The organism is Arthrobacter senegalensis (assembly GCF_059091765.1).
The window spans coordinates 450,789-507,287 of the sequence record NZ_JBNHGZ010000002.1 but is presented as its reverse complement, the minus strand read 5'-3'; the positions used below and the strand labels follow the sequence as shown (position 1 = coordinate 507,287).

Here is a 56,499-nt window from a genome sequence, read left to right as displayed (position 1 = left end):
ACGGCGTGACCAAGGCCAGCGCGCTGGAATCCCTGCGCCGGAAGCTGGACGTCGAGCCGTCGCATACCGTCGCCATGGGCGATGGCCGCAACGACATCGAAATGCTGGACTGGGCCGCCCGGGGCGTCGCGATGGGACAGGCGCCCGAGGAGGTCCTGGCCGTCGCCCACGAGGTCACGGGAACCGTCGAGGAAGACGGGGCAGCAGTCGTGCTGCGCAGCCTGCTGGACTGAGGCGTGCCCGTCTGATCCACCCGGAGGAGGTGCCCGGGTGAATCCCGGGCACACCTGTTGCCGCCGGCTGCCTCGATAGTGGGGGCTGCGGTTCTCAGGCTCCGCTGATCCCGAAGAGGCCGATGACCAGTGCCATGACCAGGAACGTCACGAGTTCGTGCACGATGTTCAGGACGGTCAGTCCGACCGGTCGGCCCTCGAAGGCATCGTGCGTGGCGAAGCGGGCGGCGGTGAAGCCGGCCCAGAGGATGATGGCGGTCAGCACCGTGTTCCACAGGAAGTTGCCGCCGTAGAAATCCTGCGCGATGGCCGCCGAACCCGCCAGCACCCACGCGCTGATCAGGCTGACGATCACCGTGATGATGATCGGGCGTACGGCGCTTTTGCCGTCGCCGGGGCTGACGTTGGCGACCCTCATCCAGTAGTTGCCGAAGACCTTCGGCGTGTACCAGACAGATCCGACGATCAGGGTCGAAAGGGTGGCCACGATGACCGCCCAAATGTTGATCTCCGGAACCATATTGAACACTCCTTTTGTCGTTGACCCGCGGGCGGAGGCGGGCGCCGTCTCCCTCGGAGTCTAGACGCCGCCCGCCGGTATTGCCGTAGCTTCCGGGGCCGTCAGCGCGGCGGGGCGACGGCGGCCGGGGAGGCGGGCCCGTGGACAAGGTCCAGCAGCCGGGCGGCGGCCGGACGGCAGTCCCACTCCTCCACCCAGTGCGAGCGGACCACCGCCTTGCTCACGGCCTGGCTGGTGATGCCCAGTTCTTCTGCAACGTACTTTTGCTGGCCGCGCGCTCCCGGCGTCATCAGGTCGAGCACCTTCCACTCCGCGTCGGTGCGAGTGGCGACGATTTGGCCGATGAGCCGCAGCACGGCTTCTGCTTCCGCGGCGACCTCAGCATCGGGCCCGGACACGGCCAGCGGAACGCGCTCGCCGGTTTTCCGGGCCCGGTTCACCGCGCGCCGTGCGTAGACCAGGCCGTGCCCTTCGGCGTCCTTGATGTCCTCCGGAAGCGGCGGCCGCAGTTCGCCCACGCCGATTCCCACATGCCAGCGCCGGCCGCGCAGCGCGATCAGGGCCGCGTCGATGGCCGTGGACGGCTTCTCGACCGCGCCGATCGCTTCGTCGCCGACAGACCGCTGAAAGGGGATCGCCGCGGGCAGGTGGCGCAGCGACCTGATCAGGGCGGGCACCTGGTCGCCCGCCTCGCGGGAATCGCGCTGGTTGATGGTGAGCACGTACATGGCACCAGTATTGCGCCCGTCCGGGCAGGAACAACCGATTCCGGTTGGCGGGTGTGTCCTGCCGCCGGTCGCCCCGGGGAAGGCAAAAGCGGCCCGGACCTGAAAGGTCCGGACCGCCGTCGCTGTTCCCGCCGGTTTCGGGCGGCAAGGCTCGGTTCAGGCCGGGCGTGGCTGCCCGGCCGTTCGTCGCCGGTTGGCCTTAGCCCTGGGCGGCGAAGCGCCGGATGGAGGCTTCCAGTTCGGCCTCGGCGGCGGCGCGGTCGGCCCAGCCCTCGGCCTTGACCCACTTGCCAGGCTCCAGGTCCTTGTAGCGGGTGAAGAAGTGCTCGATTTCCTTGACGAGGAACTCCGGCACGTCGGACAGCTCCTGGATGTGGTCGAAGCGCTTGTCGGCCGGAACGCACAGCACCTTGGCGTCGCCGCCGCCGTCGTCGGTCATGTTGAAGACGGCGATGGGGCGGGATTCGACGACGACACCGGGCAGCAGGTCGTAGTCCTGCAGCATGACCATCGCGTCCAGCGGATCGCCGTCTTCGCCCAGCGTGTCCTCGAAGAAGCCGTAGTGGGTGGGGTACTGCATGGACGTGAACAGCACCCGGTCCAGGCGGAGGCGGTGGGTCTCATGGTCGATTTCGTACTTGACGCGCGAACCCTTGGGGATCTCGATGGTGACGTCATGCTGCATGGCTTCGCTCCTTGGAGACGTTCGGAAAATTGGCTTCGGCGCCGCCGATGCACGGCCGTGGCCCGGCGCCGGACTACGCTTAACGATATAGGTCTTGCCCTTCCGTACCGGCATCGGGGTTGGCGCGGGGCGTTCCCAACACTTCAAGATCCTCAGGAGGGGCAGCATGGGGCGTGGCTTCCGCGTGCTCACCTCCGGGCTGCTGGCAGTCGTCTTCGCCGTGCTGGCCGTGCCCGCCGCCCTGAACCTCGGCCAGGCCATCGATTGGCCGGAGCCGGAGCCGGTTATCAGCACCCCTGCGGCGCAATTGCCGCCCACCGAGCTGGCGGAGCCGCAGCCGCTCAAGCCGGCCGGCGAGGCGCCGGTGCCGGATCCGGCCGTGCTGGATGCGGCCCTGGACCGGGCCTTGGCGTTCGACGGCGCCGGCGGGTTCACGGGGATCGTCACCGACGCGGCCAGCGGCGACGTGCTGTACGACGAGGCAGCCGGCGAGCCGCTGGTGCCGGCATCCAACCTGAAGCTGCTGACCGCCGTCGCCGCCCTGGACACCATCGGTGCCGGCCACCGGTTCACTACCTCGGTCAAGCGCGGCGGCACGCCGGGCGTGGTCTACCTGGTCGGCGGCGGGGATGCCTTGCTGGGGGCCGGGGAATCCAAGCCCGGCGCGGTCTGGGGCGAAGCCGGGCTGGCAACGCTGGCAGCCGAAGCGGCCGGTCAGCTGGCCGCCGACGGGTACACCGGTGAACTCTCGGTGGCGGTGGACGATTCCCTCTACTCCGGGGCCGTCATCAGCGCCGCCTGGGACCCGGGCGACGTGAAGAACGGCGAAATTTCCGCCGTATACCCGCTCGCCCTGTACGCCGGGCGGGAACAGGCCGACGGCGGCGGCGACCTGGTGGCCGACGCCGCCGCGCTGGCCGGGGCGGCGTTCCGCGACGCGCTGGCCGAAGCCGTGGCCGGGCAGGGACTCACGGTGAAGGCCGCGGTGGCACGGGAAGCGGCACCGGCTGACGCGGACGTGTTGGCCGAGGCGGATTCCGCGCCGGTGGCCGACCAGGTGGCCTACATGATGCAGCATTCGGACAACTACGTGGCGGAGGTCCTCGCGCGCAACACGGCCGTGGCGGCGGGCAAGCCCGGCTCCTTCGCGGGCGGCACCGAAGCCATCCGCGAGGCGGCGGGCCTTGCGGGCATTCCCGTGGAGGGCATGGTGCTCGCCGATGCCAGCGGGCTGTCCATGGACAACCGGGTCAGTCCTGCCCAGCTGGCCGCGGCGGTCAGGCTGATGGCCTCCTCCGAGGACGCGGACCTGCGGGCCGGGATCGGTTCCCTGCCGGTCGCTGGCTTGACCGGCACCCTGTCCGGGCGCTACCTGGAAAACAACCCCGCCGGCGCCGGGCTGGTCCGGGCCAAGACCGGCACCTTGAACACCGTGACGTCGCTCAGCGGCTATGTGGCCAGCGCCGACGGACGCCTGCTGGTTTTCGCCTTCGTGGCCAACGGACTGAAAGGCTCGACCGACGCCGCGCGCGTGGCCGCCGACCGGGCGGCGACCGTGCTGGCCGGCTGCGGCTGCCGCTGAGCCCCGGCCGCCGGAACCCGCGGCCGACGGCCTCCCTTCCGCCGGACCCGGCTGCTGAGCCCCGGCCCGGAACCCCGGCCGCCGGCCCACCCTTCCGCCGGACCCGGCTGCTGATCCCCGGCCGGGGAGCCGCTTCAATCGATGCCCGCCGGTAGTGACCGGTTCGCCGCTGATGTGATCTGATGGGACGCATGGACAGTAGCGCACCGACCCCCAGTGAATCCGGCGCCACCCCAGGCCCCGCCCCGCGGTTGGTCAACTGGGAACTGGCCGCGTCCACGGCAGCCACGCTGACCCCCGCCGGCCCCCGGATGAAGGCCGCGGAAATGCGCGCCGCCGTGGCCGAGATGCGCCGGCTGGCGGAAGAGTCGGTGGACCACGTGCACCGCATCACCGGGTTGGAGGCCGCCCGCGACCTGCGCGACTCCGATGTGCTGATCGTGGACCGCGCCGCCTGGTCCAGGGCAAACGCCCGCAGTTTCGAGGTCATGCTGGCCCCGGCCATCGCCGCACTCGCCGAAAAGCGCCCGGATCAGCTCAAGAACGCCACCACGGCCGTGGGCAGCGTGCTCACCGGCACCCAGATGGGCGCCATCCTCTCCTTCCTCTCCAGCAAGGTGCTGGGCCAGTACGACCCCTTCTGCTCCCTGTTGCCCGGGGGCCCGGCCGCCGGGCGGCTGATGCTGGTGGCGCCGAACATCGTGACCGTGGAGCGGGAACTGAATGTGGTGCCCGCCGACTTCCGCCTCTGGGTGTGCCTGCACGAGCAGACCCACCGGGTGCAGTTCGCCGCGGCCCCCTGGCTGCGCGACCACATGATGGAGCAGATCGGCGGGCTGTCGTCCTCGCTGGTGGAAAAGGCGGACACCCTCGGCGAGCGGCTGCAGCAGACGGTCAAGGCGGCCGTCGCCGCGGCCAGGGACAGCGGAAAGGACGACGGCGGAGGGCCGGGTTCGTCGTTGAAGGGTTCCCTGCTCGATCTGATTCAGGGGCCGGAAGAGAAGGCCGTCTTCTCCCACCTGACCGCTGTGATGAGCCTGCTGGAGGGCCACGCCAACGTGGTGATGGACGCGGTCGATTCCTCGCTGGTCCCAACGGTCAAGACCATCCGCCAACGTTTCAACGCGCGCGGCAAGAGCCGCGGCGCGCTGGAAAACTGGATCCGCAAACTCATGGGCCTCGATGCCAAGGCCCGGCAGTACTCCGACGGCGCCAAGTTTGTCCGTGCGGTGACCCGGCAGATCGGCATGGAGGGTTTTAACCAGGTGTGGGAGCGTCCCGAAAACCTGCCCACGGAAGAGGAGATCCACCACCCCGACCTGTGGGTCAGCCGGATGGACCTCAGCCGCGCATGAGCGGTGTTGCAGCGGACCGGCGCAAGCCCCGGTTGCATCCGCGGGTGGCAGACGCCCGGCACCAGCTGCGCCAGGCGCTGGAACAGTTCGGTCCGCCGGCAGCGACCGCCGGGGGCGCCGAACCGCAGCTGTTGCTGGTGGCCTGCAGCGGGGGAGCGGATTCGCTGGCCCTGGCCGTCGCGGCGGAATTCTTCAACCGTCCGGCCCGCAACGGTGTCCGTCCCTATCGGGTGGGGGCCGTCGTCGTCGACCATGGCCTGCAACAGGGCAGCGCGGCGGTGGCCGAGGGTGCCCGGCTGCAGCTCGAAACGCTGGGGCTGGCCCCGGTCCAGGTCCGCCGGGTGGCCGTGGAATCGGCCGGCATGGGACCGGAGGCGGCCGCCAGGACGGCACGCTACGCGGCGCTGGATGCCGCCGCGGCGGAACTCGGGGCCGCGGCGGTGCTGCTGGGGCACACCCTGGACGACCAGGCCGAGCAGGTACTGCTGGGCCTGGGCCGCGGCTCGGGCACGCGGTCGTTGGCCGGCATGCCCGTGAAGCGGGGCCCGTATCTGCGCCCGTTCCTGTCGCTGCGCCGGCAAGACACCGAGGAGGTGTGCGCGGTTGCCGGGCTGCAGCCCTGGCACGACCCCGCCAACAGTGATCCGCAGTACATGCGCTCCCGCATTCGGATGCGGGTGATGCCGTTCCTGGAGGACGAGATGGGTCCCGGCGTCGCCCAGGCGCTGTGGCGGTCGGCACAGATTCTGGCCGCCGACGCTGACTACCTGCAGGCACAGGCGGCCGAGGAATACCGCCGGCTGCGGGTGGTCACACCGGACGGGCTGGAGCTGCCACGGGAAGGCATGGAACAACTCCCGGCCGCCATGAAGCACCGCGTGCTCGCCCTGGCCGCCGCCGAACTGGGCGGCGAAAACCCCAGCTACGAACGGCTGCTGGCGGCCGAATCGCTGCTGCGCCGCCAAGGCTCGGCCGGCCCGGTGCAGCTGGCCGGATTCGTCAGTGTCTACCGCCGGACTGCTGCCAACGCGGTTCACCAAGATGGCACCGGCTATGGCAATCTTGTGTTGAGAACAACTGGCCGCAGCCCCGGCCAGACAGACCGCTAGACCCGGGAGCATGTGGTGGATTCCAACGACGTCCAGGCAGACCTCAAGCACGTCCTCTACACCAAGGAGCAGATCCAGCAGCGCGTCGCCGAGCTGGCTGCCGAAATCGACAGGGACTATGAAGGGCGCGACCTGTTGATCGTCGGCGTCCTCAAGGGCGCGGTGATGGTCATGGCGGACCTGGCCCGGGCACTGCACAGCCACGTCAAGATGGACTGGATGGCCGTATCCTCCTACGGCTCCGGCACCCAGTCCTCCGGCGTCGTGCGGATCCTGAAGGACCTCGAGACGGACTTGATGGGCAAGCACGTGCTCATCGTGGAGGACATCATCGACTCCGGCCTCACCCTGTCCTGGCTGAAGACCAACCTGATTTCGCGCGGCCCGGCCAGCGTGGAAATCTGCACCCTGCTGCGCAAGCCCGACGCCGCCAAGGTGGAAATCGACGTCAAGTACGTCGGCTACGAGATCCCGAACGAATTCGTGGTGGGCTACGGGCTGGACTACGCCGAGCGCTATCGCAACCTGGACTTCATCGGCACCCTGGCACCGCACATCTACGAATAACCGCCGCACCGTCCGCCGCAGGCTAGGCTACGCCCAGAGGGAACTAATGCCCTCCCTTGAGCGTGAAGGAAGACGGACAGTGTATAGCTGTAGTAGCCGAAGGGCTGCCATCACGCGCGGACAAGCAGGAGGGACGGGCGCAAGCCCCCAAGTCGCATGAAATTGAAGAACCTTTTCAAGGGACCGATCATCTGGATTGTCCTGGTCCTGGTCATCCTCCTGATCGCCGTGCCCAATTTGGCCGGTCCGCAGTCTTCACGGGTCGACACCAGTGTGGGACTTGAACTGCTGCAGGACAACAAGGCGGAACAGGCCCGGATGAACGACGGCGCCCAGAGCGTCGACCTGACGTTGCGCGAAGACCTGGTCATCGACGACGCCAACAAGGGCAAGTCGATCACCTTCTTCTACAGTCGCGACCGCGGTCCGGACATCGTGGACGCGATCAACGCCTCCGACGTGGACACCTTCACCGACCAGCCGGTGGAAAACAACTGGTTCATGAGCTTCATCAGCCTGATCCTGCCCATCCTGATCATCGGCCTGATCTTCTGGTTCCTGCTCTCGCGCATGCAGGGCGGCGGTTCCAAGGTCATGCAGTTCGGCAAGTCCAAGGCGAAGATGATCACCAAGGACATGCCGCAGGTGACCTTCGCCGACGTCGCGGGCGTGGACGAGGCCGTGGAGGAACTGCACGAAATCAAGGAGTTCCTCTCCGAACCGGCCAAATTCCAGGCCGTCGGGGCGAAGATCCCCAAGGGCGTGCTGCTCTACGGCCCGCCCGGTACCGGCAAGACCCTGTTGGCCCGCGCCGTGGCCGGCGAAGCCGGCGTCCCCTTCTTCTCGATCTCCGGCTCCGACTTCGTCGAAATGTTCGTCGGCGTCGGCGCCTCCCGCGTCCGCGACCTGTTCGAACAGGCCAAGACCAATTCGCCGGCCATCATCTTCGTGGACGAAATCGACGCGGTCGGCCGGCACCGCGGCGCCGGCGTGGGCGGCGGCAACGACGAGCGCGAACAGACGCTGAACCAGTTGCTGGTCGAGATGGACGGCTTCGACGTCAAGACCAACGTCATCCTGATCGCCGCCACCAACCGTCCCGACGTGCTGGACCCGGCGTTGCTGCGCCCGGGCCGGTTCGACCGGCAGATCGCCGTCGAGGCCCCCGACCTGGAAGGCCGCCACCAGATCCTGCAGGTGCACGCCGCCGGCAAGCCCATGGCCCCGGGCGTGGACCTGCGTTCCCTGGCCAAGCGTGCGCCCGGATTCACCGGCGCCGACCTGGCCAACGTGCTCAACGAAGCCGCCCTGCTGACCGCCCGGTCCAACGCCCAGCTGATCGACGACCGGGCGCTGGACGAAGCCATCGACCGCGTGATGGCCGGGCCGCAAAAGCGCTCCCGCGTCATGAAGGAACACGAGCGCAAGATCACCGCCTACCACGAAGGCGGACACGCCCTGGTCGCGGCCGCGCTGCGCTACTCCGCGCCGGTCACCAAGGTCACCATCCTGCCCCGCGGCCGCGCCCTGGGCTACACCATGGTGGTGCCGGAGGACGACAAGTACTCCGTGACCCGCAACGAACTGCTGGACCAGCTCGCCTACGCCATGGGCGGCCGGGTGGCCGAAGAGATCGTCTTCCACGATCCGTCCACCGGCGCGTCCAACGACATCGAGAAGGCCACCAGCACCGCCCGCCAGATGGTCACCCAGTACGGCATGAGCGAACGCGTGGGTGCCGTGAAGCTGGGCCAGGGCGGCGGCGAACCGTTCCTGGGCCGCGACATGTCGCACGAACGCAACTACTCCGACCACGTCGCCTTCGTGGTGGACGAGGAAGTGCGCCGGCTCATCGACGACGCCCACGACGAGGCCTACGCGATCCTGACCGAGAACCGCGACGTGCTCGACCGGCTGGCCCTGGCCCTGTTGGAACGCGAGACGCTGAACCAGCGCGAGATCGCCGAGATCTTCCACGACCTGCGCCGCCGCGAGCTGCGGGACGTGTGGCTGTCCAAGGAAACCCGGCCGGTACACAACATCCCGCCGGTGGTCTCCCGCCGGGAGCGGGAAGCGGCCGCCAACGGCCAGCAGCAGGAAGGAAGCCACGGAGCCGTGATCGTGGACCCGAATCCGGCCGGCGGAGACCTTCCCGGGGATGACGGCCGAAGCGGCGTACCCGGCGCCAGCAGCTAGGATCACAGACGTGACCGAATACGATGACGTTGTCGCCGAGCTGGAGTTCGACCCGCTGATCGACCTGCCCAGGATCGAGAAAGCGGTGCGCGAAATCCTCATCGCCGTCGGCGAAGATCCCGACCGCGAAGGCCTGCGGGAAACCCCGCAGCGGGTCGCCCGTTCGTACGCGGAGGTGTTTGCCGGCCTGCATCAGGACCCGGCGGACATTCTCGGCACCACGTTCGACATCAACCATGAGGAAATGGTGCTGGTCAAGGACATCCCGTTCTATTCGACCTGCGAGCACCATCTGGTCCCGTTCCACGGCACCGCCCACATTGGCTACATTCCGTCCCATGACGGTAAAGTGACCGGGTTGAGCAAGCTCGCCCGCCTGGTGGAAATCTACGCCCGGCGCCCCCAGGTGCAGGAACGCCTCACCACGCAGATCGTCGAGGCCATGGTCAAGTACCTGGAGCCCAAGGGCGCGATCGTCGTCGTCGAATGCGAACACATGTGCATGTCCATGCGCGGGGTCCGCAAGCCGGGGGCGAAGACGGTCACCTCGGCCGTGCGCGGCCAATTGCGCGAGCAGGCCACCCGAGCCGAGGCCATGAGCCTGATTATCGGACGATAGCGAAGAGAAGAGACGGTACAGATAGATGGATTCACTCGCCGCAGTCCCCGGAACCGGACCCGCCACGTCGCCGCTGCCCGTGCTGCGCAAGGCGCGTGCGCCGAAGAAGTTCGCGGACCTGCCCACCGACCGTGCCGTCGTCATGGCCATCCTGAACGTCACCCCGGACTCGTTCAGCGACGGCGGCGACCACGCCAACAAGGAAGCGGCGATCGCCTACGGGCTGAAGCTGCTGTACGGCGGCGCCGACATCATCGACGTCGGGGGTGAATCCACCCGCCCCAACGCCGACTCGATCACCCCCGAGGAAGAGCAGAAGCGCATCCTCCCCGTCATCGAGGCACTGGTCAAGGCCGGCGCCCTGATCAGCGTGGACACCATGCACGTGGACACGGCGGCCAAGGCGCTGGACGCCGGGGCAGCCATCGTCAACGACGTCTCCGGCATGACCCACGACCCGCACATGCCCGCCCTGGTGGCCGAGCGCCAGGTCCCCTACATCCTGATGCACCGGCGCGGGGACGCCCGCGAGGTCGACCCCAAGGCGGACTACCAGGACGTGGTGGCCGAGGTCCTCGCGGAGCTGACCGAATTGCGGGACAAGTTCGTCGCCGCCGGCGTGGCGCCGGAGCAGATCATCCTGGATCCGGGACTGGGCTTCTCCAAGAACGCCGAACACAACTGGGAGCTGCTGCGCGCCACGGACCGGATCGCGCAACTGGGCCACAAGGTGCTGGTCGGCGCATCCCGCAAGCGGTTCCTCGGTTCCCTGCTGACCACCGCCGGCAAGGCCGCCGCACCCAAGGAACGCGACGAGGCCACGCTGGCGGTCTCCGCGCTGGCCGCCGCCAACGGCGCCTGGGGCGTGCGCGTGCACGACGCCGGCGCCTCGCTGGACGCGGTCAAAGTAGCCGCCGCCTGGACCAAGTAGGCCGGGACGTGACGCCAGCATCTCCGGCACGGCCGGACCTCATCAGGGTTTCCGGCATCAAGGCCACGGGCTACCACGGCGTGCTGGAGCATGAGCGCCGCGGCGGCCAGCCGTTCGTCGTCGACGTCACCCTCCACACCGACATTCGGGCCGCCGCGGCCGACGACGACCTGGCGAAGACCGCAAACTACGCCGAGCTCGCCGACCAGGTGGACGCGATCATCGCCGGCGAGCCCCTGCAGCTGATCGAAACACTGGCCGAACGGATAGCCGACCATGTGCTGCGCACGTTCGCCGTGGAGGCGGTGGAGGTCACGGTGCACAAGCCGCAGGCACCCATCCAGGTGGAGTTTTCCGATGTCACGGTCAGCATCTACCGGGAGCAGCCGTGAGCGTCCGCGCGGTCCTGGCGCTGGGCAGCAACCTCGGCGCACGCAGCGACACCCTCTCGCACGCGGTGGCGGACCTGGTGGACAGCCCCCACGTGCGGCTGCGCGAAGTCTCGGCCGTGGTGCAGACGAAGCCGGTGGGCGGTCCCGAGGACCAGCCGGACTACCTGAACATGGTGCTTGAGGTGGAGACCGACCTGGACCCGCACCAGTTGCTGGCCCATTGCCAGGCCGTGGAAAACAAGCACCACCGCACCCGCGAAGTGCGGTGGGGGCCGCGGACGCTGGATGTGGACATCATCACCTACGGCGACCTGGTGCTCAACGACGAGGACCTAGTCATCCCGCACCCGCGCGCGCACGAACGCGCCTTCGTGCTGGCGCCCTGGGCCTGGATGGACTCGAACGCCACGCTCAACGGCGTCCCGGTCGGCGAACTGGCCCAGGCGGCCGGCGACCTGGACGGCGTGGAACCTTACGAATCCGAGCCGTTCGAAGCCGGTCAATAGTGTCCGGCGGGGTGGGGGCTTCGTGAGGACCATCAGATACCGCTGGCTGGCGACCATCGCCGTCGTCACGGCCGTGCTGGGCTGGCTGGGCAACCTGCTCGCCGGGCGCGGCGGGCTGCCGGTGCCCGTCCTGCACCTCTCCTCGCTGGCGACCATGGCCGCCATCGCCGTCTTCACCCTGGTGCTCGGCCTCAAAGTGCGCCGCTGGCGCAACGGCAACCGGGACAAGGAGCTGAATCCGGTACTCGCGGCCCGCACCCTCGTGCTGGCGCAGGCCTGCGCCTATGCCGGGTCGCTGATCTTCGGCTGGCACAGCGGCATCATGGTGGACCAGCTCATGCTGCTGCTGTACCGGCCTGGCCTCGGGGCGCTGCCGGCCGTGCTGGCTATGATGGGCGGTGGCCTGGTCATGGTGGTGATCGGGCTGGTGGTGGAGCGTTTCTGCAAACTTCCGCCCGAGGACACCGAAGCGGCCCAGGACAACGGTACCGAGGCCCAAGGCGAGGGGGAGTATGCCTAGCGAAGCGATCGATCCGGCCGGCATCAGCTGGATCCGGGTCTCGCCCAAGTACGTCACCGTACGACTGGTCAGCTGGGCCATTTTCACGGTCGTCGCCGTCGCCCTGCTGTCCACCCCGCTCGTCCTGGCGCTGACCGGCCTCTGGCCCGGCTTCCCGGCGTGGCTCGGCTGGCTGCTGAGCCTGGGCACGCTCACGCTCTGCGTCTGGGCCGGGCTCTTGATCCCGCGCCAGGTCAGGGCCATCGGGTATGCCGAACGCGACGAGGACCTTTTGATCCGGCGCGGACTGTTTTTCCAGCGCGTCATGGTGGTCCCCTACGGCCGGATGCAGTACGTGGATGTCGGCGTGGGGCCGCTGGAGCGGGCCTTCGGCCTGTGCTCGGTGAAGCTGCACACCGCCAGCCCGCAGACCAACGCCGGCATTCCGGGGGTGCCCGCGGCAGAAGGAGCCCGGCTGCGCGAACAACTCTCCGACCGCGGGCAGGCAAGGCTGGCCGGGCTATGACCGTACCCGGCAGCAACGGGCAGGCCCCGCTGCCCGGGCAGGGGCCGGACGCGCCCGGCGAAGTAGTGCCGGCCTCCCAAGGGGTGCCCCTGGCACCGGACGCCACCGGCACCTGGCACCGGGTTCACCCCGTTTCGCCGCTGGTCCGCGGCTGGATTGCGCTGGCGGCGATCGCCTACTTCTTCGGCCGGGACTGGTTCGAGGCCATGTTCCGGGGCGACGAGTTCTGGGGACTGAGCGGCGGCCGCGCCGTCTGGACCGTGCTGGTCATGGTCGTGGTCGCGTTGCTGCTGGTGGGCGGATTCTTCCTCTCCTGGTGGTTCACCCGGTACCAGGTCACCGACGACCATGTCCGGGTGAACTCCGGCGTCCTGTTCCGCCAGCACCGCCAGGCGCGGCTGGACCGGGTGCAGGCGATCGACGTCATCCAGCCGCTGCTGGCACGGATCTTCGGCCTGGCCGAACTTAAATTCGAAGTGGCCGACGCCGGAGAATCGGCCGTGCGGCTCGCCTACCTGCCGCTGGCGTCGGCGCAGCAGCTGCGCGCCACCATCCTGGCCCGGGCGGCCGGCCTGCGCGGCGATCCCGCGCACCCCCAGGAAGCGGTGGCCGAAGCCCCCGAACAGCAGATCCTGGCCATCCCGGGCGGACGTATCCTCGGCGCGGCGCTGCTGTCCGGAACCACGCTGTTCCTGCTCATCATGCTGATCGCGGCCGGGCTCTCGACCTTTGTGTTCGGTGCCGCGTTCGGCCCGGCCTTCCTGGTCCCCGCGGCGTTCGGGGTGGTGGCCGGCTACTGGTCCACGTTCAGCACCGGCTACAACTTCCGCGCCGCCATCTCCCCGGACGGCATCCGGCTCCGCTACGGCCTGCTGGAGACCCGGGCGCAGACCGTCCCGCCCGGCCGGGTGCAGGCCGTGGAGATCATGCAGTCGCCGCTGTGGCGCCTCAAGGGCTGGTACCGGATGCGCGTGAACGTGGCCGGCTACGGCCTCAGCGCGGAAAACGCGGGCGCCCGCACCACGTTGCTGCCGGTGGGCACGCAGCAGGAAGTGATGCAGATGCTTGCGCTGGTGCTCCCGGACCCGGGCACCGAGGACCCGTTCACCGTCTTCGGGGCGGGCCTTGACGGAATCGCGGGCAAGGACAGGGACGACGCCGGCGCCTCCGACGGCGGATTCGTCACCTCGCCGCGGCGGGTGCGGTGGCTGTCCTGGCTGACCTGGCGGCGCAACGGCTTCGCCGTCACCGGGACCGCCCTGCTGGCCCGCAGCGGCCGGCTCTGGCGCAGCCTCTCGGTGGTGCCGCACGAGCGGACCCAGTCCATCGCGCTGCACCAGGGCCCGCTGGCCCGCCGCCTGCGCGTGGCGGACCTGCGCCTGCATACGACCGCCGGACCGGTCACGCCGGTGATCTACCAGGTCGACGCCGACACCGCCCGCCGGCTCTTCGACGAGCAGTCGGTCCGGGCCGCCGCGGCCCGGCGCCGCAGCGTCCCGGAACGCTGGCTGGAAGCCCGGGAGTCCGGGGCCGGTCCCGTCCCCGGGGCGGCCGAGGGGCCCGCGGGCGGCGTCCGCGGGCCGGCGCAGCAGGACGAACCACAAGGAAGCAAGGAGGGCCGCGATGGCGGGCAGGAGTAGGCCCGGACGGTTGGGCATCGGCGTGATCGGTGCCGGCAAGGTCGGCGCCGTCCTCGGTGCCGCGCTGCGCGGCGTGGGGCACGCCGTCGTCGGGGTGTCAGCGGTGTCCGAGGACAGCCGGGAGCGGGCGGAGAACCTGCTGCCCGGCGTTCCGGTGCTGCAGATCCCCGAGATCGTGGAACGGGCCGAACTGGTGCTGCTGGCGGTGCCGGACGATGCCCTGCCGGAGCTGGTGGACGGTCTGGCCGCGGCCGGGGTCTGGCAGCCGGGCCAGCTCGTGGTGCATACCTCCGGACGCTACGGCACCGCCGTGCTGGGGCCGGCCCGGGCCAAGGGTGCCATCCCGCTGGCCATCCACCCGGCCATGACGTTCACGGGCATGAGCTTGGACCTGGCCCGGCTCAATGACTGCAGCTTCGGGGTGACGGCCGAGGCCACGGTGCTGCCGATCGCCCAGGCGCTGGTCGTGGAGATGGGCGGCGAACCGGTGGTCATCGCCGAGAAGGACCGCACGCTCTATCACGCCGCCCTGGCGCACGCGTCGAACCATCTGGTGACCATCGCGGCCCAGTCGGCGCAACTGCTGGCCGAGGCCGGCGTGGAGCAGCCGGACCGGGTGCTCAGCGGGCTGATGCGGGCCTCCCTGGAGAACGCGCTGGCCTCCGGGGAAGCGGCCCTGACCGGGCCGGTTGCCCGCGGCGACGCGGGCACCGTCCGCAGCCACCACGAGGCGCTGCTGCGCCGCGAGGTGGATTCGGGCGGCACCGACATCCGGCTGGCCTACGAGGAGCTGGCCCGGGCCACGGCCCAGCGTGCCCTGCAACGCGGCCTGCTCAAAGAGGCCCGCGCAACCGAAATCCTGGACATCCTTGCCCAGTCCCTTCCGGAGGAGAACGCGTGACGACCCGCCCCCGCCTGGTGAAAACCCATGCCGAATTGAAGGACGCCACGGCCGGCCTGCTGGCGGCAGCCGGCGCCGCCGGGCGGCCTTCGCTGGGGCTGGTCCCGACCATGGGAGCGCTGCACGCAGGCCACGCTGCGCTAGTGCGGGCCGCGCGGCAGGCGTGCGACGTCGTCGTGGTTTCCGTGTTCGTGAATCCGCTCCAATTCGGCGAGCAGCAGGACCTGGACCGCTACCCCCGCACGCTGGAAGCCGACCTAAACCTGCTGGCGGCGTGCGGGGCGGACGTGGTGTTTGCCCCCGCAGTCGAAGAGGTCTACCCGGACGGCGAGCCGCTGGTCAGGATCGACGCCGGCGCGCTGGGCGCGAAGTTCGAGGGCGCCTCCCGGCCGGGCCACTTCGACGGCGCCCTCACCGTGGTGGCCAAGCTGCTCCATTACGGGCTGCCCGCGGCGGCCGTCGCGGCCGGCTACCGCGCCTACTTCGGCCAGAAGGACGCGCAGCAGCTCGTGCTGGTCAAGCGGATGGTGGCCGACCTGAACTTCCCGGTGGACATTGTGGGTGTGCCCACAGTGCGCGACGACGACGGGCTGGCACTCTCCAGCCGCAACCGTTTCCTCAACGACGCCGAGCGGGAAGCGGCGCTGGTGCTTTCCCGCAGCCTGGCGTATCTCCGCGGACAGGCCGACCGGCACGAACCCCTGGACGTGGACGGCGCGCTGGCCATGATCGAGTCGGTGCCGCCCGTCCGGCTGGACTACCTGGAAGTGGTGGATCCCCGCACGCTCGAGCCGCTGGCCTTCAACTGCAGGGAGACCCCGTTCACCGGCGAGGCTTTGGTGCTGGTCGCCGCGCAGGTCGGCCCGGTTCGGCTGATCGACAACGCGCAGCTCGGCTACTGACGTCCGCGGATGGAAGCTCCGGGACGTTTGGCTGGCCCGGCCCCGGTACCGGTACCCTTAACTACCGTGACCCGCGATAATTCTCCCACCCCACATCCCGCAGCCGAGGCTGCCGACGCCTCCGAGCAGATGCACGTGCGCATGGCCAAGCGCGCCAAACTCTTGGAGCGCGGCGTCGAGGCGTACCCGGTGGGCGTGGACCGGACCCATACGCTGGCCGAGGTGCGCGAAAAGTACGGCCACCTCGAGGCAGACGAGACCACCGGCGACGTCGTGGGAGTGTCCGGGCGCGTGGTCTTCATCCGCAACACCGGCAAACTCTGCTTCGCGACCCTGCAGGAAGGCAGCGGCGTCCGCCTGCAGGCAATGTTGAGCCTGGCGAACATCGGCGAGGAAGCGCTCGCGGACTGGAAGGCCCTCGTGGACCTGGGCGACCATGTGTTCATCCGCGGCGAAGTCATCAGCTCCAAGCGCGGCGAGCTGTCCGTGATGGCCGACAGCTGGCAGATGGCCTCCAAGGCGTTGCGTCCGCTGCCCGTGCTGCACGCCGGCCTGAGTGAAGAGACCCGCGTGCGGCAGCGGTACGTGGACCTCATGGTGCGCGACGAAGCACGCCAGATGGTTTACACCCGCGCCGCCGTCATTCGCTCCATCCGCGAAACCCTGCACTCCCACGGCTACGTGGAAGTGGAAACCCCCATGCTGCAACTGGTGCACGGAGGCGCGACGGCCCGTCCCTTCGAGACACACCTAAACGCCTTTGACCAGGACATGACCTTGCGCATTGCCACGGAGCTGTACCTCAAGCGCGCGGTGGTCGGCGGCATAGACCGGGTCTTTGAGATCGGCCGGATCTTCCGCAATGAAGGCGTTGACTCCACCCACAGCCCCGAATTCACCACGCTGGAAAGCTACGAGGCGTATGCCGACCAGTTCGTCATGGGGGAGCGCATGAAGGAAATGATCCTGAATGTGGCCGACACCATCGGCACGCGCGTCATTGAAACCCCGCAGGGCACTATTGACCTCAATGGGGAATGGCGCTGGCTGGGTGTCTATCCCGGTTTGTCCGAAGCGGTGGGCCGGGAAATCACCCCGCAGACGGGCGGTGAAGAGCTGCGCGACATTGCCGAACAGCACGGCGTGAAGATCGACCCGAAGTGGGATACCCAGAAGGTGGTCGTCGAGCTGTTCGGTGAAATCGTCGAACCGACGCTGCTGCAGCCGACCTTCGTTTACGACTACCCGCCGGCAGCGCAGCCGCTCGCGCGCAACCACCGCGACAATCCGGAGTTGATTGAGGCCTGGGACCTGATTATCGGGGGCATGGAACGCGGCACCGCTTTCTCCGAGCTGATTGATCCGGTGATTCAGCGCGAACGCCTGACCGAGCAGTCGCGAATGGCGGCGGCCGGAGACGAGGAAGCGATGCAACTGGACGAAGACTTCCTGCGTGCCCTCGAATACGGCGCGCCGCCGATGGGCGGTATCGGACTGGGCATCGACCGATTGGTGATGCTTTTCACCCAGGCGGGAATCCGCGAAACGATTCTGTTCCCGCTGCTGAAGCCGGAGCTGGGCTGAGCATGGAATATCTGTGGGTACTTGCGCCGTCGCTGGGTGTCGGGCTTTTGTTCTATTTCGTGATGAAAGCCATATTCAACGCCGACCGGAAAGAACGCGAAGCGCTGGCCGAGGCCGAACGCGAGGCCAAAAGGCGCGCGGCCGAAGGCCGCGAGGAATAGGGGAAGGCCCCGGACAAGCATCAATTGTCCGGGGTTTTTCCTTTAATCACATTCGCCCGCGCTATACCGGTATTTCCCACCTGGTCAAATCGGATCTGATCCATGGCGGGATTGCAGGACGATCGAATCCGGCTGTATTGCCTTGAAATGGAGTGTAGGACATAATAAGTATGGTTCGGATTATACCGGACATATAGATACACCCACCCAAAAGGAGCCTTCTGTGGCGCAAGAAGTAAAAATCATTCTGGTTGATGATCTGGATGGTGGCTCGGCCGATGAAACGGTCCGGTTCAGCTTGGATTCCAGCAGCTACGAAATTGATCTTTCTTCATCGCATGCCGAGGCGCTTCGCGACGCGCTCAAGCCGTACATCTCTTCCGGCCGGAAGATTCCTGCCCGGGGCTCCAAGGCCGCCAAGCCGGCCGGCGGCACACGCAACCAGGACGCCTCGGCGATCCGCGCGTGGGCACGGGAGAACGGTTACAACGTTAGCGACCGCGGACGTGTGCAATCCGAAATCATCGAGGCCTACAAGGCCGCCCACGGGGGATAACGGGCGGCCCGTTCAACCACGGGCAGATCGATCGGCGGGGCGGATAGGCAACTGTCCGCCCCGTTTGCCGTCCTGCAGGGGGCATTACCCCTAGGGCGAACAGAACGCACAACAGCCATCCGGACACGTAGCATCAAAGTACGCAGTAGCTAGGAGTGTGCGAGATGTTTGAGAGATTTACCGACCGTGCCCGTCGCGTTGTCGTGCTGGCTCAAGAAGAAGCCCGCATGCTCAACCACAACTACATCGGCACCGAACACATCCTCCTCGGATTGATCCACGAGGGTGAGGGCGTTGCCGCCAAAGCACTGGAGTTCCTCGGCGTCTCCCTGAACGGCGTTCGTGAGCAGGTCCAGGAGATCATCGGCCAGGGCCAGCAGGCTCCGAGCGGCCACATTCCGTTCACGCCGCGTGCCAAGAAGGTTTTGGAGCTGTCGCTGCGCGAGGCCCTCCAGCTTGGCCACAACTACATCGGCACCGAGCACATCCTGCTGGGCCTGATCCGCGAAGGCGAAGGCGTGGCCACGCAGGTGCTGGTCAAGCTGGGCGCCGACCTCAACCGCGTGCGCCAGCAGGTCATCCAGCTGCTCTCCGGCTACCAGGGCAAGGAGCCGGTCACCGCCGGCCAGCAGCAGGAAGGCACTCCTGCAGGATCGGTGGTGCTGGACCAGTTCGGCCGGAACCTCACACAGGCTGCGCGTGAATCCAAGCTCGACCCGGTCATCGGGCGCGAGCACGAGATGGAACGCGTCATGCAGGTGCTCTCCCGCCGCACCAAGAACAACCCGGTGCTGATCGGTGAGCCCGGCGTCGGCAAGACCGCCGTGGTCGAGGGCCTGGCCCAGGCGATCGTCCGCGGCGACGTGCCGGAGACCATCAAGGACAAGCAGCTCTACACGCTGGACCTGGGGTCCCTGGTGGCCGGGTCACGCTACCGCGGTGACTTCGAGGAGCGGCTGAAGAAGGTCCTGAAGGAAATCCGGACCCGTGGCGACATCATCCTGTTCATCGACGAGATCCACACCCTGGTGGGTGCGGGTGCCGCCGAGGGCGCGATCGACGCGGCCTCCATCCTGAAGCCGATGCTGGCGCGTGGCGAACTGCAGACCATCGGTGCCACCACCCTGGACGAGTACCGCAAGCACATCGAGAAGGACGCCGCGCTGGAGCGCCGGTTCCAGCCGATCCAGGTGGAAGAGCCGTCCGTGGAGCACGCCGTGCTGATCCTCAAGGGACTGCGGGACCGCTACGAGGCGCACCACCGCGTGTCCATCACCGACGGCGCCCTGGATGCCGCCGCGCACCTGGCCCACCGGTACATCTCCGACCGCTTCCTGCCGGACAAGGCAATCGACCTGATCGACGAGGCCGGGGCGCGGCTGCGCATCCGCCGGATGACCGCACCGCCGGAGCTCAAGGACATCGACGAGCGCATCGCCGAGCTGAAGAAGCAGAAGGAATCGGCCATTGACGCCCAGGACTTCGAGGGCGCCGCGACGCTGCGGGATCAGGAAGGCAGGCTGCAGGACGAGCGGGCCGAAAAGGAACGCGCCTGGAAGTCCGGGGACCTGGATGAGATCGCCGAGGTGGACGAGGACCTGGTGGCAGAAGTGCTGGCCAACTCCACCGGCATCCCCGTGTTCAAGCTGACCGAGGAAGAGTCCAGCCGCCTGATGCACATGGAGGCCGAGCTGCACAAGCGCGTGATCGGCCAGGACGAGGCGATCAAAGCCATCTCGCAGGCGATCCGCCGTACCCGTGCCGGCCTGAAGGACCCCAACCGTCCCTCCGGCTCGTTCATCTTCGCCGGCCCCACCGGCGTCGGCAAGACCGAGCTCGCCAAGGCCCTGGCGGAATTCCTCTTCGGCGAGGAAGACGCGCTGATCACCCTGGACATGTCCGAGTACTCGGAGAAGCACACTGTCTCGCGGCTGTTCGGTGCCCCTCCGGGCTACGTGGGCTACGAGGAAGGCGGTCAGCTGACCGAAAAGGTCCGCCGCCGCCCGTTCTCCGTGGTGCTCTTCGACGAGGTGGAGAAGGCGCACGCCGACCTGTTCAACTCGCTGCTGCAGATCCTCGAGGACGGACGCCTGACGGACAGCCAGGGTCGCGTGGTTGACTTCAAGAACACGGTGATCATCATGACCACCAACCTTGGCACCCGCGACATCTCGAAGGGCGTCATGACCGGTTTCCAGTCCGGCACGGACACCAAGACCGGGTACGAGCGGATGCGCGCCCGGGTCCAGGATGAGCTCAAGCAGCACTTCCGGCCCGAGTTCCTGAACCGCGTCGACGACACCGTGGTCTTCCCGCAGCTGAGCGAGGAAGAAATCGTCCAGATCGTGGATCTGTTCGTCGAGCGCCTGCGGAAGCGGCTCGCCGAGAAGAACCTCAAGATCGACCTGACCGACGCGGCCAAGGTGCTGCTGGCCACCCGCGGGTACGATCCCACCATGGGTGCCCGGCCGCTGCGCCGGACCATCCAGCGGGAGATTGAGGACCAGCTCTCCGAGAAGATCCTCTTCGGCGAGTTCCACCCGGGCGAGACCATCCACGTGGACGTCGAGGGTGAAGACGACGCCGCGACGTTCGTCTTCAGCAGCACCGGAGCGCCCAAGGCAATCGAGGGAGTCCCGGACACCCCGGCACTGTCCCAGTAGCCTGCACTGTACTGCGCAGGAGAGCCCCGGCTTCGGCCGGGGTTCTCCTGTTTAACCGGAGGGCTCCTTGACCCCGGGGGCCGGAGGGGGCGTAGCAAAGCCGCGAGTTGCCGCCATCTCCTGTGATCCGGCACACAAGTAGTGTTTACTTACCCCATGCGTTCTGAAGCAATCACTTCCGAAATGCGGCCCGAGCTGCCCCTCCAGCAGGGTGCCGCCACCCCGTTCCACGACCTGGACCGCTTCATCGCGTTGCCGCGGCTCGGCTCCCTGGCCCTCAGCCCGGACGGCAGCCGCCTGGTAACCTGCGTCAGCGTGCTGAACCCCGCCTCCACCGACTACGTCTCGTCCCTCTGGGAGGTCGACCCGGCCGGTCATCGCCCGGCACGCCGGATCACGCGCAGCTCGAAGGGCGAGTCCGGCGCGGCTTTTGCCCGCAACGGCGACCTGTACTTCACGTCCGCCCGCCCGGATCCCGAGGACCCGGAGAAGGAACCGATCCCGGCCCTGTGGCGCTTGCCGGCTGCCGGGGGCGAAAGCCGGGTGGTGCTCTCCCGCCCGGGCGGAATCGCGGCGGTGCGCTGCGCGCAGGCGGCCGACACCGTGGTGGTCGACGCCCAGGTGTTGGGCGGGGCCGTCGATGAAGAGGACGACGCCGACCGCCGTGCCGCGCGGAAGGACAAAAAGGTCTCGGCGGTCCTGCATTCCGGGTACCCGGTGCGCTTCTGGGACCACGATCTGGGGCCGGGACAGAAGCGGCACTTCGTACTGGAGGACAATGCGGAGGAGGCTGCCCGAACCATAACCGTGGACGACGAGCCGCAAGGCCGGCTGCGCAACATCACCGGCTGGGCGGGAAACGCCTTGCTGGAAACCGCCGCCGAGCTGAGCCCGGACGGCGCCACCCTGGCAGTCAACGTCCGCCGGCCGCTGGCGCGGGGCGACGCCCGCAGCGTGCTGGCCGCCGTGGACACGGCCACCGGCGTGCAGCGGATCCTGCTCGAGAGCCCGGACACCGACTATGCGCCGGGCCCGGTCAGCCCCGACAACCGCACCGTTGTGGTGGTCTGCGAGACCGTCTCCGGGCCGCAGACCATTCCTTCCGTGACCCTGGGCCTGCTCCCGCTGGCCGGCGGCGAGTTGCGGCCGCTGGCAGCCGACTGGGACCGCTGGCCCAGCCTCGCAGCCTGGCTGCCCGACGGTTCGGGCCTGCTGGTCACCGCAGACGACGGCGGCCGCACCCCGGTGTTCTGCATCGACGCCCTCACCGGTGCCGTGCGCCAGGTGACGCACGACGATGCGGCCTACACCGACGTCGTGGTCAGCCCGGACGGGCAGTTCGCCTACGCGCTGCGCAGCTCCTACCTGTTTCCGCCCGAGCCGGTGCGCATCGACCTGTCCTCCGGCGAGGCCACGGTCCTGCCCTCGCCCGCACCCCGCCCGGAGGTGGGCGGGAGGCTGGAAGAGATCACGACGACGGTGGCCGCCCGGGGCGCGAACATTCCGGTGCGCGCCTGGCTGGCCCTGCCCGCTGAAGCGTCAGCGCAAAAGCCGGCGCCGCTGGTGCTGTGGGTGCACGGCGGCCCGCTCGGCTCCTGGAACGCATGGAGCTGGCGCTGGTGCCCCTGGCTGCAGGTGGCGCAGGGGTACGCGGTCCTGCTGCCGGACCCGGCCCTGTCCACCGGCTACGGCGACGACTTCATCCGGCGGGGCTGGGGGCAGTGGGGGCAGGCGCCCTATGAGGACCTGATGGCCATCACCGACGCCGCCGTGCAGCGTGATGACATCGACGGGACGCGGACGGCCGCGATGGGCGGTTCCTTCGGCGGTTACATGGCCAACTGGATCGCCGGGCATACCGACAGGTTCCGGGCCATCGTCACCCACGCCAGCCTCTGGGCGCTGGACCAGTTCGGGCCGACGACGGACGTCTCCCCGTACTGGGAGCGGGAGATGACGCCGGAGATGGCCCTGGAGAACTCCCCGCACCTGCACGTGCAGAACATCAACACCCCCATGCTGGTGGTGCACGGGGACAAGGACTACCGGGTGCCGATCGGGGAAGGGCTGCGGCTCTGGTACGAACTGTTGTCACGCTCGCAGCTGGCCGCCGGAGCGGACGGGAAGACCCCGCACCGGTTCCTGTACTTCCCGGACGAGAACCACTGGGTGCTCTCACCGCAACATGCCCGGATCTGGTATTCGGTGGTGTGCAACTTCCTCGCCCGCCACGTGCTGGAGCAGGAGACGGAGTTGCCGGCCGAACTGGGGCTTTAGACTGGCTGGGTGACCGACGCCTTCAGTATCCGCCCCGCCCGCACCTCCGACGTCGTCCAGATCCGCCGGCTGGTCAAGCCGCTGGCCGACAAGCGGGTGCTGCTGGAGAAGGAGGCCGTGGCGTACTTCGAAGGCATCCAGGAGTTCCGGGTCGCGGAGACCCCGGCGGGCGAGATCGTGGGCTGCGGGGCCGTGCACGTCATGTGGGAGGACATCGCCGAGGTCCGCACGCTGGCCACCGCGGCGCACTGGCGGGGCAGGGGAGTGGGCCGGGCCCTGCTCGACGAGCTGATCGCCGCCGCCAAGGACCTGGGCGTCAGCCGCGTGTTCTGCCTGACCTTCGAGGTGGACTTTTTCACTCGGCACGGTTTCGAGGTGATGGCCGACCAGTCGGTGGTGGACCCCGAGGTGTATTCCGAGCTGCTGCGTTCCACGGACGAAGGCGTGGCGGAGTTCCTCGACCTGGCCCGGGTCAAACCCAATACCTTGGGCAACACGCGGATGATCCGCAGGCTTTGATCGCCCGTCCGTCGACACGTTCCGCCCGGGCCCCTAGGGTGGAGGCGTTGGGGAGGGAACAGCCGGCCCCTCGTGCCGGCGCGACGGTGAGGATGACCATGGGTGTGGAGAGTAACCCCGGCGGCGGCAAGGCAGAGCAGCAGGACGGCTCGGCCAAACTGCAGGGAGACAAGCTGGACGGCCTCAAGGACAAGGCCGGTGACGCCGACGACGACCAGCAGGAGCAGAGCGGCGGCCCAGGCGGACCGGGCGGCCAGGCCGACTGAAGTGTCGGGGGCCGGCAAAATCCTTCCGGCGGCGGCGACAACTAGCGGCCCCGCCGGGCCGCAGCGCAGGCTGCGCTCTCACCCGTCGGCTGCAGGAACCGGTTTCCTACCCGGGCAGGCCGACGCCCCCGCCCGACGCGACGGCCAAACCGTCCGCGATGAGCCCGTCCAGGGCGCGGCCGAGTTGTTCGTCCCCGGCAGGCAGTGCGCGCAGTGCCGCGAGCGGCGTCCGGTAAGCCGCGGGCAGATCGGCCAGGTCAACGCTGCCGAGCAGGACCTCGCGTGGAACCGAGGACTCGGCCTCGCGCAACACGGCCATCATGGCCCCTCGCACCTGCCGGTCGGTGCCCGCCCAGGCCTGGCCTTTGGGCACGTAATGGGCCTCGGGCCGGCCGGCCCTGACCCAGGCACAGCGGTCCAGCACGGGGCAGGCATCGCATTGCGGCGACCTCGCCGTGCAGATCAGCGCGCCGAGTTCCATGACGCCGGCATTCCACTCCTTGGTGCCGTGGGCCGGCATCAGCTGGTGCGCCGTGCGCATTTCGGCGGCAGTCAGCGATGGCGCGGGCAGCGCGGCTCCGCTGACCAGCCGGGCGTGCACGCGACGGATGTTCGTGTCCACCACGGTTTCCGGCAGCCCGAAGGCGAAGGAAGCGACGGCGGCCGCGGTGTAGGTTCCGACGCCGGGGAGCTGCAGCAGGCTGGCATGGTCATCCGGCACGCGGCCGCCGTGCCGGTCCACGATGGCGGCAGCTGCGGCATGCAGGCGCAGCGCACGGCGCGGATACCCCAGCCTGCCCCAGGCCCGGACCGCTTCCCCGGCCGGATCGGCGGCGAGGTCGGCCGGGCGCGGCCAGCGCCGCATCCACTGCTCCCAGACAGGCAGCACCCGGACCACGGGGGTCTGCTGCAGCATGAATTCGCTGACGAGGATGCCCCAGGGGCTGCAGTCCGCGCGGCGCCAGGGCAGGTCCCGCGCGCTGGCCGCGAACCAGGTCCGGATACGCGAATGCAGCAGTTCGGCTTCTGCCGGTTCTGTGGACGGTGCCGGTGCGGCGGCGGGGCGGGGCATGGAACTCCTACGGTGTGACCAACCAATACTGTACTGCCCGGCGTGGTGGTGACGGCACGGGCCGCCGCTGTCCTTAGCCTTAAGGCATGGCAGGCAACGGCACATCCGGCACCCGCGGGCAGGCTCCCGTCCGGCGGCCCAGCCCTGCCGTTTACCGCCGCCGTCGTCTGATGGTGCTGGCCCTGGCCGTGCTGCTGCTGGCCGCCCTGGTGGCCGCCGGATGGTGGGTCGCCGGTTTGCTGGGCCGGGGAGATCCCGAAGCAGCGGCGGAGGCGCCGGAACCGGCGGCCTCCAGTCCCGCGTCCGCCAGCCCGGCATCGCCGGGCCCGGCAGGCTGCGAGTACCAGGACGTCGTCGTCCGGGCGGAAACGGACGCCCCGGCCTACGGCAGCGGGGAGAACCCCACCCTCATCCTGGAGGTGGCCAACGAGGGCAAGGGGCCGTGCGAAGTCAACGTCGGCACCGACGCCATGGAATTCCTGGTCACCAGCGGAGAAGACCGGATCTTTTCCTCCAAGGACTGCCAGGTCGACCCCGAGCCGTTGATGATGACCCTTGAACCGGGCAAGGCCGAGCAGGCCCGTTTCGTCTGGGAACGGAACCGCACCGCACCGGGCTGCACCCCGGTGGAAGCCAACCCGCAGCCGGGCACCTACGTCCTGGTCACCAAGCTGGACAAGAAGACCAGCGACAAGACCGTGTTCGAACTGCGCTAGCGCACGCCCGAAGGGATCAGAGGAACCGGTCCAGCAGGCTGGTTTCGGCGATGCGGGACAGGCCCTCGCGGATCACGCGGGCCCGCTGTTCGCCGATGCCGTCCACCGCCATCAGGTCGTCGATATTGGCCGCCATCAGCGACTGCAGTCCGCCGAAGTGGTCGACCAGCCGGTCCGCCACCGCCCGCGGCACCGACTTGACTGCGGCCAGCAGCCGGTAGCCGCGCGGCTGGACCACGGCGTCGAGGGAGTCCTGCCCCACCTGGATGCCGATCACGCTGGCGACGCGGCCCAGGTCGATCAGGTCGTTAGACGTGAAACCGCGCAGCGTGTGCAGGGCGGCGTCGACGTCGATGCCGCCCTTGATGTCCGCGTAGTCGCGCAGGATCATCTCGCTGTCCGGGCCCAGTCCCGAGGTCAGTTCATCCAGCTGCAGGGAGAGCAGGCGCCCGTCCACGCCGAGCTCCAGCACGTACTGGGAGATCTCGTCCGAGATGCGGCGGACCATTTCCTGCCGCTGCAGGGTGACCGCCACGTCCCGCACGGTGACCATGGCCTCGATCTCCAGTGCGGACAAGGAGCTCGTGACCTGGTCCAACCGGGCGCGGTACCGCTCCAACGTGGCCAGCGCCTGGTTGGCGCGGGCGAGCACCGGCTCCGAGCCCTCCAGCACGTGCCGGATGCCTTCCACATACAACGCGATGATCTGCATGGACTGGCTGACCGAGATGACCGGCAGCCCGGTCTGAATGGCGACCCGTTCGGCGGTGCGGTGGCGCGTGCCCGACTCCTGCGTGGGAATCGACGGGTCGGGGACCAGCTGCACGGCGGCCTTGAGGATGTTCGCCGCGTCCTTGTCGCAGACGATCGCCCCGTCCATCTTGGCCAGTTCGCGCAGCCGGGTGGGGGAGAAATCGATCCCGATGTCGAAGCCGCCGCTGCTGATCTTTTCCACCTGCTGGTCGTAGCCGAGCACGATGAGCGCGCCGGTGCGCCCGCGGAGAATCCGTTCCAACCCGTCGCGCAGCTGGGTTCCCGGAGCTACACGGGCCAGGGTCGCCTTAAGGGCGTCCTCGGGGCTCTTGACCATGGGGGAGTTTCCTTAGGGCCGGCGGGCATGGGGACGAGGCCGCCGTCCTGACAGCCCCAGGGTCCATGATAAGGCCGGACCTCGGCTAATCCGCTCCCGGCGCTCAGCGGAACAGCGTGGACAGCGCTTCGGAGACTGTGTGTACTTCCTTGACCGTGAAGCCGGCCGGCACCTGGCCTGCCCCGTCGGGGGACGCCGGCACGATCGCGTGCGTGAACCCGAGCCGTTCGGCCTCCTGGATCCGCCGCAAGATTCCCGGTACCGGCCGCACTTCGCCGGCCAGGCCGACCTCGCCGAAGGCGATCAGCTGGGCCGGGAGCGGCTGGTTGGTCTTGGCCGAGGCGATGGCCAGCACGGTGGCCAGGTCCGTGGCGGGTTCGCTGAGCCGGACCCCGCCCACCGTCGCCACGTAGCTGTCGTCCTTGTGCAGCGACATGGAGGCGCGGCGCTGCAGCACGGCCATCATCATGGCCACACGGGAAGAATCCAGCCCGCTGGTGGCGCGCCGCGGCTGCGCATTGGAGGTCTCGGCCAGCAACGCCTGCACCTCGGCCACCAGCGGCCGCCGACCCTCCAGCGTCACGGTGATGCAGGTGCCGGAGACCGGGTCCTTGGTCCGGGACACGAACAGGCCGCTCGGGTCCGTCAGGCCTTCGATGCCGGCCTCGGTCAGGTCGAAGCAACCCACCTCGTCGGTCGGGCCGTAGCGGTTCTTGACCGCACGCACCAGCCGCAGGCGCGAGTGCCGGTCGCCGTCGAACTGGCAGACCACGTCCACGAGATGCTCCAGCAGCCGGGGCCCGGCGATCGAACCGTCCTTGGTTACGTGCCCCACCAGGATGGTGGTCATGCCCTTGCGCTTGGCGGCGTTGATCAGCGAGGCGGCGACCTCGCGCACCTGCGTCACGCCGCCGGCGGCTCCCTCCACCGCGCTGCTGCTGAGCGTCTGGACCGAGTCCACGATCAGCAGCGCCGGCTCCAGCTGCTCCACGTGCCCCAGCGCTATCCCGAGGTCTGTCTCGGCGGTCAGGTACAGGTTGTCCGCCACCGCCGAAATCCGTTCGGCCCGCAGCTTCACCTGGGCCGCCGACTCTTCGCCGGTGACGTAGAGCACGTCGCGGTCCAGCCGGGCCACCCGGGCGGCAACATCCAGCAGCAAGGTGGACTTGCCGATGCCCGGCTCGCCGGCCAGCAGGATGACAGCACCGGGGACCAGGCCGCCGCCGAGCACCCGGTCGAGTTCGCCCACGCCGGTGGCCCGGAAGGCCGCGGTGGTGGCATCGACGTCGGCAATTCGTTCCGCGGGCCGCGAGACGGCGGCCGCGGCCGTGGTGCGCGCCACCACCTGGGTGGCCTCTTCAACCGTTCCCCAGGCCTGGCACTCGCCGCACCGGCCCACCCATTTAGCCGTGCTCCAGCCGCATTCGGCGCAGCGGTAGGCGGGGGCCTTGGAACGGGTCTTGGTGCTCATGGACCCACAGTAACCGGGGCGCCGGACAATCAGAGCCTGGGCAGGTAGGACGTGGCGTCGTCCTGGCTCAGCCCGGCGGCCTTGAGCAGGTCCACCATGAGCGGCCGGAAGACCAGGATCAGGCCCTCGCCCTCCAGGGTGATGACGCCGAGGGTCTTGGGGTGCAGGCGCGTGGCAATCTCCGCCAGATCGTTGCGGGCGCCGGAGAGCCGGCGTTCGCGGGCGCCCGGGTCCCGGTCGGAAAGCCCGGCAGCGAGGATTTCGACGGCGTCGGCGGTCTCCTGGAGCACCTCGGAGAAGCTTGCGATCGCCTCGTCGGACATGGCCGCGTGGTTGATCACGGACGTCAGGCGCCGGGAGAAGACCCGGCTGTTGCGCATGGCCAAATCCGCCATCTCCGCAGCATCCTGCAGGTCCCCCACTTCGTCCCGGTGGCGGCGGTGCGCGGGCGAAATCCGGGCCACTTCCCGTGCCGAGCTGAAGCTGCCGCGGACGTCGTCGATCAGGTTCTGGCTGCCCCGCGCCCTAACCAGGGCGTGCCAGGCCTTGGTGGAGTCGCTGTGGGCGAGGGCGACGGAACACTCGCGCAGCACCGAGGCGAGTTCGTCGAGGAGCGTCTGCAGCTTGGAACGCGGTTCGGAGCGCGGGTCGCCGGGGATCAACATGGTCACGAGCATCGCGAAGGCGCCGCCGATGACGGCATCGAGGCTGCGGGTGAACGGCCCCCCGTCCGGGGCGGGCAGCAGCACCACCAGCACCGACTGCAGCGCCATCTGCGTGGTGAAGATGGTGCCGCTGTCCAGGAACCGGGCCAGGAGGATGGAAACCAGCAGCACCAGGGCTGCCTGCCAGATGCCCGGCCCGAGGAAGTGCAGCAGCAGATCGCCCACCGCGATGCCCAGCGTGCAGCCGATGGCCACTTCGAGCACTTTGCGCGCCCGGGGCCCCGTGGAGAAACCGAGCGCAATGATGGACGAGGTGGCGGCGAACAGCGGGCCTTCGTGGCCCAAGACCTGCTCGGCCACGACGTAAGCGGCAACGGCGCAGAAGGTGATCCGCACCGCGGGCATGACCGAGGACTTGCTGCGGCTGAAGCCGGCGCGTCCGCGTTTGCGCAGGAACGACCGGGCCTGTGCCAACGGGGTGCCTGCGCTCATGTTCCCAGTCTAGGCGGGGCTCGCCCGGCCTAGACCGGCCCCACCCGGCCTCGGCAAGGCCCCGTCCGGGCCCACGGCCTCGGCACGGCCGCCCCCGGGCGCCCGTCCGGCCTGCAAGACCCCGGCCCGACCCCCGCCCCTAGTATGAGTGCGCTCACAAAGGCAAGGCCTGCACGCCGTCGGTTAGTAAACCGTCCGGTCTTGTTCACCTTGCGTTCACTTTGGCCGTGCACATTCTTTACGTGGCGCCCATAGCCTCGAGGGAGCACGACGCCAGGGCGAAAACACGTCCGGTCGTCCTGATCCGTTCTCACCCTGAAAGGGACCATACACGTGAAGGCACTTCGCATCGGCCGCGCGGCCGCCGTCCTCTCCGTTGCAGCGCTGGCGCTGACGGCCTGTGGCTCCGACAACGCCACCGGCAGCCAGGCCGCCGCAGGCAGCACCGAGACCGCAGCAACGGTTTCGGGCACGCTCTCCGGCGCGGGCGCTTCCTCGCAGGATTCCGCCATGCAGGCCTGGATTGCCGGCTTCGGCGCGCAGAACCCCGAGGCCAGCGTGCAGTACTCGCCGGACGGCTCCGGTGCCGGCCGCGACGCCTTCCTGGCCGGCGGCGTGCAGTTCGCCGGCTCGGACGCCTACATGGACGAGGAAGAATGGGAGCAGGCCAAGGAGGTCTGCGGCCCCGACGGCGCCATGCACATCCCCGGCTACGTCTCCCCGATCGCCGTCGCCTTCAACCTCGAAGGCGTGGACTCCATCAACATGGATGCCGAGACCATTGCCAAGGTCTTCCGCGGCGAAATCGCCACGTGGAACGACGAAGCCATCGCTTCGCAGAACGAGGGCGTGGAACTGCCCGACACCCCCATCACCGTGGTCCACCGCTCCGACGAGTCCGGCACCACCGAGAACTTCGTGGAGTACCTGGCTGCCGCCGCCGGCGACGTCTGGACCGACGAAGTCTCCGGGGAATGGCCCGCCAAGCTCCAGGCCGAGAACGCCCAGGGCACCTCCGGTGTGGTTTCCGCCACCACCGCGACCAACGGGGCCATCACCTACGCCGACGCTTCGGCCGTCGGCGACCTGGGTACCGTGAAGGTCAAGGTCGGCGAGGAATACGTCGAACTGAGCCCCGAGGCCGCGTCCAAGGCCGTTGAGGCTGCCACCCCGGTCGAGGGCCGCGGCGAGCTTGACATGTCCCTGGACCTCGACCGCGACACCACCGAATCCGGCGCCTACCCGATCGTGCTGGTTTCCTACCACATCTACTGCTCGACATATGCTGATCAGAACACCGTTGACCTGGTGAAGGCCTTCGGCAACTACGTGATCAGCGAAGAAGGACAGCAGGCCGCGCAGGACTCGGCCGGCAACGCGCCGATCTCCGAGACCCTGCGCGAGCAGGCCAAGGCGGCTATCGACTCCATCTCGGTGAAGTCGTAGCCCACACGAAGTCCGGTTGGCCCCGCGCCGTCGCAGTTTGACGCGCGGGGCGCAGCCGTGTTCCGGCCGGGGCGAAATTGCCCGGACGGAACGAAGCCGCAAGACTGGCTGAACAGCTAGACGAAGTACAGAACCCGAAGGGTTATGAAGTGTCCCAAACATTGACCGAGACCGGCCAGGGCCGCGCCGGCGACAAGGTCTTTTCCGGCCTTGCGCTTGCCGCGGGGTGCCTGATCCTCTTCGTGCTGTTCTGCGTGGCGGCGTTCCTGCTGTGGCAGGCCCTGCCGACGTTCGGGGCAGACCCGGCGGCCATTTCCGGCGGGAACGGCTTTTGGGGCTACATCTGGCCCATCGTCATCGGCACGCTGATCGCCGCGGCGATCGCCCTGCTGCTGGCGACCCCGGTCGGCGTGGGAGTCGCACTCTTCATCTCCCACTACGCACCGCGGCGGCTCTCCCAGGGCCTCGGCTACGTGGTGGACCTTCTGGCCGCCATCCCCTCGGTGGTCTACGGAGCCTGGGGCATGACCGTGCTGGCTCCCGCGCTCGTCGGTCCCTACACCTGGCTGGCGGAGAACGCCGGCTGGATCCCGATCTTCGAAGGCCCCGCCAGCCAGACCGGCAAGACCATGCTGACGGCCGGAATCGTGCTGTCCGTGATGATCCTGCCGATCATCACCTCGCTCAGCCGCGAAATCTTCCTGCAGGCGCCCAAGCTCCACGAGGAAGCGGCCCTGGCCATGGGCGCCACCCGGTGGGAAATGATCAGGATGGCCGTCTTCCCGTTCGCCCGGCCGGGCATCGTCAGCGCGGTGATGCTGGGCCTCGGACGCGCGCTCGGCGAGACGATGGCCGTGGCCATGGTGCTCTCCGGCGGCGGGCTCATCGCCAGCCTGATCAAGTCGGGCAACCAGACGATTGCCGCCGAGATCGCCCTGAACTTCCCTGAAGCGTACGGGCTGCGCTTGTCCGAACTGATCGCCGCCGGCCTGGTGCTGTTCGTCATTACCCTGGCCGTGAACATGGTCGCCCGCTGGATCATCAGCCGGCACAAGGAATTCTCGGGAGCCAACTGATGTCCAAACTGCTCACTGAAACGCCCGCCCCGACCAAGCGCAACACGCTCACCAAAAACCAGATGCCCGGCTGGGCCATCTGGGCCGTCGCTGCCGGCTCGCTCATCCTGGGCGCCGCGGCCTCGTCGCTGGTCGGTTTCGGCCTCGTCTCCTGGGCCTTGTTCTCGGCCGTAATCTTCGTGATTGCCGGCTACATCGTGACGCTCTCCGTCGAGGGGGCGCGCAAAGCCAAGGACCGCTTCGCCACCAACCTGGTCTTCGCGGCGTTCATCATCGCGGTCGTGCCGCTGATCTCCGTGATCTGGACCGTGCTGCAGAACGGCGTCGCCGGACTCAGCTACAACCTGGTCTTCACGTCGATGAACGGCATGACCGGCATGATCGACAACGAGACGACCGCCAACGGAACCGACGTGCTCGGCGGCGCCTACCACGGCATCGTCGGTACCGTGCTGATCACCCTCTGGGCCACCATCATTTCGGTGCCGATCGGGCTGCTCACCGCCGTCTACCTGGTCGAATACAGCAAGGGCGGACCGCTCTCGCGCGGTATCACCTTCTTCGTGGACGTGATGACCGGCATCCCCTCGATCGTCGCCGGCCTGTTCGCCGCCGCACTGTTTGGGCTGATTTTCGGGCCCAGCACCCGTACCGGCTTCGTGGCCGCCGTCGCCCTCTCCGTGCTGATGATCCCGGTGGTGGTCCGCTCCACCGAGGAAATGCTCAAGATCGTCCCGAACGAGCTCCGCGAAGCGTCCTACGCGCTGGGCGTGCGCAAGTGGCGCACCATCCTGAAGGTGGTGGTGCCGACGGCGATCTCCGGCATCGCCTCCGGCGTCACCCTGGCCATCGCCCGCATCATAGGCGAGACGGCGCCGCTGCTGGTCACCGCGGGCTTCGTGAACAGCATCAACTGGAACGTGTTCGGCGGCTGGATGACCACCTTGCCCACGTTCATCTACCGGCAGCTGATGAACCCGACCTCGCCCACCAACGTGGACCCCAGCATGCAGCGTGCCTGGGCCGCTGCGCTGATCCTGATCATCTTCGTCATGCTGCTGAACCTGATCGCCCGGCTGATCGCCCGCATCTTCGCCCCCAAGACCGGCCGCTGAGCCAGTACCAAAGAGAAGGAACCCACATGTCCAAACGCATCGACGTCAAGGACCTGAACGTCTACTACGGCAACTTCCGGGCCGTGGAGGACGTCAACATCAACATCGACGCCCGGTCCGTCACGGCTTTCATCGGCCCCTCCGGCTGCGGCAAGTCCACCTTCCTGCGCACGCTCAACCGCATGCACGAAGTGCTGCCCGGCGCCCGGGTGGAGGGCGAAGTCCTGCTCGACGGGGACAACCTCTACGGCCAGGGCGTGGACCCGGTGACCGTGCGCAGCCAGATCGGCATGGTCTTCCAGCGCCCCAACCCGTTCCCCACCATGTCCATCCGCGACAACGTGCTGGCCGGGGTCAAGCTGAACGACAAGCGCATTTCCAAGTCGGACGCGGACGCGCTGGTAGAGAAGTCGCTGACCGGCGCCAACCTGTGGAACGAGGTCAAGGACCGGCTGAACAAGCCCGGCTCCGGCCTTTCCGGCGGCCAGCAGCAGCGCCTGTGCATCGCCCGGGCGATCGCGGTGTCCCCGCAGGTGATCCTGATGGACGAGCCCTGCTCGGCGCTGGACCCCATCTCCACGCTGGCCATCGAGGACCTGATCGAGGAACTCAAGACGGAGTACACCGTGGTGATCGTGACCCACAACATGCAGCAGGCGGCGCGCGTGTCCGACAAGACGGCGTTCTTCAACATCGCCGGCACCGGCAAGCCGGGCAAGCTGATCGAATACGGCGATACCCCGTCGATCTTCAGCAACCCCACCCAAAAGGCCACGGAAGACTACGTCTCCGGCCGCTTCGGGTAAGACGCCGGCAGCACGACGGCGGTGCCTCCCCTCGCGGGAGGCGCCGCCGTCGCTGTTTAAAGGCGCCAGGGAAGGGCCAGGGACGCCCATGGCCCGGCTAGAGCATCGGATCCAGAGCCAGCAGCAGGATGGCTCCGACGAGCGAGGTTGCCAGCAGGGTCAGCACCCACGTGGCCAGCACGCGGATGGCCACCCGCCAGCGCACCGCATGCATCCGCTGGGTGGACCCCGCGCCCAGGATGGCCGCCGTCATGGTGTGCGTGCTGGAGAGCGGCATGTGCAGCCCGATGGCCCCGACGAACAGCATGGCGGAGCTGACGCCCTGTGCGGTGGCGCCGTGCAGGGGATCGATCCGCACCAGCCGCGACCCGAGCGTGTGCGAGATCCGCCAGCCGCCGAAGAGCGCGCCCACGGCCAGCAGCACCGCCGCGAACAGCTGCACCCACAGCGGCATCCGGTCGCCGGAGGCATAACCGGCCGCGGCCAGTCCCAGCAGCACCACGGCCATGGTGCGCTGCCCGTCCTGCAGGCCGTGGCCCAGCGAAAAGGTACCGGCAAAGACCGCCTGGGCCAGCCTGGTGGTCCGGCCGACCTCGCGCGGGGTGCGGTAGCGGGCCAGCCACGTCAGGGGGACGATCGCCAGGTAGGAGAGCACGAACGCCACCAACGGCGACAAGAGCAGCGGCAGGATCAGCTGGCCCCAGATCGGGTTCTCGGTGGCACTGATATTCTCGCCGCCCAGCAGGGTGGACGCCGCCCCCGCCCCGATCAGGCCGCCCAGCAGCGCATGGGTGGACGACGAGGGCATCCGCTGCCACCACGTGAAAACTCCCCACGCGCAGGCGCTCAGCAGCCCGGCCAACAGGATGCCCAGGCCCGACCGGCCCTCGGGCAGGCCGATCCAACCGGTACTGATCACCAGGGCCAGGGTGCTGGAGATCAGCGCACCGGCCAGGTTGCAAACGGACGCGAGCACGACGGCGACATTCGGGGTGAGCGCGCGCGTGCGGACCGAGGTGGCGACGGCGTTGGAGACATCATGGAAGCCGTTGATGAAGGCAAAGCAGCCGGCGAAAGCGACCACAAGCACCAGGAGGAATAGCTCCACCTACGATTCCTTGACCAGGATCTGGCCTACGTGGTGGGAAGCCTGGCGCAGCGTCTTGGTGGCGGCGATCAACTGGTCGGCAACGTCGCGGTGCCGGGCCAGCGTGGCGCCCTTGTGTTCCGACAAAAGCTCCGAGACCCACACGCGGTGGGTGCGTTCGGCCCGCTTGGCCAGCCGGACCATCTCGATGCAGTACTCCTCGAGGTCCTCCAGGGAGTTCAGCCGCGGCATGGCGTCCCGGGTCATCTCCGACATCCGGCCGATGACCTCCAGCTGCTCCGAGGCCCGGCTAGACAGACGCTTCACCCGGTTGAGTGCGATCAGTTCCGCGGCGCCGTCGAGGTGTTCAAAGGTGTGCACCAGGTGCAGCGAGAGCTGGAACATGTCCTCGCGGGGGAGTGGATTAACGAAGCTGGTCCGCAGCGTGGTCAGCAGGGCGTTGCGCAGCCGGGAGACGTTCGCGTCGCGGTCGTGCAGTTCTTCGGAGAGCTTGTCGTAGTCGTCCGCAGGCGCCCCGAGGATCTCCGAGAGGGTCTTGACTCCCGCCATCAGCTCGGCTGCTGTGAGGGCGAGCAATTCGAGGCTCTTGGTGTCCTGGGGGAAGAGGCTTAGCTTCATGTCACCGGCGGTTTCTCACTGGTCCGTACGGCGGAAGGGAAGCATCCGCCGTGCCTAGATTAGCGCCTCTTCGCGAACAAAAATTAATGGTGCCGAACTGGGAGCGCCTCTCGGCGGAAGGCCGCTCGAGGCGGCTAAGAGTTGGAGCCCGGGGCTGCCACAGTTCGACACCACCTTCAGTTTTCTACGCCTCACTGCGGATGTCAACAGCCGCGAAAGTACGGGGAAAAACGTGTCAGCAGAGGCTATCTGTGGTACACGCGCGCGTCGTTCCGGGAGGGCCTTCTCCGGACGGTCCTGCTGCTGAGGGCACCACCGCGGGGCCGACGGCCGCCGGCGGTCGGGGCGGGATACAGTCGGGCGGCTGGCCGGTGCGTAGGGTGCCGCGGGCGGCTGGTCGAACTCGCCGCGCCGCCAGGCGACGGCGTTGCGGGTCGTTGGCCCGTCGGGCCGCTAGTCGAGCTCGCCGCGCCGCCAGGCGACGGCGTTTCCGGCCCTTGGCCCGTCGGGCCGCTAGTCGAGCTCGCCGCGCCGCCAGGCGACGGCGGCCGCTTCCAGATCCTCGGCGGTCTTCACGAGCCGGTGTGAATTGAGCGTCAGCTTGGTGGCATGGTTCTCGTTGGCGGACTCGGCAGAGTCGGCGTGGTGGGTCTGGCCGAGCGCGACGATTCGGCAAAAGGCCGCCGACCGGTCAAGGGCCACATCGAAATCACCGTCGAAGGCGCCGGAGAGGATCGTGTCGGCCATGGCCCGGACTTCGTCGGCGCCGGGCGGTTCAGCTACTCCGGCGATGACCTTTGACACTTCTGCCGATGCCGTCCCCGCCTTGAAGTAGGCTGCCAGCTTGTCCGGATGGGACTGGGCCGCGGCTCGCAGGGCGTAAAGGCGCCAGAGGGCCCCCGGCAGGGAACGGGCAGGGCTTTCAGCCCACATTTCAGCAATGGCCTCGAGCCCCTGTTGGTCTGCCAGTTTGACCAGCCTCGCGGTCACCTCGGGGTCGTCGGAGCCGCGCCCGCGGTGCACCAAGGCCTGTGCCGCGAGGTGGGCGGCCTCGGAGACGCGTGCCGGGTCGGCACCCCCGGCGAAGTCCTCAAAATCCACCGGGGCGAAAGGCTTCGGCTTATGCGGCCGGGGGACATCGTTTCCGTTGTTCGGGCTCATGCCTCGACCTTACTCCCGCCCCTGACGCCGGTACAGAGAGGCGTGGCCCCCGGCGACGGGACGTTCCGGGACCCCCGGCAAGGCGCGCGCCCGGCGGATTCGGGCGGGCGGCGATGGGTGGGATAAACTGGGAACTGGCCAAATCCGACCTCGCCTGGGTTTCTACCTAGAGCAAAGCGGACCGGCTGGCGGGCCTTTAGCTCAGTTGGTAGAGCATCGGACTTTTAATCCGCGGGTCGCGGGTTCGATCCCCGCAGGGCCCACCGCGAAAGCGGCTTCGACCGGTTTGCCGGTCGGAGCCGCTTTTTTCATGGACGCCCCGGCTTGCAGGCCGAGTCAGCCGCCCACGTCACGCAAACTTGTCCACGTTCAGGCCGAACTGTCCACGTCTTGGCTATCCACAGGCGCGTGACCTGCGCTTATATCTACGGGCGCTCCAAAACATGGACAACGGCACGACGGCGCTTTACCCCGGCGCCCTCAATGCCTGCACCCTGCTCGACTCACCCGATCGGGCGGGCTCCAGTCGGTGCGCCGGGTAACGGCCGCCGGGGCTTCCCGGCCGTAGAAGCCCGGCCGCAGGTCGTGCCGAGGCGCCGCGTAACGGCCTCCGGCGTTCCCGGCGTGGAGAAGCCGGCCGCGGGCGTGCCGAAGGCGCGGGTAACGGCCATTCGGGCGCTCCTCGCGCGGCTGGGGCGACACTTTCGGCCGGTCGTCACATAGCAAAGGTCACGAAATGGTAACGATAAAAGCGCGCCCGGGCACCGCCGTCGTCATTCCGCCGGAGGGCAACTGGCACAAGGGATCCGGCGGAATTCGGCCGGGACGGCAGGGGCGGCGAAAGCGTCCGAACCTCTGTCAAGTCGGCAGGTTTCGGGGTTGATAACGGCTCTGATCTCGTTACGTTTGAAGGGATGGTTGAAGAACTAGCAGAAACCCAAACCAGACCGAGGATCGAAGCAAGCTTCCGTAAACCAACCCTGAACGACGGGCAGTCCCTGTGGCGCATGGCCAGGGATTCCCAGGTCTTGGACCTGAACTCGTCCTATTCCTACCTGCTGTGGACCCGCGACTTCGCCGAGACGTCGATCATCGCCACGGTGGACGGCGAGCCGGCCGGTTTCATCACCGGCTACATGCGCCCCGACGAACCGGGCACCTTGATGGTGTGGCAGGTGGCCGTGAACCGGCGGTTCCGCGGCCGCAGGCTGGCGGCGGACATGCTGGACCGCTTGGCCGGACAAGTCCTCGCCGAGCGGGTGGAAACCACCATCACGGCGGACAACGAGGCCTCCGTCCGGCTGTTTGCCGGCTTCGCGTCGCGCCGCGAGGCGCCAATGGAACGCGAACCGCTCTTTACGGAAGAGCTCTATCCGGACGGGCACGACACCGAGTACCTGTTCCGGATCGGTCCGCTCAATTAGTCCCGCCGGCATCCGCGGCCGGCCAAGCACCACCTCCACCAACGCACATCCGCATGAATCGACCCGCGGCTGCTGTGGCGCTGTCCCCTACCCGGGGCCGCCCGCTGCCGCACTGAGGAAGGAAGCGTATTCCATGACCGACATTTTCGAGACCCTCGAGTCCGAGGTCCGCGGCTACTGCCGCAGCTGGCCCGCCGTATTCACCCGCGCCGAGGGCAGCACCATGACGGCCGAGGACGGAACCACGTACCTGGATTTTTTCTCCGGCGCCGGGGCGCTTAACTACGGCCACAACAACCCGAAGCTGCTGCAGCCGCTGCTGGAGTACCTGGCCAGCGGCGCCGTCGTGCACTCGCTGGACATGAAGACCCCGGCCAAGCGCACGTTCCTGGAGACCTTCCAAGAGGTCATCCTCGAGCCCCGAAACCTCGACTACAAGGTGATGTTCCCCGGCCCCACCGGCACCAACACCGTTGAGGCCGCCCTGAAGCTGGCCCGCAAGGTGACGGGCCGCCAGCACATCCTCTCCTTCACCAACGCGTTCCACGGCATGACGCTCGGTTCGCTGTCGGTGACCGGAAACTCGATGAAGCGCCGGGGCGCGGGCATCCCCCTGACCAACAGCTCCAAAATCCCCTACGACGACTACTTCTCCGGCGAAACCGCCGACTTCCTGTGGCTGGAGCGCGTGCTGGAGGACAGCGGCTCGGGCGTGGACAAGCCGGCGGGCATCATCGTGGAGACCGTCCAGGGCGAAGGAGGCCTCAACGCCGCCCGCGCCGGCTGGCTGCGCGGCCTGGCAGACCTGTGCAAGAAGCACGAGATCCTGCTGATCGTCGACGATGTGCAGGCCGGCTGCGGCCGCACCGGAACGTTCTTCAGCTTTGAGGAAGCCGGCATCACCCCGGACATCGTCTGCCTGTCCAAGTCCATCTCCGGCTACGGCCTGCCGATGGCGCTGACCCTGTTCCGCCCGGAGCTGGACGTCTGGGGAGCCGGCGAGCACAACGGCACCTTCCGCGGGCACAATCCGGCGTTCGTGACGGCCACGGCGGCGCTGGATACGTACTGGCGGACCGGCGAGTTCCAGAAACAGATCCAGGCCCGGGCCGTGCAGCTGCACGAGGGGCTGGAGCGGATCGCCGGGCTGGTGGAGGGCGCCAGCGTGCGCGGCCGCGGCCTCCTGGCCGGGGTGAAGTTCCCGGAGAACGAAACCGCCGGCAAGATCGCCGCCGAGGCCTACGACAACGGGCTGCTGGTGGAAACATCCGGCCCCGAGGGCGAAGTGGTGAAGCTGATGCCGGCCCTGACCATCAGCGCCGCGGAGCTGGACCGCGGCCTGGACATCCTGATCGACGCGACCCGCGCCGTTACCGCGGTGCCGGAACTGGTCGGAGCCCTCTAGCGCGGGACGGCCGCACGCCGACGCCCGCTCGCCGGGTCGCCGAGCCGCCCCGCCGCGCACCCCCAACACGAAACTTCCTGACTTCCTATCCGAGGAGTACCGATGCTTGTTACCAACCTGAACGACCTGAACGACACCGACCGCGACGTTAAGTCCGAGACCTGGCGGAGCCGGCGCATGGTGCTGGCGGGAGAGCGCGTGGGCTTTTCCTTCCACGACACGGTGATCTACGCGGGCACCACCTCCACGTTCCACTACGCCAACCACATCGAGGCCGTCTACTGCGTCCAGGGCGAGGGCACGCTGACCAACGAGGTCACCGGCGAAGTCCACGACCTGCGCGACGGAACCATGTACCTGCTGGACGGGCACGAGAAGCACACGGTCCGCGCCACCACCGAACTGCGCATGGCCTGCGTGTTCAACCCGCCCGTCACCGGCCGGGAAGTCCACGACGAGAACGGCGTCTACCCGCTCATCGAGGCCGAGCCGGCAAGCTAACTCCGACAGCAGAGGCCCGGCCGGCAACCTTGTTAACCGGGTCTCGGAGCCTTTGCGGCCAACTACCCGCGCCCGGAGTTCATCCGCGCCCGGGAAGCCCCGGCCGCCGGTAGCACCGGAATGCCGTCACGGGATTGACGGCAGACAACGACGACGGCGGTGGCCCGCCTTCGGCAGGAATCCTGCGGAAGGCGGGCCATCGTCACGTCCGGTCACTGCCGGAATCGAGCGTGCTCTCGCGCAGGATCAGCCTGGCGGAAAGCTTCGCCGGGATACCGGACTCCCCGAGCATTTTTCGGGACAGATGGCTGACCGCGGCCGCCGCGATGAGCTCCGGTTCCAGATCGATGGCGCTGATCGCGGGGCTGCTGTTGCGCGACTGTTCTGAATCCGAACCGGCGATCAGCTGGACCTGCCCGGGCACGGCGATGCCCCGGGCCGCCAGTTCCTCCAGGGCGCCGCGCGCGTGCCGCCCGGTCAGGCAGTAGACAGCGTCCGGCATTTCCCCGCCGGCGTCCAGCAGTTCCTGCATGGCTGCCCTGCCGCCGTCGACGCCGTCGGACTCCGGCCGGGTGGCGATGCGTGGCTCCATCCCGTGACGCGCCGCCCAGCTGCGGTAGGCCGCCGTGGAGTCGAGGTTCCAGGCGTTGCGGTCCATGCCGGTGATGAGGCAGATGGACCGTGCCCCGGATCGGTGGAACTTGGACAGCACTGCCTCCGTCTCTGCCGAGTCGTGGGAACCGACCCAATCGAGAAAGTCGGGCCGTGCAGGATCGCGTCCGATGGTGACGAAAGGAGCGGCCAGCCCCATTAATAGGTCGATGACCGGATCTTCCTCGAGCGGATCGTCAATGATGTAGCCGTCCAGCGACAAGGCGAGCGGGGAACGCGGTAGCCGCGTCAGGTCCCGGACGAGCATGACGCTCAGCCCGCGCTCCAGGCACTCCACGGCAACGGCCCCGGAGAGCCTGGTGAAGTAGTCCACGCCGTGCGGGCGATACGTCCCGAGCGAATCCAGGGGCCGGAGCATGAGCCCAATGACCCCGATCGGGCTGTTGCGCAGTCCCCGCGCCATCGGATCGGGCTGGTACCCCAGCCTTTCGGCCGTCTGCCGCACGCGCTCGCGGGTTTCGTCCGACAGCGTGCCCTTGTTGTTCAGGCTGTGTGAGACGGCGGTGATGGACACGCCGGCTTCTCTGGCCACGTCGTGGATGGTGACTCGCCGGCGCATCGTCCGCCCTCCGTGATTGACGTCATAACGGTTGCATAACAGAACAGCTAAAACGTTATATAAAAGGTTTTATCCCCGTAGCTTACTGGAATACGCAGAGCAAGCGTCCCATCGGAACCACACACTGTGAAGCAAAGGGGATTGCAGGATGAAGAAAGTCACGCTGGCCACGTCGGTGGCCCTCGCGATGCTGCTGACCGCGTGCAGCAACGGCGGCGGCGGAGCGGCCGCGCCGGATGCGGAGGCAGGCAGCGGCCTGGGGGAACTGCAGACCACCACCGAACCGGCGGCGGGCGAACTGGATACCGTCACCTGGAACCTGCCGTTCGGCGAACCGGCGTCACTGGATCCGATCAAGGCCTTCAACTACCCGGAAAACACCGTCGTGGCCAACCTGTGCGAAGGCCTGATGGTGATGGAACCGGACTACACGATCGCACCCAACCTTGCCGAATCGTTCGAGAACGTCGACGGCAAGACGTACATCTACCAGCTGCGGGATGACGTGACCTTCTGGGACGGCACGCCGATGACCGCCCAGGACGTGGTCTTCAGTCTGAACCGGCACCTGGACCCTGACGAGGGCAGCTACTGGGCCAGCGACGCGGTCAGCGGCAACGTCGAATCGATCAAGGCCACGGGCGAGTACGAAGTGACCGTGAGCCTGAGCTCTCCGGACGTCACGTTCAACTCCTACATGGCCACTCCGCTGGGCGTCATCGTGCAGGAGGCACAGCGCAAAGAGGCAGGCGAAGCGTACGGCACCCCGCAGGAGGGCGTCATGTGTACGGGGCCCTTCTCGGTTGACCAGTGGAACAGCGGCCAGAGCATCTCCCTGGCCAAGAACGATGCTTACTGGAACAGCGACCGCATGCCCAAGGTGCAGAACCTCGACATCCAGTTCATCGTGGACCCCGCGGCCATCACCAACGCGCTCGCATCCGGAGCAGTGGACGGGTCCTACGACGTCCCGCTCAGCGCGGTACCGCAACTTCAATCGGCGACCAACGGCGAGCTGATTCTCGGCAAGTCCCTGCAGCTCTCGGCCATCATCGCCACAGGCGACGGCCCGCTGGGCGATCCTGCTGTGCGGAAGGCACTGTGGACCGCCGCGAACACATCGGCGTTGGCGGACACGGTGTACGAGGGCACGGCCATGCCGTCCCGGTCCCTGATTCCCGACGGCGGCTGGTCTTACGGCGACGACGTCTTCAGCGCAGCGCGCGAAAAACTGCCGCCGGTTGAAGCGAACGTCGAGGAGGCCAAGAAAATCCTTGCGGAGGCAGAAGCTGACCTGAGCGAGCCGATCACCATCGTGTACCCGAGCGAACGGTCCTTCTACGCGGACATCATTTCCGAACTGGCGCGTGCCGGCCAGGAAATCGGGCTGACGGTCAAGCCCCAGGGCGTGCCGAGCGCACAATTCGGCGCCTTCTTCTCGGATCCCGAGGCCCGTGCCGGGCACGGCGCCTTCGTCACCACCAACTACATGGACGTTCCGGATCCCCTGGTGTTCCTGCGCACCATCGTGAAGGAAGGCGGGTCGCAGAACTTCTCCGACTACACCAACCCGGAAATTGAGAAACTCATCGCCGAGGCGGAGGTTCTGACCGACGACACGGAGCGTGCCGCGAAGGTCGCCGAAATCGAGGCGTTGGCCATGGCCGACCTGCCCTGGCTGCCCATCGTCGATCCGGCGGGACGGCTCTTCCTGAATGAGCGGGTGACGGGCGTACCGGCGTCCTTCGTCTACCTCTACTACCCCTGGGGTGCGGACCTGGGCGCCGCGAAGTAACGAAAAAGCCGTCATGATCTATATCGTCAAAAGGCTCTTGGCACTGGGAACGATCCTGTTGGCCTCCAGCTTTGCGGTCTTTGGCGGACTGTACCTTGCACCAGGAAGCCCCGAGCAGTTCCTGGTGCAAGGCCGGACCGTGACGCCGGAGGTACTGGCATCCATCAGGGCCCAGTACTCCCTGGACGACCCGTTTCTGGTCCGCTACTTCAACTGGCTGTGGGGTGTCGTCCAGGGAGACTTCGGCCAATCGCTGGCCAACCGCCAGGAAGTCGCCGATCTCATCGCGGGCCGTTTGCCCACCACACTGTCCCTCACCCTCTACGCCGCGCTGATCATCGTGATCGGCGGCATTGGGCTCGGTTGCCTTGCCGGACTTCGGCCGGGCTGGCTGGAGAACGTGGTGCTTTTCGGGTCGAATCTCGGCTTTGCCGTACCGACATTCTTCGCGGCCCTGCTGCTGATGAGTGTTTTCGGGGTCATGCTCGGCTGGTTTCCGGTCTTCGGCTCCGGCGAGGGCCTGGCCGGCAGGCTCCATCACCTGACCCTGCCGGCGTTGGCGTTGGCGCTGCCCTCGCTGGCGGTGGTCGCGCGCATTACCCGCACCGCGGTTAAGGAAGAGCGCGAGTCCGAGCACGCCCAGACGGCGCGGTCCCGGGGAGTGCTGGAACGGATCGTCATACGGCGCCACGTCCTGCGCAATTCGATGCTTCCCGTATCCACGGTTTCCGGCGTCCACGTCGCCGCCTTGCTGGCCGGCGCCTTCGTGGTCGAGTACGCGTTCACACTCGACGGCATCGGCGCACTGCTGGTGGCGGCCGTGCAGCAGAAGGACTTCGCGGTGGTGCAGGCAGTGTCGTTGATCATGGTCGTTGCCTTCGGCCTCATCAACCTGGCCGTCGACTTGCTCTATGTCGTGATCGATCCGAGGGTGCGTTTGGGGGCGGCGTCATGAGCACGCTGGAAGAAACCGGACGCCCCGGGGCACTGAAGCGGAGCCCGTCACGGAAGACCCGGTCGAAGCCGGATGTCCTGACGGCCATCTGCCTGGGCTGGGTGGTGCTGATTGGACTGTTCGCCCTGATCGGGCCGGCCCTCACACCGTTCGATCCGACAGCCGGCAACGTCGTGGAGCGCTATCTTCCGCCCGGGGCCGAGCATTGGCTCGGAACGGACCAGGCCGGACGGGATCTGTTCTCCCGGCTCGCCACCGGCGCCCGCTCCAGCATTCTCGCCGCCCTCGCCGTCGCCGTGCTCACCGCCGTGATGGGCGGAACCCTTGCCCTGGTCGCCGTTTGGTTCGGCGGCTGGGTGGACAACCTCATCAGCAGGGTCCTGGATTTCCTGTTCGCGTTTCCGAACCTGCTGCTGGCCGTGCTGGCGGTGGCGGTGTTCGGCGCGAGAGTGGAGACCGCCGTGATTGCCTTGGCGATCGGCTTCACCCCGTATACCGCCCGGGTGATCCGCAGCGTGGCCCTGCGCGAGCGGAATCTGCCGTATGTGAAATCGGCGGAGCTGCAGGGTATTTCCGGTTTTTCCATCACCGTGCGGCACCTGCTGCCGAACGTGAAACAGCAGGTCATGACGGGAATGAGCATCAACTTCGGCTACGGCATGATCGACCTCGCCGCCCTGTCCTACCTCGGCTTTGGCGTGCAACCGCCCGACGCCGACTGGGGCCTCATGGTCTCCTCCGGCCAGTCCTCACTGCTGGCCGGCTACCCGCAAGAGAGCCTCTACGCAGGCCTGCTCATTGTGCTGACCGTTGCCGCGCTGGGATTCCTGGGCGAAAAGCTCGGCGGGCGCCGGGCAGCAGGGAGGATCTAATGCTCGAACTGTCGAACGTCACCGTGAACATCGGGCCGGAGCACCGCCGGACGACGCTGCTGTCCGATATCAACATCGTGGTGGAGAAGGGCGAGTCCGTCGGCCTGGTGGGGGAGTCAGGCTCCGGAAAATCCATGACCATGCGGACGATCCTCCAGACCCTGCCGCCGCGGACGGACATTGCCGGCAGGGTCCTCTACAAGGGGGAGAACACGCTGGCGTACTCCGGCGAGCGGCTCCGCGCCTTCCGGGCCGGTGCCGTCTCGATGATTTCCCAGAATCCGCAGGCCGCCCTGAATCCGGTGCTGCCGGTCAGCAAATTCCTGGTGGAAGGCATCCAAGCCGCCAGGCCTGCAGCGACCGCCCAGGAAGCCCTGCGGCTTTCCGGGGAAGTGCTCGAGCAGGTGGGCATCCACAACGTCGCCCGCTGCCTGCGTTCCTACCCGCACCAGCTTTCCGGCGGCATGCTCCAGCGGGTCGTCATTGCCGGCGCGGTGGCCAGGGGCACCGAGCTGCTGCTGGCGGACGAACCGACCACGGCGCTCGATGTCACGACGCAGTCCGACGTCATGGCCATCCTGGACGAGGCGCGGACCGAGGCAGGCATGGCGATGATCTTCGTGACCCACGATCTGGACCTGGCCGCGGCGGCGTGCGACCGTATCGCCGTCATGTCGGGCGGCCGGATCGTCGAATCCGGCCCCGCGGACCGGGTGCTGAACCGGCCGGAACACGAATACACCCGGAAGCTGGTCGCGGCCAAACCCAGCCTGGATCACCGCATCGACGCCGGGTTAGGCGACGACCCCCAAACCCAGGCCGCACCTCGCGCCGGGACAAGCCTGCCTAGTCCACCAAGCCGCGAGCCATCCCGAGAGGTGAAGCAATGACCGGCGTGCAGACGCAGCCCACGGCCCCCGCCGTCGTCATAAGCAAACTCAACAAGAAGTTCACCGTTGGTTCCGGCCGTAACCGCACGCACGTCCACGCCGTCAAAGACGCGTCCCTGGCCATCGAGCGCGGACACTGCCTGGCGGTGGTGGGGGAATCGGGTTCGGGAAAGAGCACGTTGGCCAGGATGCTCGTGGGGCTGGAAACCCCGGACAGCGGGTCCGTCTTCCTCAACGGCAAACCGGTCAACCCTCGGACCAGCCGCCGAATCCGGCGGGAACGGTCAAAGGACGTCCAAATGGTCTTCCAAGACCCGCAGGGGTCGTTGAACCGCCGGCTACCTGTCTCCGAGGCGGTTGCCGAGGTGTTGAAGGCCCACACCTCCCTGGACCCGGCAGCACGACGCAGGCGCTGCCTCGAGTTGTTCCGGGAAGTCGGGCTGACCGAAACCCACATGTCCGCGCTCCCGGACGAACTCTCCGGCGGGCAGAAGCAGCGCGTGGCCATAGCGCGGGCACTGGCGGCATCGCCGGGGGTCATCGTGCTCGACGAGGCCGTCTCCGCGCTGGACGTCACCGTCCAGGCGCAAATCCTGCGGATGCTCGAACAGCTGCGGAGGGAAAAACAGCTGACCTATCTCTTCATCACGCATGATCTGGCGGTGGCGCGCCAGATAGCCCACTCCATCGTGGTGATGCGCCGCGGGGTCATCGTCGAAGCCGGCACTGCCGACCAGATCCTCGACAGCCCGGCACACCCGTACACCCGACGGTTGATCGACAGCGCGCCGCGGCCCGGCTGGAAGCCGCGGCGCCGCGACAGCGAGACATTGAATGAGGAGCACGACATTGACTGACCCCGCAGGCACGATCCCGCAGGTGCTGACGCTTCGAGGCGGGGACCCCCGCCAGCTGGGCGTGCAGCGCGGCACCGAAGGACGCAGCGGTATCGCCGACTGCTGGGACGTTTACCGCCAACTGTTCGAGGCCCACGGCATCAGCGAAACCATCGTGGAGCGGGAAGCCACCCGCAGCCTGGCCGCCACTGAAGCCTGGGCGACGCACCTGGCGGCCGAGATCCGCGGCACCGCGGAGGGAGCGGGCCTGCCCGTGTGGAAGGTCAGCGCCCTTAATGCCCGGACCGAAATCCTGTCCCTCTCGGAACGGGCCCGGCCGGGGGAGTGTTCGACCGTCGTCAGCGCCGGAGCCCGGCCTTTCTCCTTGCAGACCTGGGACTGGCACGAAGAACTCGCCGGCGCCTGGCACCTGCAGTCGGTTGAAACCAGCCAGGGCCGGTTCGTGGGACTGACGGAGTACGGAATCCTCGCCAAGATCGGGCTGAACGACGCCGGCGTCGGCGTGCACCTGAACGTGCTGGGTCACAGGCAGGACAGTCCGGGGGCGGTGCCCGTCCACATCGCAGCCGCGCAGGTACTGCACGGGGCAGCTTCGCTGGACGAGGCCGTGGACATACTCCTCGACGCACCGGTCAAGACTTCCAGCGCCATCACCGTGGTCACCAGGGCCGGCGCAGCAATCGTGGAGCTCAGCCCCGAGGGGGCCGAGGTGATCAAGCCGACCGGCGGTCACCTGCTGCACACCAACCATTTCCTGGCCCCAAGGCTGGCGAAGGGGGAGAAGACCGAGCTGTACCAGCCGGACTCCCAGCAGCGGATCGACTTGCTGGACAGGCGGGTCAGCGCTGCGTTCCAGCCCCGTCAGCCGCAGGATCTCGTGCCCTACCTGTGCTCGGTTCCCGGTGACGGGGCCGAACTGTGCTGCGTGCCGACCCCGGGTGCCGGCCTGGGCTCCCGCTGGGCGACCCTGGCAACCGTGGGCATTGACCCGGCGGCCGGCACCCTGCTCGCGTCACCGGGCGCGCCCACCGACGTGACGGCGAACAGCTGGTTCCGCCTGAGTCCCGAGCCTGCCGGCAGCAACAGCCAAGACAACCCCAAGGGAGCATGATGCGGATTCTGTGTATTGGAGCAGGCGGAGTGGGCGGCGCCGCCGCAGGCATTGCCGCCCGGCGGGAATTCTTTGAGGCCTTCGTCCTGGCGGACTACGACCCGGCACGCGCCCGAGCCGTAGTCGAGGCACTGCCGGAGGGCCGGCGCGGACGGTTCAGCGCGATTGCCCTGGACGCGTCAAGCAGGGAGGCCGTTGCCGGTGCCATCAGGGACCACGGCATCACCCACGTGCTCAACGCCGTTGACCCCCGTTTCGTCATGCCGGTCTTCGAGGGTGCCGCGGACGCCGGAGCCACCTATCTGGACATGGCCATGTCACTGTCCACGCCGCACCCTGAACGCCCCTATGAGCTCACCGGCATCAAGCTCGGAGACCTGCAGTTCGAGCGGGCCGCTGAGTGGGAGGAAGCCGGACGGCTGGCTCTGGTCGGGATAGGCGTGGAACCGGGACTCTCCGACGTCCTGGCGCGGTACGCCCAGGACTACCTGTTCTCCGTCATCGACGAGATCGGCGTCCGCGACGGCGCCAACCTGAAGGTCGAGGGATACGATTTCGCGCCTTCCTTCTCCATCTGGACCACCATCGAGGAATGCCTCAACCCGCCGGTGACCTATTCCGCAGAGACCGGTTGGAGCACCACAGAGCCCTTCAGCGACCCCGAAGTCTTCGACTTTCCCGAAGGCATCGGCCTCGTGGAGTGCGTCAACGTGGAACACGAGGAAGTCCTGCTGATGCCCCGGTGGCTGGATGCCGGCAAGGTCAATTTCAAGTACGGGCTGGGCGATGAATTCATCGAGGTGCTCAAGGTCCTGCACAAGCTGGGCCTCGATTCCACCACGCCGGTCAACGTCAAGGGAACATCCGTGAGCCCGCGGGACGTCGTGGCCGCCTGCCTGCCGGATCCGGCCACGCTCGGGCCCAGGATCACCGGCAAGACATGCGCAGGCGTTCTGGTGACAGGCAAGGACAAGGACGGCGCCCCGCGGCGGACCTACCTCTACCATGTCGCCGACAACGCCGACACCATGGCCGAATACGGCAGCCAGTGCGTGGTGTGGCAGACGGCCCTGAACCCGATCATCGCCCTGGAACTCCTGGCCTCGGGCCTCTGGAGCGGAGCCGGCGTCCTGGGCCCGGAGGCGTTCGACGCCAAACCCTTCCTGGACCTGATGTCGGCGCCCGCACCCGAGGGCTACGGTTCCCCGTGGGGGATGCGGGAGGAAGCGGTATAGGAGTTCTACATGCCGGCCGCAGGTGAATCCGTTAGAGACGGGAATTACCCGCCCGGTTTTGTACAAGTCCATGGGCAACGCCCGTGATCCGCGGCGGCGTGCATGCATCGGCGAGAGGGATGGCAGAATGCAGTAACGGCAGCAGTCAAAGGGGACGGGGCATACCGGATGGCAACAAACTCACGGACCGAGCCAAAGCGGAGCGTGCTCAAGGAAAAGTCGGCCATGTGGACAGCAATACTGATCTGGGTCTCCGCTGCGGCGGCGCTCGTGTTGCTGTTCGCCCAGGCGCAGGAAGAATCCCTCCTGCGATGGATAGTGTGGCCTTTGCTGGCAGCTTCGTTTGCCTACATTTTCCTGTGGATTCCACGCCTTGCCTATGATGACGACTCCGTTCTCATCACCAACAGCTTTCGGTCCCACGCCATTCCCTTTGCCGTCGTTGATGACGTCAGCGTACGCAGTGCCGTGAGGATCAGGACCGGGGCCAAGACCTACACAAGCTGGGGTGCACCCTTTCCTCAAAATGCGCGGGCCGCCGGCAACCAGCACAGTGTGTCAGTGGGACCGGCCACGATAACCCCATGGGACCGAACTACCTCTTTGGGCCAACGGCAGGGGCTGGAGCAGCATCCGCTCGTCCGCGTGTGGACAAGATCCAGGTCCAGCCTCCTGAATTCCGAACCGCCACCGGGACCCGCAGTCGTCACCAGTTGGAACAAATCGGCCGTTGCGATGGCTGTCCTGTGCGTCCTCTTAATCTGCGGACAGCAGGCCGCGCTCTTGCCGCTCTACAGCTGAGAGCAGTACTTACCCCGCTGTCCACCCCGTCACGATTCCGCTACTCACCGTCATTCAGCTCGATCACAGTGGCAGAATGCAGTAACTGCTGCCGATCGAAGGGGACCGCGTGGCCATCAAGGACAAACTGGCAGGCGCACGGCGCAAGCTGAAACGGATTGCCGCGCGCGCGGGCCAGTTTCGCGTGCGCGAGAGTGACTCCGGGCCGACGGCCAGTGCGCAGACCGCGCGGGTGGCCGTGGTGATCCCGGTATTCAACGCGTTGCCCTACCTGACGGAGCTGCTGGAATCGCTGGTTGCACAGGACCTGAACCCGGCGCTCTTCGAGGTGATCGCCGTGGACGACGGCTCCACCGACGGCGGAGGCAAGCTGCTGGACGAGTACGCCGCGCGGCATCCGAACTGGCGGGTCATCCACCAACAGAACAGCGGCTGGCCGGGGAAGCCCCGCAACGTAGGGATCGCCGCCAGCAGTTCCGATTACGTCTTCTTCTGCGATGCGGACGACAGGCTGGGGCCCGAAGCACTGCGCCGGATGGTTGACTTTGCCGACAAGCACCAGGTCGACGTGCTGGCCCCGCGGATGGTCGGAATCGGCGGCCGGCGCGTGCAGTCTTCGCTGTTCACCGAGACCGTGCCGGACGTTCCCGTGCGCAAGATCCTGGGCACGCTCTCACCGCAAAAGCTGATCCGGCGTGAGCTGCTGGACACACACGGCATCCGCTTCCCGGAGGGCAAAGTCCGGCTGGAAGACGGCATGATGCTCACCCGCTGCTATCTGGCCTCCCGGAGGAACGCGATCGCGGCCGACTACGACTATTACTTCATCCGCACCCGCGACGACGGAACCAACATCAGCTCCGAGCGCGCCATCCCTGAGGGGTACACCGGATCCGTCGCCGAAATCGCGCGGATCATCAGGGAGAACCATCCGGACCCAGAACAGGCCGAGCTGCTGGTGCTGGACCTGTACCGGCGCAAACTCCTTCGCTTCTACGTGCCCGACCGCTACCGGTCGATGGCGCCGGGCACGCGGCAGCGGTGGGTGGCGGCCCATGCCGCCTTCGTGGACCAACACATTCCGGAACGGCTGGAGGAGCAGCTGTCATTTCCTTACCGGCAGCGCTCGCAGCTGGTCCGGGCACGGGATGTGGAAGGCCTGCTCAAGCTGGCCACCACCGAGGAAGCGCTGAAACCGACGCCGCGGGCCCTGCAGCCCCGGCTCGACGGGGAGTCCGTGTCGTTCGGGTTGGCGTTCGAACCGGCGGCGGAGTACGAATCGGTCCGGCTCGTGGCACGCGCCCGCGGGACAGACGCCGAGCTCGGCTTTGACGTCAGGGACGACGGCGGCGGCTACCGTGCCGTACTGCCCCGGAGTGAACTGGCAGGGCTGGGCCCGGTGCTGGTGGACCTGTTCGTGCAGCTCCGGTTGGACGGCATGGACGGTCCGGCCCGCAGGATCCTGGCACCGGAGCAGGGGTTGCCGCTCATTGCCGCAGGCCTGCGCGCCTACGCCACGGTGCATGGGAACCTCAGCTTGGACCAGCGCAAACAGCCCGCGGCGTAGGGCGTGGCCTAGGGGAGGCGCCGGGGCGGCCCGGACCTCAGGCCGCGATCTCCCGGGCCGTTGCCTCCAGGACTGCCCGGAACGCCAGGATGGCCGGTCGGTTGGCAGAGCCGCGGCGGACCGAGGTGAAGACCGTGCGCCGCGGCAGGCCCGGCAGGTCCAGCAGCAGGCAGGTGGTGTCCCGGCCGGTCCAGACCAGGTCCGGCATGAACGCCACCGCGTTGCCGGATTCGATCAGCCGGATCTGCGCCTGCAGGTCGGCCGTCTCATACCGCACATCCGGCTCGAATCCGGCCTGGCGGCACGCCTGTTCCGCCCAATGCCGGGAAGCTGCGCCATGCGGCTCCATCACCCACGGCAGCCTCCGGGCGTCGTCGACCGAGGTGACGGCGGTTCCGGCCACGGCGGCGGGCGGTACCGCGAGCCGGATGGCGTCGCTGGTCAGTTTCTGGCGGTCCAGCTCCGGATGGTGCGGCGCCGCGTGGCCGGGGTACTGCTCGGCGATGACCAGGTCGAAGTCGCGCGCCCAGGTCTCGTACAGCGCCGTCTCGGGTTCACGCTGGACCATCTCGATCCGCACGTCCGGGTGCCGCTGCCGCATGGCTGTGAGGGCCTCCGGCAGCAGCGCCAGCGCCGCCGATTGGAACGCCGCCAGCCGGACGGTTCCGGTCACCGCGGTCAGCGACGCCGCCAAGTCCGTTTCGGCCTGCTCGAGGGTGGACAGCAGCGACTCGGTGTGCACCACGAGGATCTCGGCCTGCGGCGTGAGCTGCACCCGGCGTCCGGCCTTTCGCAGCAGCGCCACCCCGGCCTCCTTTTCCAGCAAGGCCAGCTGCTGGGAAACGGATGACGGGCTCAGGCTCAGCGCGGCGGCCGCCTCCGCCAAGGTGCCGCGGACTTTGACCTCGCGCAGCAAGCGCAGTCTCCGGACATCCAGCACGGCATCTCCATTCATCAGTAAAACCGATGATTATCGGTCGGAAAAGATCGCTTTTGCTTCACGAAGTCTAGTTCCATACTGGTCTGAGGGAACATTGCAATTTCGTTGAAGGGACAGATACTGCCGTGAACGATGCCCTGAAGGAGGCTCCGGTGCAGACCACTAACCTGCCCGATGAGCAGATGGCCGACCTCGCCGCCGACTCCATCAAACTGGTCCGCCACTGGCTGACCGAGGCCGAGAAAGTCCCCGCCGACGCCTCCGCCCGCCAGCTGGCCGGCGTCCTGAATGATCCGAACGGGCTGGATTTCACCGTTGGATTCGTCGACGGCGTGATCCGCCCCGAGGACCTGCGCGTTGCCGCCCGCAACCTGGCCGCACTGGCACCGAAGGTTCCGGCCTTCCTGCCCTGGTACATGCGGGCCGCGGTGCGCGTGGGAGGCACCATGGCCCCGGTCCTCCCGCACGTGGTCATTCCGGCGGCCCGGCGGGTGCTGCGCGAAATGGTGGGCCACCTGATCGTGGACGCGACGGATGCCAAGCTGGGCCCGGCCATCGCCAGGATCCGCCGGGAAGACGTTCGGCTGAACATCAACCTGCTGGGCGAGGCCGTCCTGGGGAGCCGCGAGGCGGAACGCCGGCTCGAAGGCACCAAACGCCTGCTGGCCCGCGACGACGTCGACTACGTTTCCATCAAGGTCTCCTCTACCGTGGCCCCGCACTCGCACTGGGCCTTCGACGAGGCGGTGGAGCACGTCGTCGACAGCCTGACTCCGCTGTACCGGCAGGCGGCCAACTCCCCGAAGCCTAAGTTCATCAACCTGGACATGGAGGAGTACAAGGACCTGGAGATGACCATGGCGGTCTTCACCAGGATCCTGGACAAGCCGGAGTTCGAACAGCTGGAGGCCGGCATTGTGCTGCAGGCCTATCTGCCGGACGCACTGAAGGCCATGATCCGGCTGCAGGAGTGGGCCGCGGCCCGCCGTGCCCGCGGCGGCGCCGCGATCAAGGTGCGCGTGGTCAAGGGAGCCAACCTGCCCATGGAACAGGTGGAGGCGTCGCTGCACGGCTGGCCGCTGGCCACCTGGGGAACCAAGCAGGACTCGGACACCAACTACAAGCGCGTGATCAACTACGCCCTGCACCCGGACCGGATCGGCAACGTGCGGATCGGCGTCGCCGGGCACAACCTATTCGACGTCGCCTTCGCCTGGCTGCTGGCCAAGCAGCGCGGCATCGCACACCTGGCGGGGGCCATCGACTTCGAGATGCTGCTGGGCATGGCCCAGGGCCAGGCCGAGGCGGTGAAGAAGGACGTCGGGTCGCTGCTGCTCTACACCCCGGTGGTCCACCCCGGCGAGTTCGACGTGGCCATCGCCTACCTGATCCGCCGGCTCGAAGAGGGCGCCAGCAGCGAGAACTTCATGTCCGCAGTCTTCGAGCTGAGCAAGAACGAGCACCTCTTCGAGCGCGAGAAGCAGCGCTTCCTCGCCTCGCTCGATAACCTCGACGACGACGTCCCGGAACCGAACCGGCAGCAAGACCGCACCAAGCCCGAACCGGCCCGGCCCGTCGATTCCTTCGACAACATCCCGGACACCGATCCGTCCCTGCCCGCCAACCTGGCCTGGGGCCGGGAGATCCTGTCCCGCGTCCCCGGTTCAAGGCTTGGCATCGATACCGTTGCCGGCGCCGAGGTCAAGGATGAGGCGCAGCTGGAGCAGGTGATCGCCACGGCCGTCGAGCAGTCCAAGAGCTGGGGCGCGATGAGCGGCGCCGAACGAGCCGAGGTGCTGCACAAGGCCGGCGACAAACTGAATGCCCACCGCGCCCGGCTGCTGGAGGTCATGGCCGCCGAGGCCGGCAAGACCCTTGACCAGGGCGACCCGGAAGTATCCGAGGCCGCCGACTTCGCGCACTTCTACGCCGAGCTGGCGCGCATGCTGGACACGGTGGACGGCGCCGAATTCGTTCCGTCCAGGCTGACCGTTGTCACCCCGCCGTGGAACTTCCCGACGGCGATCCCCGCCGGAGGCGCCCTTGCGGCGCTGGCCGCGGGCTCCGCCGTCGTGATCAAGCCTGCCAAGCAGGCGGCGCGGACCGGCGCCGTGATGGTGGAAGCGCTGTGGGAGGCGTTCGACGAAGCCGGGGTGCCGCGCGATGTGCTGCAGCTGGTGCAGCTGGGCGAGCGCGAACTGGGCCGGCAGCTGATCTCGCACCCGGAGGTGGACCGCGTGATCCTCACCGGCGCCTACGAGACCGCCGAGCTGTTCCGCTCCTTCCGCCCGGACCTGCCGCTGCTGGCCGAGACCTCGGGCAAGAACGCCATCATCGTCACGCCCAGCGCCGACTTCGACCTGGCCGCCAGGGACGTCGCCTACTCCGCGTTCGGCCATGCCGGGCAGAAGTGCTCCGCGGCCTCGCTGGTGATCCTGGTGGGATCCGCCGCCACGTCGCCGCGCTTCCGCAACCAGTTGGTGGACGCGGTCACCTCTATGAAGGTGGGCTATCCGCAGGATCCGGCCACCCAGATGGGCCCGGTCATCGCCCCGGCCGACGGCAAGCTGCTGGACGGGCTGACCACGCTGGGCGCCGGCGAGAGCTGGCTCATCCGGCCCGAACGGCTGGACGAGACCGGCAAGCTCTGGAGCCCGGGCGTGCGCACCGGGGTGAAGCGCGGCTCGCGCTACCACCTGACCGAGTTCTTCGGCCCGATCCTCGGGGTAATGACCGCCGAAACGCTCGAAGAGGCTGTCGCCATCACCAACGACATCGAGTACGGCCTGACCTCGGGCCTGCATTCACTGGATCGGGACGAGCTGGATTACTGGCTGCAGAACATCCAGGCCGGCAACCTCTACGTGAACCGGGGCATCACCGGCGCCATCGTGCGGCGCCAGCCCTTCGGCGGCTGGAAGAAGTCCTCGGTGGGAGCCGGAACCAAGGCCGGCGGACCGAACTACCTGATCGGGCTCGGCGACTGGGAGACCGCCCCGTCGACGGCCACCGCCGAGATCACGGGAGCGGCCGCGAAGCTGTTGGAGGCGGCCCGGCGCGCGAACCAGGCGCTGCCCGCGGACGAGCTCGCCGGGCTGGAACGCTCGCTGCACTCGGACGCGGCCGCCTGGGCCGCGGAGTTCGGCGCGGCCAAGGACGTGTCCGGCCTGACCGCCGAGCGCAACGTGTTCCGCTACCTGCCCGTGCCGGTCACGGTCCGGCTGTCCGACGGCGAGCCGCTGGCCAAGCTGGTCCGCGTGCTGGCCGCCGCCGTGCGGGCCGGATCCGAGGTCACGGTGTCCACCGCCGTCGAGCTCCCCGCGGCACTGCGGGCCGTGGCCACGGAGCTGGACCTTGCCGTGACGGTGGAGGACGACGCCGACTGGCTGGCCCGGGTGCCACGGCTCGGAGCCGGGCGGATCCGGCTGATTGGCGGCGACGCCAAGGCGCTTGCCGTCGCCACCGGCGGACGCCCGGATGTTGCGGTCTACGCCCACGACGTGACCGAAGCCGGCCGGGTGGAAATGCTGCCGTTCCTGCACGAGCAGGCCGTCAGCATCACCGCGCACCGCTTCGGCACACCCAACCACCTGTCCGACGGCCTGATCTAGCCGGCGGCAGCCGATGCGGGCGGCGGTGTATTTGCACCGCCGCCCGCGCGTGTCAGGCTCGGGCTATGGCTGACGACCTCTCTTTCCGACTGAACGAGGACCTCAGGCGCTACGAGGTGCTGGCCGCCGGATCCCTGGCCGGGTACACCGAGATTCAGGCGCACGGCGGGACCGTGGCTTTCACCCATACGCGCGTGTTCGATGACTTTGCCGGCCAGGGCCTGGCCGGCAGGTTGGTCGGCCATGCGCTGGACGACGTGGTCGCCGGCGGGAGGAAGATTGTGCCGTACTGCGAGTACGTCGCGGGCTGGCTGCACCGGCACCCGGAGTACGAGCCGCACGTCGAGTGGCCCGAAAGCCCAGAATAGGATCCTGCGCGCGTAGGATCCTCCGCGCGCACGGGCGGGTTGCCGCCGCCGGCTGTGCGGTGGGGTCAGGGATGCCGGCGCATCCAGCTCACGGCGTGCAAGGTCAAGGCGCAGACCACGGTGAGCAGCCCGGCGATCAGGATCATGGGCGCCACGGACGTAAAGATGAAAATCCACGGCGGC

General features: G+C 68.0%; 54 protein-coding genes and 1 tRNA gene (2 of these 55 running past the window's edge). 42 read left to right on the top strand and 13 right to left on the bottom strand.

All coding sequences use genetic code 11. The features are described 5' to 3' along the window. Positions 1 to 233 carry the 3' portion of an HAD family hydrolase gene (locus AC5RVG_RS07780; RefSeq protein ID WP_494013381.1) on the top strand. 610 nt of this gene lie to the left of the window's left edge, so only the last 233 of its 843 coding nucleotides appear in the window; its start codon lies beyond the left edge, outside the window; its stop codon occupies positions 231 to 233. Positions 234 to 327: 94 nt separating this feature from the next. Here the strand turns inward: AC5RVG_RS07780 and AC5RVG_RS07775 are convergent, their stop codons facing one another. The 3 genes from AC5RVG_RS07775 to AC5RVG_RS07765 all read right to left on the bottom strand — a co-directional run bounded on the left by AC5RVG_RS07775 (position 328) and on the right by AC5RVG_RS07765 (position 2,166). Beyond that, on the bottom strand, positions 328 to 753 hold the full coding sequence (locus AC5RVG_RS07775) for a DUF1761 domain-containing protein (RefSeq protein ID WP_494001921.1): 426 nt from the start codon (positions 751 to 753) through the stop codon (positions 328 to 330). 101 nt (positions 754 to 854) lie between these two features. Continuing rightward, entirely contained in the window at positions 855 to 1,481 is a 627-nt protein-coding gene (locus AC5RVG_RS07770) for a hypothetical protein (RefSeq protein ID WP_494013380.1), read from the bottom strand. 199 nt (positions 1,482 to 1,680) lie between these two features. Continuing rightward, positions 1,681 to 2,166: an inorganic diphosphatase gene (locus AC5RVG_RS07765; RefSeq protein ID WP_494001923.1), complete on the bottom strand. Its 486-nt coding sequence runs from the start codon at positions 2,164 to 2,166 to the stop codon at positions 1,681 to 1,683. A gap of 166 nt (positions 2,167 to 2,332) precedes the next feature. On the opposite strand from AC5RVG_RS07765, the gene dacB reads away from it, so the two are divergent. From dacB to AC5RVG_RS07660, 21 genes are all read left to right on the top strand, one after another. Continuing rightward, a complete protein-coding gene (gene dacB, locus AC5RVG_RS07760; RefSeq protein ID WP_494013379.1) occupies positions 2,333 to 3,748 on the top strand; it encodes a D-alanyl-D-alanine carboxypeptidase/D-alanyl-D-alanine endopeptidase in 1,416 nt (471 codons plus the stop codon). A gap of 191 nt (positions 3,749 to 3,939) precedes the next feature. Further along, entirely contained in the window at positions 3,940 to 5,103 is a 1,164-nt protein-coding gene (locus AC5RVG_RS07755; protein WP_494013378.1) for a zinc-dependent metalloprotease, read from the top strand. Next, the gene (gene tilS, locus AC5RVG_RS07750; RefSeq protein ID WP_494013377.1) at positions 5,100 to 6,212 is read left to right on the top strand and encodes a tRNA lysidine(34) synthetase TilS; all 1,113 of its coding nucleotides are present in this window, start codon (positions 5,100 to 5,102) and stop codon (positions 6,210 to 6,212) included. The genes AC5RVG_RS07755 and tilS overlap by 4 nt, the downstream gene beginning before the upstream one ends. Before the next feature lie 15 nt (positions 6,213 to 6,227). Beyond that, entirely contained in the window at positions 6,228 to 6,779 is a 552-nt protein-coding gene (hpt, locus tag AC5RVG_RS07745) for a hypoxanthine phosphoribosyltransferase (protein WP_494001927.1), read from the top strand. Positions 6,780 to 6,935: 156 nt separating this feature from the next. Beyond that, positions 6,936 to 8,975 carry an ATP-dependent zinc metalloprotease FtsH gene (gene ftsH, locus AC5RVG_RS07740; RefSeq protein WP_494001928.1) on the top strand — a complete coding sequence of 680 codons (2,040 nt, stop codon included), beginning with the start codon at positions 6,936 to 6,938 and terminating at the stop codon, positions 8,973 to 8,975. Between the two features lie 10 nt (positions 8,976 to 8,985). Continuing rightward, positions 8,986 to 9,594 carry a GTP cyclohydrolase I FolE gene (gene folE / locus AC5RVG_RS07735; protein ID WP_494001929.1) on the top strand — a complete coding sequence of 203 codons (609 nt, stop codon included), beginning with the start codon at positions 8,986 to 8,988 and terminating at the stop codon, positions 9,592 to 9,594. 25 nt (positions 9,595 to 9,619) lie between these two features. After that, complete coding sequence (folP, locus tag AC5RVG_RS07730) at positions 9,620 to 10,525, top strand: dihydropteroate synthase (protein WP_494001930.1); 906 nt, start codon at positions 9,620 to 9,622, stop codon at positions 10,523 to 10,525. A gap of 8 nt (positions 10,526 to 10,533) precedes the next feature. Then, positions 10,534 to 10,917 carry a dihydroneopterin aldolase gene (folB, locus tag AC5RVG_RS07725; protein WP_494013376.1) on the top strand — a complete coding sequence of 128 codons (384 nt, stop codon included), beginning with the start codon at positions 10,534 to 10,536 and terminating at the stop codon, positions 10,915 to 10,917. Continuing rightward, a complete protein-coding gene (gene folK / locus AC5RVG_RS07720) occupies positions 10,914 to 11,423 on the top strand; it encodes a 2-amino-4-hydroxy-6-hydroxymethyldihydropteridine diphosphokinase (protein WP_494013375.1) in 510 nt (169 codons plus the stop codon). Before folB ends, folK begins: the two co-directional genes overlap by 4 nt. Positions 11,424 to 11,445: 22 nt before the next feature. Next, positions 11,446 to 11,943: a DUF3180 domain-containing protein gene (locus AC5RVG_RS07715; protein WP_494001933.1), complete on the top strand. Its 498-nt coding sequence runs from the start codon at positions 11,446 to 11,448 to the stop codon at positions 11,941 to 11,943. Beyond that, positions 11,936 to 12,448 carry a PH domain-containing protein gene (locus tag AC5RVG_RS07710; protein ID WP_494013374.1) on the top strand — a complete coding sequence of 171 codons (513 nt, stop codon included), beginning with the start codon at positions 11,936 to 11,938 and terminating at the stop codon, positions 12,446 to 12,448. Before AC5RVG_RS07715 ends, AC5RVG_RS07710 begins: the two co-directional genes overlap by 8 nt. After that, a complete protein-coding gene (locus tag AC5RVG_RS07705; RefSeq protein WP_494013373.1) occupies positions 12,445 to 14,088 on the top strand; it encodes a PH domain-containing protein in 1,644 nt (547 codons plus the stop codon). Before AC5RVG_RS07710 ends, AC5RVG_RS07705 begins: the two co-directional genes overlap by 4 nt. After that, complete coding sequence (locus AC5RVG_RS07700) at positions 14,072 to 14,989, top strand: Rossmann-like and DUF2520 domain-containing protein (RefSeq protein ID WP_494013372.1); 918 nt, start codon at positions 14,072 to 14,074, stop codon at positions 14,987 to 14,989. The genes AC5RVG_RS07705 and AC5RVG_RS07700 overlap by 17 nt, the downstream gene beginning before the upstream one ends. Then, positions 14,986 to 15,891 (top strand): pantoate--beta-alanine ligase, encoded by a 906-nt coding sequence (gene panC, locus AC5RVG_RS07695; RefSeq protein WP_494013371.1) that lies wholly within the window; start codon positions 14,986 to 14,988, stop codon positions 15,889 to 15,891. The genes AC5RVG_RS07700 and panC overlap by 4 nt, the downstream gene beginning before the upstream one ends. Positions 15,892 to 15,957: 66 nt before the next feature. After that, entirely contained in the window at positions 15,958 to 17,475 is a 1,518-nt protein-coding gene (gene lysS / locus AC5RVG_RS07690) for a lysine--tRNA ligase (RefSeq protein ID WP_494013370.1), read from the top strand. 2 nt (positions 17,476 to 17,477) lie between these two features. Further along, positions 17,478 to 17,636, top strand: coding sequence for a hypothetical protein (locus AC5RVG_RS07685; protein ID WP_494013369.1), 159 nt, complete (start codon positions 17,478 to 17,480; stop codon positions 17,634 to 17,636). 223 nt (positions 17,637 to 17,859) lie between these two features. Then, a complete protein-coding gene (locus AC5RVG_RS07680; RefSeq protein ID WP_493978319.1) occupies positions 17,860 to 18,192 on the top strand; it encodes a histone-like nucleoid-structuring protein Lsr2 in 333 nt (110 codons plus the stop codon). 164 nt (positions 18,193 to 18,356) lie between these two features. Then, on the top strand, positions 18,357 to 20,855 hold the full coding sequence (locus AC5RVG_RS07675) for an ATP-dependent Clp protease ATP-binding subunit (RefSeq protein WP_494001939.1): 2,499 nt from the start codon (positions 18,357 to 18,359) through the stop codon (positions 20,853 to 20,855). Between the two features lie 156 nt (positions 20,856 to 21,011). Beyond that, on the top strand, positions 21,012 to 23,132 hold the full coding sequence (locus tag AC5RVG_RS07670; protein ID WP_494013368.1) for a S9 family peptidase: 2,121 nt from the start codon (positions 21,012 to 21,014) through the stop codon (positions 23,130 to 23,132). Positions 23,133 to 23,141: 9 nt separating this feature from the next. Beyond that, positions 23,142 to 23,651, top strand: coding sequence for an amino-acid N-acetyltransferase (locus tag AC5RVG_RS07665; protein ID WP_493988474.1), 510 nt, complete (start codon positions 23,142 to 23,144; stop codon positions 23,649 to 23,651). 98 nt (positions 23,652 to 23,749) lie between these two features. Continuing rightward, positions 23,750 to 23,917, top strand: a complete 168-nt coding sequence (locus AC5RVG_RS07660) for a hypothetical protein (RefSeq protein WP_494013367.1) — start codon at positions 23,750 to 23,752, stop codon at positions 23,915 to 23,917. Positions 23,918 to 24,023: 106 nt separating this feature from the next. Here the strand turns inward: AC5RVG_RS07660 and AC5RVG_RS07655 are convergent, their stop codons facing one another. After that, positions 24,024 to 24,989, bottom strand: a complete 966-nt coding sequence (locus tag AC5RVG_RS07655) for an HhH-GPD family protein (RefSeq protein ID WP_494013366.1) — start codon at positions 24,987 to 24,989, stop codon at positions 24,024 to 24,026. A gap of 86 nt (positions 24,990 to 25,075) precedes the next feature. Between AC5RVG_RS07655 and AC5RVG_RS07650 the strand changes: the two genes are divergently transcribed. Next, positions 25,076 to 25,705, top strand: coding sequence for a hypothetical protein (locus AC5RVG_RS07650; RefSeq protein ID WP_494013365.1), 630 nt, complete (start codon positions 25,076 to 25,078; stop codon positions 25,703 to 25,705). A gap of 16 nt (positions 25,706 to 25,721) precedes the next feature. Here AC5RVG_RS07650 and disA read toward each other — a convergent pair whose 3' ends face one another. The 3 genes from disA to AC5RVG_RS07635 all read right to left on the bottom strand — a co-directional run bounded on the left by disA (position 25,722) and on the right by AC5RVG_RS07635 (position 29,423). Continuing rightward, positions 25,722 to 26,795 carry a DNA integrity scanning diadenylate cyclase DisA gene (gene disA, locus AC5RVG_RS07645; protein ID WP_494001944.1) on the bottom strand — a complete coding sequence of 358 codons (1,074 nt, stop codon included), beginning with the start codon at positions 26,793 to 26,795 and terminating at the stop codon, positions 25,722 to 25,724. 103 nt (positions 26,796 to 26,898) lie between these two features. Beyond that, positions 26,899 to 28,266: a DNA repair protein RadA gene (gene radA, locus AC5RVG_RS07640; protein ID WP_493978326.1), complete on the bottom strand. Its 1,368-nt coding sequence runs from the start codon at positions 28,264 to 28,266 to the stop codon at positions 26,899 to 26,901. Between the two features lie 29 nt (positions 28,267 to 28,295). Continuing rightward, a complete protein-coding gene (locus tag AC5RVG_RS07635) occupies positions 28,296 to 29,423 on the bottom strand; it encodes an FUSC family protein (RefSeq protein ID WP_494013364.1) in 1,128 nt (375 codons plus the stop codon). Between the two features lie 333 nt (positions 29,424 to 29,756). Between AC5RVG_RS07635 and pstS the strand changes: the two genes are divergently transcribed. The 4 genes from pstS to pstB all read left to right on the top strand — a co-directional run bounded on the left by pstS (position 29,757) and on the right by pstB (position 33,866). Then, a complete protein-coding gene (gene pstS / locus AC5RVG_RS07630) occupies positions 29,757 to 30,869 on the top strand; it encodes a phosphate ABC transporter substrate-binding protein PstS (protein ID WP_494001946.1) in 1,113 nt (370 codons plus the stop codon). Between the two features lie 149 nt (positions 30,870 to 31,018). Then, the gene (gene pstC / locus AC5RVG_RS07625) at positions 31,019 to 31,945 is read left to right on the top strand and encodes a phosphate ABC transporter permease subunit PstC (protein WP_494013363.1); all 927 of its coding nucleotides are present in this window, start codon (positions 31,019 to 31,021) and stop codon (positions 31,943 to 31,945) included. Beyond that, positions 31,945 to 33,060: a phosphate ABC transporter permease PstA gene (pstA, locus tag AC5RVG_RS07620; RefSeq protein WP_494013362.1), complete on the top strand. Its 1,116-nt coding sequence runs from the start codon at positions 31,945 to 31,947 to the stop codon at positions 33,058 to 33,060. The genes pstC and pstA overlap by 1 nt, the downstream gene beginning before the upstream one ends. 26 nt (positions 33,061 to 33,086) lie before the next feature. Further along, positions 33,087 to 33,866 (top strand): phosphate ABC transporter ATP-binding protein PstB, encoded by a 780-nt coding sequence (pstB, locus tag AC5RVG_RS07615; protein WP_494001949.1) that lies wholly within the window; start codon positions 33,087 to 33,089, stop codon positions 33,864 to 33,866. 97 nt (positions 33,867 to 33,963) lie between these two features. Here the strand turns inward: pstB and AC5RVG_RS07610 are convergent, their stop codons facing one another. The 3 genes from AC5RVG_RS07610 to AC5RVG_RS07600 form a co-directional block, all read right to left on the bottom strand. Then, on the bottom strand, positions 33,964 to 34,974 hold the full coding sequence (locus AC5RVG_RS07610; RefSeq protein WP_494001950.1) for an inorganic phosphate transporter: 1,011 nt from the start codon (positions 34,972 to 34,974) through the stop codon (positions 33,964 to 33,966). Continuing rightward, positions 34,975 to 35,592, bottom strand: coding sequence for a nuclease PIN (locus tag AC5RVG_RS07605; protein WP_494001951.1), 618 nt, complete (start codon positions 35,590 to 35,592; stop codon positions 34,975 to 34,977). A 513-nt stretch (positions 35,593 to 36,105) separates the two neighbouring features. Then, a complete protein-coding gene (locus tag AC5RVG_RS07600) occupies positions 36,106 to 36,753 on the bottom strand; it encodes a hypothetical protein (protein WP_494001952.1) in 648 nt (215 codons plus the stop codon). A gap of 190 nt (positions 36,754 to 36,943) precedes the next feature. Between AC5RVG_RS07600 and AC5RVG_RS07595 the strand changes: the two genes are divergently transcribed. From AC5RVG_RS07595 to AC5RVG_RS07580, 4 genes are all read left to right on the top strand, one after another. Next, positions 36,944 to 37,016 (top strand) — tRNA-Lys (locus tag AC5RVG_RS07595). Between the two features lie 651 nt (positions 37,017 to 37,667). After that, the gene (gene ectA / locus AC5RVG_RS07590) at positions 37,668 to 38,177 is read left to right on the top strand and encodes a diaminobutyrate acetyltransferase (protein ID WP_494013361.1); all 510 of its coding nucleotides are present in this window, start codon (positions 37,668 to 37,670) and stop codon (positions 38,175 to 38,177) included. Between the two features lie 133 nt (positions 38,178 to 38,310). Then, positions 38,311 to 39,582 carry a diaminobutyrate--2-oxoglutarate transaminase gene (ectB, locus tag AC5RVG_RS07585; protein WP_494013360.1) on the top strand — a complete coding sequence of 424 codons (1,272 nt, stop codon included), beginning with the start codon at positions 38,311 to 38,313 and terminating at the stop codon, positions 39,580 to 39,582. Between the two features lie 102 nt (positions 39,583 to 39,684). After that, complete coding sequence (locus AC5RVG_RS07580) at positions 39,685 to 40,083, top strand: ectoine synthase (RefSeq protein ID WP_494013359.1); 399 nt, start codon at positions 39,685 to 39,687, stop codon at positions 40,081 to 40,083. 202 nt (positions 40,084 to 40,285) lie between these two features. Here the strand turns inward: AC5RVG_RS07580 and AC5RVG_RS07575 are convergent, their stop codons facing one another. Beyond that, entirely contained in the window at positions 40,286 to 41,287 is a 1,002-nt protein-coding gene (locus AC5RVG_RS07575) for a LacI family DNA-binding transcriptional regulator (protein WP_494013358.1), read from the bottom strand. Positions 41,288 to 41,462: 175 nt separating this feature from the next. Between AC5RVG_RS07575 and AC5RVG_RS07570 the strand changes: the two genes are divergently transcribed. From AC5RVG_RS07570 to AC5RVG_RS07530, 9 genes are all read left to right on the top strand, one after another. Continuing rightward, positions 41,463 to 43,109, top strand: coding sequence for an ABC transporter substrate-binding protein (locus tag AC5RVG_RS07570; protein ID WP_494013357.1), 1,647 nt, complete (start codon positions 41,463 to 41,465; stop codon positions 43,107 to 43,109). 13 nt (positions 43,110 to 43,122) lie between these two features. Further along, on the top strand, positions 43,123 to 44,064 hold the full coding sequence (locus AC5RVG_RS07565; protein ID WP_494001958.1) for an ABC transporter permease: 942 nt from the start codon (positions 43,123 to 43,125) through the stop codon (positions 44,062 to 44,064). Continuing rightward, on the top strand, positions 44,061 to 44,936 hold the full coding sequence (locus AC5RVG_RS07560; protein WP_493978342.1) for an ABC transporter permease: 876 nt from the start codon (positions 44,061 to 44,063) through the stop codon (positions 44,934 to 44,936). The genes AC5RVG_RS07565 and AC5RVG_RS07560 overlap by 4 nt, the downstream gene beginning before the upstream one ends. Next, positions 44,936 to 45,826 (top strand): ABC transporter ATP-binding protein, encoded by an 891-nt coding sequence (locus AC5RVG_RS07555; protein ID WP_494013356.1) that lies wholly within the window; start codon positions 44,936 to 44,938, stop codon positions 45,824 to 45,826. The genes AC5RVG_RS07560 and AC5RVG_RS07555 overlap by 1 nt, the downstream gene beginning before the upstream one ends. Then, entirely contained in the window at positions 45,823 to 46,683 is an 861-nt protein-coding gene (locus AC5RVG_RS07550) for an ABC transporter ATP-binding protein (protein ID WP_494001961.1), read from the top strand. The genes AC5RVG_RS07555 and AC5RVG_RS07550 overlap by 4 nt, the downstream gene beginning before the upstream one ends. Continuing rightward, positions 46,676 to 47,794: a C45 family autoproteolytic acyltransferase/hydrolase gene (locus AC5RVG_RS07545; protein WP_494013355.1), complete on the top strand. Its 1,119-nt coding sequence runs from the start codon at positions 46,676 to 46,678 to the stop codon at positions 47,792 to 47,794. The genes AC5RVG_RS07550 and AC5RVG_RS07545 overlap by 8 nt, the downstream gene beginning before the upstream one ends. Then, positions 47,794 to 49,029 (top strand): saccharopine dehydrogenase family protein, encoded by a 1,236-nt coding sequence (locus tag AC5RVG_RS07540; protein WP_494013767.1) that lies wholly within the window; start codon positions 47,794 to 47,796, stop codon positions 49,027 to 49,029. Before AC5RVG_RS07545 ends, AC5RVG_RS07540 begins: the two co-directional genes overlap by 1 nt. Positions 49,030 to 49,233: 204 nt before the next feature. Continuing rightward, positions 49,234 to 49,830, top strand: a complete 597-nt coding sequence (locus AC5RVG_RS07535) for a hypothetical protein (protein ID WP_494013354.1) — start codon at positions 49,234 to 49,236, stop codon at positions 49,828 to 49,830. Positions 49,831 to 49,939: 109 nt separating this feature from the next. After that, positions 49,940 to 51,397: a glycosyltransferase family 2 protein gene (locus AC5RVG_RS07530; protein ID WP_494013353.1), complete on the top strand. Its 1,458-nt coding sequence runs from the start codon at positions 49,940 to 49,942 to the stop codon at positions 51,395 to 51,397. A gap of 37 nt (positions 51,398 to 51,434) precedes the next feature. On the opposite strand, the gene AC5RVG_RS07525 is transcribed toward AC5RVG_RS07530, so the two are convergent. Beyond that, positions 51,435 to 52,337, bottom strand: a complete 903-nt coding sequence (locus AC5RVG_RS07525; protein WP_494013766.1) for a LysR family transcriptional regulator — start codon at positions 52,335 to 52,337, stop codon at positions 51,435 to 51,437. 182 nt (positions 52,338 to 52,519) lie between these two features. On the opposite strand from AC5RVG_RS07525, the gene AC5RVG_RS07520 reads away from it, so the two are divergent. Further along, positions 52,520 to 55,948 carry a bifunctional proline dehydrogenase/L-glutamate gamma-semialdehyde dehydrogenase gene (locus AC5RVG_RS07520; RefSeq protein ID WP_494013765.1) on the top strand — a complete coding sequence of 1,143 codons (3,429 nt, stop codon included), beginning with the start codon at positions 52,520 to 52,522 and terminating at the stop codon, positions 55,946 to 55,948. Positions 55,949 to 56,013: 65 nt separating this feature from the next. Continuing rightward, positions 56,014 to 56,316 (top strand): GNAT family N-acetyltransferase, encoded by a 303-nt coding sequence (locus tag AC5RVG_RS07515; protein WP_494013352.1) that lies wholly within the window; start codon positions 56,014 to 56,016, stop codon positions 56,314 to 56,316. Positions 56,317 to 56,381: 65 nt separating this feature from the next. Here AC5RVG_RS07515 and AC5RVG_RS07510 read toward each other — a convergent pair whose 3' ends face one another. Beyond that, positions 56,382 to 56,499, bottom strand: the 3' end of a protein-coding gene (locus AC5RVG_RS07510; protein ID WP_494013351.1) for a hypothetical protein. It continues 428 nt past the right edge of the window; only the last 118 of its 546 coding nucleotides appear in the window; the start codon falls outside the window, past its right edge; it ends in the stop codon at positions 56,382 to 56,384.

What these genes read in the sequence shown, in the direction of transcription:
- pstA (WP_494013362.1), top strand. Translation starts at nt 31,945, where the DNA reads ATGTCCAAACTGCTCACTGAAACGCCCGCCCCGACCAAGCGCAACACG.
- ftsH (WP_494001928.1), top strand. Translation starts at nt 6,936, where the DNA reads ATGAAATTGAAGAACCTTTTCAAGGGACCGATCATCTGGATTGTCCTG.
- AC5RVG_RS07660 (WP_494013367.1), top strand. Translation starts at nt 23,750, where the DNA reads ATGGGTGTGGAGAGTAACCCCGGCGGCGGCAAGGCAGAGCAGCAGGAC.
- folP (WP_494001930.1), top strand. Translation starts at nt 9,620, where the DNA reads ATGGATTCACTCGCCGCAGTCCCCGGAACCGGACCCGCCACGTCGCCG.
- tilS (WP_494013377.1), top strand. Translation starts at nt 5,100, where the DNA reads ATGAGCGGTGTTGCAGCGGACCGGCGCAAGCCCCGGTTGCATCCGCGG.
- AC5RVG_RS07675 (WP_494001939.1), top strand. Translation starts at nt 18,357, where the DNA reads ATGTTTGAGAGATTTACCGACCGTGCCCGTCGCGTTGTCGTGCTGGCT.
- AC5RVG_RS07755 (WP_494013378.1), top strand. Translation starts at nt 3,940, where the DNA reads ATGGACAGTAGCGCACCGACCCCCAGTGAATCCGGCGCCACCCCAGGC.
- AC5RVG_RS07655 (WP_494013366.1), bottom strand. Translation starts at nt 24,989, where the DNA reads ATGCCCCGCCCCGCCGCCGCACCGGCACCGTCCACAGAACCGGCAGAA.
- AC5RVG_RS07765 (WP_494001923.1), bottom strand. Translation starts at nt 2,166, where the DNA reads ATGCAGCATGACGTCACCATCGAGATCCCCAAGGGTTCGCGCGTCAAG.
- AC5RVG_RS07605 (WP_494001951.1), bottom strand. Translation starts at nt 35,592, where the DNA reads ATGAAGCTAAGCCTCTTCCCCCAGGACACCAAGAGCCTCGAATTGCTC.
- AC5RVG_RS07770 (WP_494013380.1), bottom strand. Translation starts at nt 1,481, where the DNA reads ATGTACGTGCTCACCATCAACCAGCGCGATTCCCGCGAGGCGGGCGAC.
- AC5RVG_RS07555 (WP_494013356.1), top strand. Translation starts at nt 44,936, where the DNA reads ATGCTCGAACTGTCGAACGTCACCGTGAACATCGGGCCGGAGCACCGC.
- dacB (WP_494013379.1), top strand. Translation starts at nt 2,333, where the DNA reads ATGGGGCGTGGCTTCCGCGTGCTCACCTCCGGGCTGCTGGCAGTCGTC.
- pstB (WP_494001949.1), top strand. Translation starts at nt 33,087, where the DNA reads ATGTCCAAACGCATCGACGTCAAGGACCTGAACGTCTACTACGGCAAC.
- AC5RVG_RS07705 (WP_494013373.1), top strand. Translation starts at nt 12,445, where the DNA reads ATGACCGTACCCGGCAGCAACGGGCAGGCCCCGCTGCCCGGGCAGGGG.
- ectB (WP_494013360.1), top strand. Translation starts at nt 38,311, where the DNA reads ATGACCGACATTTTCGAGACCCTCGAGTCCGAGGTCCGCGGCTACTGC.
- AC5RVG_RS07650 (WP_494013365.1), top strand. Translation starts at nt 25,076, where the DNA reads ATGGCAGGCAACGGCACATCCGGCACCCGCGGGCAGGCTCCCGTCCGG.
- AC5RVG_RS07515 (WP_494013352.1), top strand. Translation starts at nt 56,014, where the DNA reads ATGGCTGACGACCTCTCTTTCCGACTGAACGAGGACCTCAGGCGCTAC.
- AC5RVG_RS07580 (WP_494013359.1), top strand. Translation starts at nt 39,685, where the DNA reads ATGCTTGTTACCAACCTGAACGACCTGAACGACACCGACCGCGACGTT.
- AC5RVG_RS07570 (WP_494013357.1), top strand. Translation starts at nt 41,463, where the DNA reads ATGAAGAAAGTCACGCTGGCCACGTCGGTGGCCCTCGCGATGCTGCTG.
- AC5RVG_RS07565 (WP_494001958.1), top strand. Translation starts at nt 43,123, where the DNA reads ATGATCTATATCGTCAAAAGGCTCTTGGCACTGGGAACGATCCTGTTG.
- AC5RVG_RS07700 (WP_494013372.1), top strand. Translation starts at nt 14,072, where the DNA reads ATGGCGGGCAGGAGTAGGCCCGGACGGTTGGGCATCGGCGTGATCGGT.
- AC5RVG_RS07540 (WP_494013767.1), top strand. Translation starts at nt 47,794, where the DNA reads ATGCGGATTCTGTGTATTGGAGCAGGCGGAGTGGGCGGCGCCGCCGCA.
- AC5RVG_RS07635 (WP_494013364.1), bottom strand. Translation starts at nt 29,423, where the DNA reads ATGAGCGCAGGCACCCCGTTGGCACAGGCCCGGTCGTTCCTGCGCAAA.
- radA (WP_493978326.1), bottom strand. Translation starts at nt 28,266, where the DNA reads ATGAGCACCAAGACCCGTTCCAAGGCCCCCGCCTACCGCTGCGCCGAA.
- ectA (WP_494013361.1), top strand. Translation starts at nt 37,668, where the DNA reads ATGGTTGAAGAACTAGCAGAAACCCAAACCAGACCGAGGATCGAAGCA.
- AC5RVG_RS07600 (WP_494001952.1), bottom strand. Translation starts at nt 36,753, where the DNA reads ATGAGCCCGAACAACGGAAACGATGTCCCCCGGCCGCATAAGCCGAAG.
- disA (WP_494001944.1), bottom strand. Translation starts at nt 26,795, where the DNA reads ATGGTCAAGAGCCCCGAGGACGCCCTTAAGGCGACCCTGGCCCGTGTA.
- AC5RVG_RS07710 (WP_494013374.1), top strand. Translation starts at nt 11,936, where the DNA reads ATGCCTAGCGAAGCGATCGATCCGGCCGGCATCAGCTGGATCCGGGTC.
- AC5RVG_RS07670 (WP_494013368.1), top strand. Translation starts at nt 21,012, where the DNA reads ATGCGTTCTGAAGCAATCACTTCCGAAATGCGGCCCGAGCTGCCCCTC.
- AC5RVG_RS07685 (WP_494013369.1), top strand. Translation starts at nt 17,478, where the DNA reads ATGGAATATCTGTGGGTACTTGCGCCGTCGCTGGGTGTCGGGCTTTTG.
- AC5RVG_RS07520 (WP_494013765.1), top strand. Translation starts at nt 52,520, where the DNA reads ATGGCCGACCTCGCCGCCGACTCCATCAAACTGGTCCGCCACTGGCTG.
- AC5RVG_RS07775 (WP_494001921.1), bottom strand. Translation starts at nt 753, where the DNA reads ATGGTTCCGGAGATCAACATTTGGGCGGTCATCGTGGCCACCCTTTCG.
- AC5RVG_RS07550 (WP_494001961.1), top strand. Translation starts at nt 45,823, where the DNA reads ATGACCGGCGTGCAGACGCAGCCCACGGCCCCCGCCGTCGTCATAAGC.
- AC5RVG_RS07560 (WP_493978342.1), top strand. Translation starts at nt 44,061, where the DNA reads ATGAGCACGCTGGAAGAAACCGGACGCCCCGGGGCACTGAAGCGGAGC.